The organism is Streptococcus sp. 2018162 (genome assembly GCF_019754175.1).
Classification (GTDB): domain Bacteria; phylum Bacillota; class Bacilli; order Lactobacillales; family Streptococcaceae; genus Streptococcus; species Streptococcus hashimotonensis.
This window is the reverse complement of the sequence record NZ_JAIJZP010000007.1, coordinates 1-57,671: the sequence shown is the minus strand read 5'-3', so window position 1 is coordinate 57,671 and position 57,671 is coordinate 1. Positions and strand designations below refer to the sequence as shown.

General features: G+C 42.7%; 57 protein-coding genes, 1 other RNA gene and 3 pseudogenes. 51 read left to right on the top strand and 10 right to left on the bottom strand.

Annotated elements, in window-relative coordinates:
• The first annotated feature begins 94 nt into the window (after positions 1-94).
• From K5Q22_RS06875 to K5Q22_RS06745, 27 genes are all read left to right on the top strand, one after another.
• Positions 95-1,543 carry a PTS sugar transporter subunit IIC gene (locus tag K5Q22_RS06875; RefSeq protein ID WP_023371749.1) on the top strand — a complete coding sequence of 483 codons (1,449 nt, stop codon included), beginning with the start codon at positions 95-97 and terminating at the stop codon, positions 1,541-1,543.
• Positions 1,544-1,601: 58 nt separating this feature from the next.
• The gene (locus K5Q22_RS06870; RefSeq protein WP_009910950.1) at positions 1,602-1,880 is read left to right on the top strand and encodes a PTS sugar transporter subunit IIB; all 279 of its coding nucleotides are present in this window, start codon (positions 1,602-1,604) and stop codon (positions 1,878-1,880) included.
• A gap of 62 nt (positions 1,881-1,942) precedes the next feature.
• Positions 1,943-2,428, top strand: coding sequence for a PTS sugar transporter subunit IIA (locus K5Q22_RS06865; RefSeq protein ID WP_012027941.1), 486 nt, complete (start codon positions 1,943-1,945; stop codon positions 2,426-2,428).
• Positions 2,429-2,438: 10 nt separating this feature from the next.
• On the top strand, positions 2,439-3,101 hold the full coding sequence (locus tag K5Q22_RS06860) for a 3-keto-L-gulonate-6-phosphate decarboxylase UlaD (RefSeq protein ID WP_002939878.1): 663 nt from the start codon (positions 2,439-2,441) through the stop codon (positions 3,099-3,101).
• Between the two features lie 5 nt (positions 3,102-3,106).
• A complete protein-coding gene (locus K5Q22_RS06855) occupies positions 3,107-3,970 on the top strand; it encodes an L-ribulose-5-phosphate 3-epimerase (RefSeq protein ID WP_205014102.1) in 864 nt (287 codons plus the stop codon).
• Complete coding sequence (locus K5Q22_RS06850) at positions 3,970-4,686, top strand: L-ribulose-5-phosphate 4-epimerase (protein WP_205014098.1); 717 nt, start codon at positions 3,970-3,972, stop codon at positions 4,684-4,686. Before K5Q22_RS06855 ends, K5Q22_RS06850 begins: the two co-directional genes overlap by 1 nt.
• Positions 4,687-4,770: 84 nt before the next feature.
• Entirely contained in the window at positions 4,771-5,388 is a 618-nt protein-coding gene (locus K5Q22_RS06845) for a hypothetical protein (protein WP_012775380.1), read from the top strand.
• A gap of 124 nt (positions 5,389-5,512) precedes the next feature.
• Positions 5,513-7,201 (top strand): transcription antiterminator, encoded by a 1,689-nt coding sequence (locus K5Q22_RS06840; protein ID WP_205014096.1) that lies wholly within the window; start codon positions 5,513-5,515, stop codon positions 7,199-7,201.
• Between the two features lie 109 nt (positions 7,202-7,310).
• Positions 7,311-8,402: an L-ascorbate 6-phosphate lactonase gene (ulaG, locus tag K5Q22_RS06835; protein ID WP_002938500.1), complete on the top strand. Its 1,092-nt coding sequence runs from the start codon at positions 7,311-7,313 to the stop codon at positions 8,400-8,402.
• 211 nt (positions 8,403-8,613) lie between these two features.
• Positions 8,614-10,584 carry a transketolase gene (gene tkt / locus K5Q22_RS06830; RefSeq protein WP_105183954.1) on the top strand — a complete coding sequence of 657 codons (1,971 nt, stop codon included), beginning with the start codon at positions 8,614-8,616 and terminating at the stop codon, positions 10,582-10,584.
• Positions 10,585-10,863: 279 nt separating this feature from the next.
• Positions 10,864-11,391, top strand: a complete 528-nt coding sequence (tadA, locus tag K5Q22_RS06825) for a tRNA adenosine(34) deaminase TadA (protein ID WP_029170954.1) — start codon at positions 10,864-10,866, stop codon at positions 11,389-11,391.
• A gap of 36 nt (positions 11,392-11,427) precedes the next feature.
• Positions 11,428-11,517, top strand: an RNA gene (ffs, locus tag K5Q22_RS06820) — signal recognition particle sRNA small type.
• 137 nt (positions 11,518-11,654) lie between these two features.
• Entirely contained in the window at positions 11,655-12,203 is a 549-nt protein-coding gene (locus K5Q22_RS06815; protein WP_239514859.1) for a hypothetical protein, read from the top strand.
• 40 nt (positions 12,204-12,243) lie between these two features.
• Positions 12,244-13,665, top strand: coding sequence for a glycosyltransferase (locus K5Q22_RS06810; RefSeq protein WP_105119793.1), 1,422 nt, complete (start codon positions 12,244-12,246; stop codon positions 13,663-13,665).
• A 103-nt stretch (positions 13,666-13,768) separates the two neighbouring features.
• Positions 13,769-15,118 (top strand): glucose-6-phosphate isomerase, encoded by a 1,350-nt coding sequence (locus K5Q22_RS06805; RefSeq protein WP_105143643.1) that lies wholly within the window; start codon positions 13,769-13,771, stop codon positions 15,116-15,118.
• 235 nt (positions 15,119-15,353) lie between these two features.
• Entirely contained in the window at positions 15,354-16,154 is an 801-nt protein-coding gene (locus K5Q22_RS06800) for an SDR family oxidoreductase (protein ID WP_105143644.1), read from the top strand.
• Between the two features lie 9 nt (positions 16,155-16,163).
• Positions 16,164-17,993, top strand: coding sequence for an HTH domain-containing protein (locus tag K5Q22_RS06795; RefSeq protein WP_105143645.1), 1,830 nt, complete (start codon positions 16,164-16,166; stop codon positions 17,991-17,993).
• 22 nt (positions 17,994-18,015) lie between these two features.
• Positions 18,016-18,492 carry a transcriptional regulator GutM gene (locus K5Q22_RS06790; protein WP_099871531.1) on the top strand — a complete coding sequence of 159 codons (477 nt, stop codon included), beginning with the start codon at positions 18,016-18,018 and terminating at the stop codon, positions 18,490-18,492.
• A gap of 18 nt (positions 18,493-18,510) precedes the next feature.
• The gene (locus K5Q22_RS06785) at positions 18,511-19,050 is read left to right on the top strand and encodes a PTS glucitol/sorbitol transporter subunit IIC (protein WP_205014094.1); all 540 of its coding nucleotides are present in this window, start codon (positions 18,511-18,513) and stop codon (positions 19,048-19,050) included.
• 18 nt (positions 19,051-19,068) lie between these two features.
• Entirely contained in the window at positions 19,069-20,055 is a 987-nt protein-coding gene (locus tag K5Q22_RS06780; protein ID WP_105143646.1) for a PTS glucitol/sorbitol transporter subunit IIB, read from the top strand.
• A 32-nt stretch (positions 20,056-20,087) separates the two neighbouring features.
• The gene (locus K5Q22_RS06775; RefSeq protein WP_044775969.1) at positions 20,088-20,453 is read left to right on the top strand and encodes a PTS glucitol/sorbitol transporter subunit IIA; all 366 of its coding nucleotides are present in this window, start codon (positions 20,088-20,090) and stop codon (positions 20,451-20,453) included.
• A gap of 120 nt (positions 20,454-20,573) precedes the next feature.
• On the top strand, positions 20,574-21,314 hold the full coding sequence (locus K5Q22_RS06770) for a metallophosphoesterase (RefSeq protein WP_136628017.1): 741 nt from the start codon (positions 20,574-20,576) through the stop codon (positions 21,312-21,314).
• Between the two features lie 104 nt (positions 21,315-21,418).
• Positions 21,419-21,943, top strand: coding sequence for a hypothetical protein (locus K5Q22_RS06765; RefSeq protein WP_136628016.1), 525 nt, complete (start codon positions 21,419-21,421; stop codon positions 21,941-21,943).
• A 109-nt stretch (positions 21,944-22,052) separates the two neighbouring features.
• Positions 22,053-22,751, top strand: a complete 699-nt coding sequence (gene dapD / locus K5Q22_RS06760) for a 2,3,4,5-tetrahydropyridine-2,6-dicarboxylate N-acetyltransferase (RefSeq protein ID WP_099811527.1) — start codon at positions 22,053-22,055, stop codon at positions 22,749-22,751.
• Positions 22,752-22,760: 9 nt separating this feature from the next.
• Complete coding sequence (locus K5Q22_RS06755; RefSeq protein WP_205014092.1) at positions 22,761-23,888, top strand: N-acetyldiaminopimelate deacetylase; 1,128 nt, start codon at positions 22,761-22,763, stop codon at positions 23,886-23,888.
• 41 nt (positions 23,889-23,929) lie between these two features.
• Positions 23,930-24,472 carry a 5-formyltetrahydrofolate cyclo-ligase gene (locus tag K5Q22_RS06750; protein ID WP_205014090.1) on the top strand — a complete coding sequence of 181 codons (543 nt, stop codon included), beginning with the start codon at positions 23,930-23,932 and terminating at the stop codon, positions 24,470-24,472.
• Positions 24,456-25,133 (top strand): rhomboid family intramembrane serine protease, encoded by a 678-nt coding sequence (locus K5Q22_RS06745; protein WP_205014089.1) that lies wholly within the window; start codon positions 24,456-24,458, stop codon positions 25,131-25,133. The genes K5Q22_RS06750 and K5Q22_RS06745 overlap by 17 nt, the downstream gene beginning before the upstream one ends.
• A gap of 19 nt (positions 25,134-25,152) precedes the next feature.
• Here the strand turns inward: K5Q22_RS06745 and galU are convergent, their stop codons facing one another.
• Both galU and K5Q22_RS06735 read right to left on the bottom strand, forming a co-directional pair.
• The gene (gene galU / locus K5Q22_RS06740; protein WP_205014085.1) at positions 25,153-26,055 is read right to left on the bottom strand and encodes a UTP--glucose-1-phosphate uridylyltransferase GalU; all 903 of its coding nucleotides are present in this window, start codon (positions 26,053-26,055) and stop codon (positions 25,153-25,155) included.
• A 10-nt stretch (positions 26,056-26,065) separates the two neighbouring features.
• On the bottom strand, positions 26,066-27,082 hold the full coding sequence (locus K5Q22_RS06735; protein WP_205014082.1) for an NAD(P)H-dependent glycerol-3-phosphate dehydrogenase: 1,017 nt from the start codon (positions 27,080-27,082) through the stop codon (positions 26,066-26,068).
• A gap of 221 nt (positions 27,083-27,303) precedes the next feature.
• Here K5Q22_RS06735 and K5Q22_RS06730 point away from each other — a divergent pair, with 221 nt between their 5' ends.
• From K5Q22_RS06730 to K5Q22_RS06720, 3 genes are all read left to right on the top strand, one after another.
• A complete protein-coding gene (locus K5Q22_RS06730) occupies positions 27,304-27,753 on the top strand; it encodes a MarR family winged helix-turn-helix transcriptional regulator (protein WP_024399878.1) in 450 nt (149 codons plus the stop codon).
• A complete protein-coding gene (locus K5Q22_RS06725) occupies positions 27,746-29,455 on the top strand; it encodes an ABC transporter ATP-binding protein (RefSeq protein ID WP_105136537.1) in 1,710 nt (569 codons plus the stop codon). The genes K5Q22_RS06730 and K5Q22_RS06725 overlap by 8 nt, the downstream gene beginning before the upstream one ends.
• A gap of 139 nt (positions 29,456-29,594) precedes the next feature.
• Entirely contained in the window at positions 29,595-31,379 is a 1,785-nt protein-coding gene (locus tag K5Q22_RS06720) for an ABC transporter ATP-binding protein (RefSeq protein ID WP_205014080.1), read from the top strand.
• An 82-nt stretch (positions 31,380-31,461) separates the two neighbouring features.
• Here K5Q22_RS06720 and K5Q22_RS06715 read toward each other — a convergent pair whose 3' ends face one another.
• The 3 genes from K5Q22_RS06715 to K5Q22_RS06705 form a co-directional block, all read right to left on the bottom strand.
• Positions 31,462-32,256: a formate/nitrite transporter family protein gene (locus tag K5Q22_RS06715; protein WP_024384180.1), complete on the bottom strand. Its 795-nt coding sequence runs from the start codon at positions 32,254-32,256 to the stop codon at positions 31,462-31,464.
• An 83-nt stretch (positions 32,257-32,339) separates the two neighbouring features.
• The gene (locus tag K5Q22_RS06710; RefSeq protein WP_205014078.1) at positions 32,340-33,575 is read right to left on the bottom strand and encodes an NAD(P)H-dependent oxidoreductase; all 1,236 of its coding nucleotides are present in this window, start codon (positions 33,573-33,575) and stop codon (positions 32,340-32,342) included.
• Positions 33,576-33,590: 15 nt separating this feature from the next.
• Positions 33,591-34,193 (bottom strand): NADPH-dependent FMN reductase, encoded by a 603-nt coding sequence (locus K5Q22_RS06705; protein ID WP_024384178.1) that lies wholly within the window; start codon positions 34,191-34,193, stop codon positions 33,591-33,593.
• Between the two features lie 127 nt (positions 34,194-34,320).
• Here K5Q22_RS06705 and K5Q22_RS06700 point away from each other — a divergent pair, with 127 nt between their 5' ends.
• The gene (locus K5Q22_RS06700; RefSeq protein WP_024384177.1) at positions 34,321-34,680 is read left to right on the top strand and encodes a YbaN family protein; all 360 of its coding nucleotides are present in this window, start codon (positions 34,321-34,323) and stop codon (positions 34,678-34,680) included.
• Here the strand turns inward: K5Q22_RS06700 and K5Q22_RS09795 are convergent.
• From K5Q22_RS09795 to K5Q22_RS06685, 4 genes are all read right to left on the bottom strand, one after another.
• The gene (locus K5Q22_RS09795) at positions 34,664-34,789 is read right to left on the bottom strand and encodes a hypothetical protein (RefSeq protein WP_260619270.1); all 126 of its coding nucleotides are present in this window, start codon (positions 34,787-34,789) and stop codon (positions 34,664-34,666) included. The genes K5Q22_RS06700 and K5Q22_RS09795 overlap by 17 nt on opposite strands.
• 235 nt (positions 34,790-35,024) lie before the next feature.
• Positions 35,025-35,654, bottom strand: coding sequence for an ABC transporter ATP-binding protein (locus K5Q22_RS06695; protein WP_205014076.1), 630 nt, complete (start codon positions 35,652-35,654; stop codon positions 35,025-35,027).
• Entirely contained in the window at positions 35,651-37,759 is a 2,109-nt protein-coding gene (locus K5Q22_RS06690; RefSeq protein WP_205014074.1) for an amino acid ABC transporter permease, read from the bottom strand. Before K5Q22_RS06690 ends, K5Q22_RS06695 begins: the two co-directional genes overlap by 4 nt.
• A gap of 205 nt (positions 37,760-37,964) precedes the next feature.
• Positions 37,965-38,249, bottom strand: coding sequence for a lactococcin 972 family bacteriocin (locus tag K5Q22_RS06685; protein WP_205014072.1), 285 nt, complete (start codon positions 38,247-38,249; stop codon positions 37,965-37,967).
• Between the two features lie 286 nt (positions 38,250-38,535).
• Here K5Q22_RS06685 and K5Q22_RS06680 point away from each other — a divergent pair, with 286 nt between their 5' ends.
• The 9 genes and pseudogenes from K5Q22_RS06680 to K5Q22_RS09870 form a co-directional block, all read left to right on the top strand.
• Positions 38,536-39,402 carry a helix-turn-helix domain-containing protein gene (locus tag K5Q22_RS06680; RefSeq protein WP_205014069.1) on the top strand — a complete coding sequence of 289 codons (867 nt, stop codon included), beginning with the start codon at positions 38,536-38,538 and terminating at the stop codon, positions 39,400-39,402.
• 94 nt (positions 39,403-39,496) lie between these two features.
• Positions 39,497-40,033 (top strand): hypothetical protein, encoded by a 537-nt coding sequence (locus K5Q22_RS06675; protein WP_205014129.1) that lies wholly within the window; start codon positions 39,497-39,499, stop codon positions 40,031-40,033.
• Between the two features lie 18 nt (positions 40,034-40,051).
• On the top strand, positions 40,052-41,047 hold the full coding sequence (locus K5Q22_RS06670; RefSeq protein ID WP_105121277.1) for a virulence RhuM family protein: 996 nt from the start codon (positions 40,052-40,054) through the stop codon (positions 41,045-41,047).
• A gap of 18 nt (positions 41,048-41,065) precedes the next feature.
• Entirely contained in the window at positions 41,066-41,509 is a 444-nt protein-coding gene (locus K5Q22_RS06665) for a dUTP diphosphatase (protein WP_205014066.1), read from the top strand.
• A 6-nt stretch (positions 41,510-41,515) separates the two neighbouring features.
• A complete protein-coding gene (gene radA / locus K5Q22_RS06660) occupies positions 41,516-42,883 on the top strand; it encodes a DNA repair protein RadA (RefSeq protein ID WP_024404944.1) in 1,368 nt (455 codons plus the stop codon).
• Between the two features lie 123 nt (positions 42,884-43,006).
• The gene (locus tag K5Q22_RS06655; protein ID WP_014638738.1) at positions 43,007-43,501 is read left to right on the top strand and encodes a carbonic anhydrase; all 495 of its coding nucleotides are present in this window, start codon (positions 43,007-43,009) and stop codon (positions 43,499-43,501) included.
• A gap of 207 nt (positions 43,502-43,708) precedes the next feature.
• Positions 43,709-44,467 carry a TIGR00266 family protein gene (locus K5Q22_RS06650; RefSeq protein WP_002939965.1) on the top strand — a complete coding sequence of 253 codons (759 nt, stop codon included), beginning with the start codon at positions 43,709-43,711 and terminating at the stop codon, positions 44,465-44,467.
• A gap of 272 nt (positions 44,468-44,739) precedes the next feature.
• Positions 44,740-44,844: pseudogene (locus K5Q22_RS09875) on the top strand (KxYKxGKxW signal peptide domain-containing protein); the annotation flags it as partial.
• 222 nt (positions 44,845-45,066) lie between these two features.
• Positions 45,067-48,114, top strand: a pseudogene (locus tag K5Q22_RS09870) (DUF445 family protein); the annotation flags it as partial.
• A gap of 1,321 nt (positions 48,115-49,435) precedes the next feature.
• On the opposite strand, the gene K5Q22_RS09865 reads toward K5Q22_RS09870, so the two are convergent.
• Positions 49,436-49,567, bottom strand: coding sequence for a hypothetical protein (locus K5Q22_RS09865; RefSeq protein ID WP_269088582.1), 132 nt, complete (start codon positions 49,565-49,567; stop codon positions 49,436-49,438).
• On the opposite strand from K5Q22_RS09865, the gene K5Q22_RS09915 reads away from it, so the two are divergent.
• From K5Q22_RS09915 to tnpA, 11 genes and pseudogenes are all read left to right on the top strand, one after another.
• Entirely contained in the window at positions 49,537-49,617 is an 81-nt protein-coding gene (locus K5Q22_RS09915) for a hypothetical protein (protein WP_238599190.1), read from the top strand. The genes K5Q22_RS09865 and K5Q22_RS09915 overlap by 31 nt on opposite strands.
• Positions 49,618-49,756: 139 nt before the next feature.
• A complete protein-coding gene (locus K5Q22_RS06635) occupies positions 49,757-50,203 on the top strand; it encodes a LytTR family DNA-binding domain-containing protein (RefSeq protein WP_024407334.1) in 447 nt (148 codons plus the stop codon).
• A gap of 4 nt (positions 50,204-50,207) precedes the next feature.
• Complete coding sequence (locus tag K5Q22_RS06630) at positions 50,208-50,867, top strand: LiaF transmembrane domain-containing protein (protein ID WP_074391215.1); 660 nt, start codon at positions 50,208-50,210, stop codon at positions 50,865-50,867.
• Positions 50,868-50,958: 91 nt separating this feature from the next.
• Positions 50,959-52,225: pseudogene (locus tag K5Q22_RS09860) on the top strand (MFS transporter).
• Between the two features lie 104 nt (positions 52,226-52,329).
• Positions 52,330-53,394: an SPFH domain-containing protein gene (locus K5Q22_RS06620; protein ID WP_205014063.1), complete on the top strand. Its 1,065-nt coding sequence runs from the start codon at positions 52,330-52,332 to the stop codon at positions 53,392-53,394.
• 8 nt (positions 53,395-53,402) lie between these two features.
• Complete coding sequence (locus tag K5Q22_RS06615; protein ID WP_024408030.1) at positions 53,403-53,813, top strand: hypothetical protein; 411 nt, start codon at positions 53,403-53,405, stop codon at positions 53,811-53,813.
• Complete coding sequence (locus K5Q22_RS06610; RefSeq protein WP_205014061.1) at positions 53,813-54,091, top strand: hypothetical protein; 279 nt, start codon at positions 53,813-53,815, stop codon at positions 54,089-54,091. The genes K5Q22_RS06615 and K5Q22_RS06610 overlap by 1 nt, the downstream gene beginning before the upstream one ends.
• Positions 54,084-54,803 carry a hypothetical protein gene (locus K5Q22_RS06605; protein ID WP_205014059.1) on the top strand — a complete coding sequence of 240 codons (720 nt, stop codon included), beginning with the start codon at positions 54,084-54,086 and terminating at the stop codon, positions 54,801-54,803. Before K5Q22_RS06610 ends, K5Q22_RS06605 begins: the two co-directional genes overlap by 8 nt.
• On the top strand, positions 54,804-55,247 hold the full coding sequence (locus tag K5Q22_RS06600; protein WP_024408027.1) for a hypothetical protein: 444 nt from the start codon (positions 54,804-54,806) through the stop codon (positions 55,245-55,247).
• A gap of 169 nt (positions 55,248-55,416) precedes the next feature.
• Positions 55,417-56,871, top strand: coding sequence for a glutamate--tRNA ligase (gene gltX, locus K5Q22_RS06595; protein ID WP_205014057.1), 1,455 nt, complete (start codon positions 55,417-55,419; stop codon positions 56,869-56,871).
• Positions 56,872-57,062: 191 nt separating this feature from the next.
• The gene (gene tnpA, locus K5Q22_RS06590; RefSeq protein ID WP_205014054.1) at positions 57,063-57,527 is read left to right on the top strand and encodes an IS200/IS605-like element ISSsu4 family transposase; all 465 of its coding nucleotides are present in this window, start codon (positions 57,063-57,065) and stop codon (positions 57,525-57,527) included.
• Positions 57,528-57,671: the final 144 nt, after the last annotated feature.

Sequence of the window (57,671 nt, the reverse complement as noted above, 5' to 3'; positions counted from 1 at the left end):
GAACACAAGCCTGTGCTTTATTTGGTCTTTTTGTTTCCGCTTACATAACTTATAATAAAACCATAAAAATCATTTCAAAAAAGGAGAATGAAAAATGGATTTCCTTCAAACCCCATTAAACTGGTTCTCACAGAATATCCTGCAGAATCCAGCCTTCTTCGTAGGTCTTTTAGTATTGGTGGGCTATGCCCTTCTTAAGAAAAAGCCTCATGATGTTTTTGCAGGGTTTATCAAAGCGACAGTCGGCTACATGATTTTGAACGTAGCAGCCGGTGGTTTGGTAACAACCTTCCGTCCGATTTTGGCGGCTTTGAACTATAAGTTCCAAATTGATGCGGCAGTTATTGACCCTTACTTCGGTCTTGCAGCAGCAAATGGGAAAATTGCTGAGGAGTTCCCTGATTTCGTATCAGCAGCTACCACAGCACTCTTGATTGGTTTCGGTGTCAACATCCTCTTGGTGGCACTACGTAAGGTTACCAAAGTACGTACTCTGTTCATCACTGGACACATCATGGTACAACAAGCAGCAACAGTCTCATTGATGGTACTCTTCCTCATCCCAGCTCTTCGTAACCAATTCGGTACAGCAGCGATCGGTATCATCTGTGGTATTTACTGGGCAGTCAGCTCAAATATGACAGTTGAAGCAACGCAACGATTAACAGGCGGCGGTGGATTTGCCATCGGTCACCAACAACAATTCGCTATCTGGTTTGTCGATAAGATCGCACCAAAACTTGGTAAAAAAGAAGAAAACTTGGACAACTTGAAGCTACCTAGCTTCCTCAACATCTTCCACGATACAGTTGTTGCTTCAGCAACCTTGATGCTTGTGTTCTTCGGTGTGATTTTGTTCATCTTGGGTCCAGAAATTATGGCAAATCCAGAAGTTATCACTTCAGGTGCTCCATACAACCCAGCTAAACAAGCCTTCTTTATGTATGTGATTCAAACAGCCTTCACCTTCTCAGTATATCTTTTCATTTTGATGCAAGGTGTCCGCATGTTCGTAGCAGAATTGACAAATGCCTTCCAAGGTATCTCAAGCAAATTGCTTCCAGGTTCATTCCCAGCGGTAGACGTTGCAGCTTCTTACGGCTTTGGTTCATCTAACGCAGTTCTTTCAGGTTTTGCTTTCGGTTTAATCGGTCAGTTGATTACAATCGTTCTCTTGATTGTCTTCAAGAGTCCAATCCTCATCATCACTGGTTTCGTACCTGTATTCTTTGATAACGCAGCTATCGCAGTGTACGCTGACAAACGTGGTGGTTGGAAAGCCGCAGCTATCCTTTCCTTCATCTCAGGTGTCCTTCAAGTTGCTCTTGGTGCAGTCTGCGTTGGCTTGCTTGAATTGAGCGGTGGTTACCACGGAAACATTGACTTCGAAGTGCCATGGTTACCATTTGGATTTGCATTTAAGTACCTCGGTATTGCTGGTTATGTCCTTGTCTGCCTCTTCTTATTGGCTATTCCGCAACTTCAATTTGCGAAAGCAAAAGATAAGGAAGCATACTATCGTGGCGAGGCACAAGCAGAATAGTATCCTTGGTCTGTAAAATCAGAACATAATGTATTAAAAATAAAATAGGAGTGAAATTATGGTTAAAGTTTTAACAGCCTGCGGAAATGGCATGGGCTCATCTATGGTCATCAAGATGAAGGTAGAAAATGCCCTTCGTCAACTCGGCGTAACAGATTTTCAATCAGCTTCCTGCTCAGTTGGTGAAGCAAAAGGTTTGGCGGCAGGATATGATATTGTCGTAGCCTCTAACCACTTGATTTCTGAGTTGGAAGGTCGCACGAAAGGTCACTTGGTTGGTCTTGACAACCTCATGGACGACAACGAAATCAAAACAAAATTACAAGCAGTGCTATAAATAGCCGTTAGGGGTAGGGAGTTTCCCTCCCCCTTTCATATAGCGTGTAGAAGGGAAAAACTATGAATTTACAAAAATCATTTACAGAAAATAATTCCATTCGCTTGGGATTGACAGCGGAAACCTGGCAGGAAGCTGTTCACAAGGCTGTTGAACCGCTGATTGAAAGTGGTGCTGCGACAGAAGAATACTATGATGCCATCATTGCCTCTACCGAAGAATATGGTCCCTACTATGTTCTCATGCCTGGTATGGCTATGCCTCACGCCCAAGCAGGTGTTGGCGTCTTGAAGGATTCCTTTGCTTTGATTACCTTGACAAAACCAGTCGTCTTCTCAGATGGGAAAGAAGTGTCTGTTCTGCTCACTCTTGCAGCTACCGATCCAAAGATTCATACATCTGTAGCTATTCCACAAATTATTGCTCTCTTTGAATTGGAAAATTCGATTGAGCGTTTGATTGCTTGTCAAACTCCTGAGGAAGTCTTGGCAATGGTAGAAGAGTCCAAAAACAGTCCTTACCTAGAAGGTTTAGATTTAGAAAGTTAGGAGAAAAAACATGAAACATATTCCAAATTTACAAGTTGCCCTTGACCATTCAGACTTGCAGGGAGCGATTAAAGCAGCTGTCTCCGTTGGTCATGAAGTGGATGTTATCGAGGCAGGTACCGTTTGTTTGCTTCAAGTTGGTAGCGAATTGGTAGAAGTGCTACGTAGCCTCTTCCCAGACAAAATTATCGTTGCAGATACCAAGTGTGCGGATGCGGGTGGTACGGTTGCCAAAAACAATGCCGTTCGTGGTGCGGACTGGATGACTTGTATCTGTTCTGCCACTATTCCAACTATGGAAGCTGCTTTGAAGGCTATCAAGGAAGTGCGTGGTGACAAGGGTGAAATCCAAATCGAACTCTATGGTGACTGGACTTATGAACAGGCTCAACTCTGGTTGGACGCAGGTATTTCCCAAGCGATTTACCACCAATCTCGTGATGCCCTCCTTGCTGGCGAAACTTGGGGCGAAAAAGACCTCAATAAAGTGAAAAAATTGGTTGATATGGGCTTCCGTGTTTCTGTGACAGGTGGTTTGGACGTTGATACCCTTAAACTCTTTGAGGGAGTAGATGTCTTCACCTTTATCGCAGGTCGCGGTATTACAGAAGCGGCAGATCCAGCAGCTGCGGCGCGTGAATTTAAAGACGAAATCCGTCGTATCTGGGGGTAAAGCCTATGGCACGACCAATCGGAATATATGAAAAGGCAACACCCAAGCACTTCACATGGAAGGAACGCTTGGAGTTTGCCAAAGAATTAGGTTTCGACTTTGTGGAAATGTCGGTGGATGAGAGCGATGCACGTTTGGCTCGTTTGGAGTGGACCAAGGAAGAGCGTTTGGAGCTGGTCAAGGCTATCTATGAAACAGGTATCCGTATTCCGACCATTTGCTTCTCTGGTCACCGTCGCTACCCACTAGGTTCCAATGATCCTGCTCTTGAAGCTAAGTCCTTAGAAACCATGAAACAGTGTATCGAACTGGCTCAGGATTTGGGCGTTCGGGTCATCCAGTTGGCTGGCTACGACGTCTACTATGAAGAAAAATCGCCTGAAACCAGAGAGCGTTTTATCAAGAATCTTCGTAAGGCCTGCGACTGGGCTGAACAAGCTCAGGTCATGTTGGCTATTGAGATTATGGATGATCCATTTATCAACTCTATTGAAAAATACCTAGCTGTTGAAAAAGAAATTGACTCACCATATCTCTTTGTTTATCCAGATACTGGAAACGTGTCTGCTTGGCACAATGACATTTACAGCGAATTTTATCTGGGACACCGTTCCATCGTAGCCCTTCACCTCAAAGATACCTATGCGGTAACCGAAAATTCTAAAGGTCAATTCCGTGATGTCCCGTTCGGTCAGGGCTGTGTGGACTGGGACAATATGTTTGCAGTCTTGAAAAAGACCAACTACCAAGGTCCATTCTTGATTGAGATGTGGTCAGAAAACTGCGAAACGGTTGAGGAAACACGAGCTGCTATCAAGGAGGCACAAGATTTCCTCTATCCATTGATTGAGAAAGCGGGGTTGAACTAATGCGAAAAGATTTACAGGAAATGCGTCAACGGGTTTATGAAGCCAACATCGCCCTACCTGCTCATGGGCTCGTCAAATTTACCTGGGGCAACGTATCAGAAGTCTGCCGTGAACTTGGTCGCATCGTCATCAAGCCCTCTGGTGTGGACTATGAAAAATTGTCCCCAGAAAACATGGTGGTGACCGATTTGGACGGAAATGTGGTGGAAGGAGACCTCAATCCGTCGTCTGATTTGGCGACCCACGTTGCCCTCTACAAGGCTTGGCCAAATGTCCATGCTGTCGTTCATACGCATTCGACAGAAGCAGTGGGTTGGGCTCAGGCAGGTCGTGACATTCCATTTTATGGGACAACTCATGCGGACTATTTCTACGGTCCGGTACCATGTGCCCGTTCCTTGACGGCTGAGGAAGTAAACTCGGCCTATGAAAAAGAAACAGGAGCAGTTATCATCGAGGAATTCGAGCGTCGAGGCATTGACCCAGTTGCCGTTCCAGGAATTGTTGTCCGTAACCATGGACCATTTACCTGGGGCAAGGATCCTGCTCAGGCAGTTTACCATAGCGTTGTCCTTGAGGAAGTGGCTCGGATGAACCGCTACACAGAGCAGATTAATCCACGGGTGGAGCCAGCACCAAGCTATATCATGGACAAGCATTACCTCCGTAAACATGGTCCTAATGCCTACTATGGACAAAAGGGTGACGAACATTAAATTCTTGTGTGAAAAAAACAGTAGGGAAAAGTAGCAGACTCCCCAAAAGGGAGAACTGCTTTTTCCCTTTTGATGAGGAGAAAGATGAGGAAATTTTTACAGGATAGTCTGACAGAGACAGCCTACTATTTAGAATTGATTTTATCTGCCATACTTGGCTTAGCCCTTTTAGCCTTATCAACGCTTCTCTTTGCAGACCTGCTCAGCTCATTAGCTGGTGATATTCAAGCGGATACGTTTATTCAAAATTTTCTGAGTCGTGCAATGACCTTGGCGGTTGGAGTCGAATTTATCAAAATGCTTTGCAAACAGTCACCTAGCACCGTGATTGAGGTGCTCCTGGTTGCCATTGCTCGCCAACTGATTGTAGAGCATGGTTCTAGTAGTGATTACTTGATTGGAATTATTTCGGTTGCCATCCTATTTGCAGTGCGAAAATACCTCTTCACTCAGTTTGATGATTCCAATAATATTATCATGCGTGCCAGCCAGAAAGTAAAAGTGGCTAATATCATCGCACGAGTAAAAATTCCAAGTGAAGGTAGCGAGACTTTGAGAGATTTTGTGACACGAAAACTCAATGAAGAGGAGAAAACCATTGCTATTGGTGCCTGTGTATATTTGAAAAATGTTGCCCTTCGGATAGATAACATGCACGGAGAACTGATTACCCGAGTAGAAATTATTAAAAGCATCTATTAATTCTAACTACAAATATTTATGCAAAATAAAACAAGTAATAATCGGATGAATTTTAATAATTATTAGAATATCTAAGGTAATTATGTTAAGATAGTAATGGGACGGGGGAAAGAGGAGGAGAATCTTGTTATTAGATAAGAGTAGTTGCGCTCTACTGAGGTACCTGATTGGTCTGCAGGAACCTGAGACAATCATGGCTATTTCCAAGGGCTTGCAACAATCACGTCGAAAAATCTATTACCATCTAGAAAAAATCAATGATGCCTTACCAACAACTGTAGAGAGTATTGAAAGCTTACCTCGCATCGGTATTCGACTTACCGAAGCGCAAAAACTAGCCTGTCGAGATCTTCTCGATTCCATTGATTCGTACACCTACGTCATGAGCATGCCTGAGCGCATTCAGCTGATGTTGGTATATATCTGTATCACACCAGAAAGAGTGACCATTGAACGGCTGATGGAGTTGACAGAAGTCTCTCGTAATACGGTCTTAAATGATTTGAATGAAATTCGAACCCAGTTGGCTCAAGAACAATACAAGATGACCCTCTATGTATCTAAGAGTCAGGGCTATAGTCTGGTTTGTCACCCTTTAAATAAAATCCAATATGTCCACTCGCTTCTCTATACCATCTTCTTGGACGCCAATAAAGGTTTTTTGCAGGTTCTAGAAGATAAGTTGTTTGAGTTGGTAGGGTGTCAGTTGCTCTTCTCAGAAGAAATGGCACAATTTTTACAGGGACAAGTATCGCAGTTAGAAAAGAAACTAGGCAAGAAAATCAATCGTTACGAGATCGAGTTTATGCTCAAAGTATTGCCTTTTTTGCTCCTTAGCTATCGCAATATGGAGCTGGATGACTTGGAAGAACGAGCCATTCTCAAAGAATTTGAACAAGTTCGAGAGCGTATAGAGTACCGAGTTGCTCAGGAATTGAAAGATGCCTTGTTGCAAACCTTTGATTTGAAATTGGATGAAATAGAAATCTCCCTGATTGCCATTCTACTTCTATCCTATCGAAAGGATAGCGATGTTCATGTATTCAGCCAAGATTTCATTGACTTGAAGCGTGTGGTAGAGCGATTTATTCATCATTTTGAGATACATTCACCATTTGAATTGGAAAATCCAGATGAATTAGCCAAACATCTCTTGGCACATTGCAAGGCTCTGTTGTTCAGAAAAACCTACGGCATCCTATCTAAAAATCCAATGGTCCAACAAATCCAAGATAAATACGGCACCCTGTTTGCTATGACACGGGTTTCTGGAAAGATTTTGGAGGAGGAGTGGCAGATTGATTTATCCGATGGAGATATTGCCTATTTGACGATTCATCTAGGAGGTGCTATTCGACGTAGTGGGACGCGCAAGGCACAGACACAGATTGTCTATTTAATCTGTGATGAAGGGGTGTCAGTCCAACGCTTACTTTATAAACAATGCCAGCATCACTTGCCAGATAAGAAGATTGGCGCCGTCTTTACCACTGAACAATTCAAGAGTGTCGAAGACTTACTAGAGGTTGATTTCTTGATTACAACCAGCGATGGGTTGGAAACGGATTTCCCTTTGGTTCAGGTTCACCCCATTTTAGATTTTGATGATGTGCTAAACATGACTCATTTTGCAAAATATCGTAGTTTGGCAGATGAAAAACAAGTTTTTGCAGTAGAACTAGACAAGCTTTTGTCGGGATATATCGCAGACGGAAGGGCCGCTCGAGAACTCAAACAACGGCTACAAAAACTGATTACCAATGAATTATTAACCAATTTATCCAGTCAAGATATTGAAACAGATCTGTATTAGGGTAAAGTCCAAGTGTGAACACAAGCCTGTGTTTTATTTGGTCTTTTTTTTGTTGCCTTTGGAGCATATACTAGAAGCATAGAAACGTACCTTATAGGAGGAATGGAAAATGGCTAAAGTTCAAGATATTACAAGAGAATCCTGGATTCTTTCAACCTTCCCAGAATGGGGAACTTGGCTCAATGAAGAAATTGAAGAAGAAGTAGTGCCAGAAGGCAACTTTGCTATGTGGTGGCTTGGCAACTGCGGTGTCTGGATTAAAACACCAGGTGGTGCGAACGTGGTCATGGACCTCTGGTCATCACGTGGAAAATCCACTAAAAAAGTGAAAGATATGGTTTGGGGACACCAGATGGCTAACATGGCAGGTGTGCGCAAATTGCAACCAAACTTGCGTGTGCAGCCAATGGTTATCGACCCATTTGCCATCAATGAATTGGACTACTACCTAGTATCGCACGTCCACAGTGACCACATGGACATCAGCACAGCCGCTGCCATCATCAACAATCCAAAGTTGGACCACGTCAAATTTGTCGGTCCAGTTGAAAGTGGCGACATCTGGGAAAAATGGGGTGTGCCTGCTGACCGTATTATCCGCATCGCACCAGGTGATAGCTTTGAATTCAAAGACATCAAGGTCCACGCAGTTGAGTCCTTCGACCGTACTTGCTTGGTGACACTTCCCATCGAAGGTTATGACGAAAATGGTGGTAAATTAGCAGGACTTCCTGTGACAGATGAACTCATGGCTCGCAAGGCAGTCAACTATGTCTTTGAAACACCTGGCGGAACCATCTACCACGGTGCAGACTCCCACTTCTCAAACTACTTTGCAAAACACGGTCGTGACTTCAACATCGACGTTGCTATCAACAACTACGGTGATAACCCAATCGGTATCCAAGACAAGATGACCTCAATCGACCTTCTCCGTATGGCAGAAAACTTGCGTGCTAAGGTAATCATCCCTGTTCACTATGACATCTGGTCTAACTTCATGGCGTCAACAGATGAAATCTTGCAGCTCTGGAAAATGCGTAAGGAACGCTTGCAATATGATTTCCATCCATTCATCTGGGAAGTTGGTGGCAAGTATACTTATCCGATGGACAAGGACCGTATTGAATATCACCACCCACGTGGCTTTGATGATTGCTTCTTAGAAGACTCAAATATTCAATTTAAGGCTTTGTTATAAGATTTAGAACTCTCTTGCTCCATAGAGACGAGGAGAGGTACTATAAACTCTGATAAAGTATTAAATGTGCGAATTACTACTGTTCACTCCAAGGGCGGGACGAAAGTCCTGCCTCTTTTCTACGGACAATTTATTTCTCGCTTCATTTCAAACAGACATAGAAAACGCTTTATGGTATAATAAATTCATGACTTTAAAAAAGGAGAAAAACATGTCAAATCTTTCAGTCAATGCGATTCGTTTCCTTGGTATTGATGCCATCGAAAAATCAAAATCAGGTCACCCAGGTGTCGTCATGGGTGCGGCTCCAATGGCCTACAGCCTTTTTACTAAAGAACTTCGTATCAACCCAGCTCAGCCAAACTGGGTGAACCGTGACCGCTTTATCTTATCAGCAGGTCATGGGTCAATGCTCCTCTACGGACTTCTTCATTTGTCAGGATTTGAAGATGTCACTATGGATGAAATCAAGAACTTCCGTCAATGGGGTTCAAAAACACCAGGTCACCCAGAATTTGGTCACACAGCAGGTGTAGATGCAACAACAGGTCCTCTTGGACAAGGTATCTCAACTGCGACAGGTTTTGCGCAAGCAGAGCGTTTCCTTGCAGCTAAGTACAACCGTGATGGTTTCCCAATCTTTGACCACTATACTTACGTAATCTGTGGTGATGGCGACTTGATGGAAGGTGTTTCTGCAGAAGCGGCTTCTTACGCAGGTCTTCAAAAATTAGAAAAACTCATCGTTCTTTACGATTCAAATGACATCAACTTGGATGGTGAAACAAAAGACTCCTTCACAGAAGATGTACGTGCCCGTTACAATGCTTATGGCTGGCATACAGACCTCGTAACAGACGGTACAGATGTAGATGCCATCTTTGCTGCTATTGAAAAGGCAAAAGCAGCTGGTAAGCCATCTCTTATCGAAATCAAGACTGTTATCGGTCATGGTTCACCAAACAAACAAGGTACAAATGCCGTTCACGGTGCTCCACTTGGTGCAGAAGAAACAGAAGCAACTCGTAAGGCGCTTGATTGGAACTATGGTCCATTTGAAATTCCAGCTGAAGTCTATGCGGACTTTAAAGCTAATGTAGCAGACCGCGGTGCAGCAGCTTACGATGCTTGGGTGAAATTAGTTGAAGACTACAAAGTAGCTCATCCAGAATTAGCAGCTGAAGTAACAGCTATCTTGGAAGGTCGTGACGTAGTTGAAATCAAGCCAGAAGACTTCCCGGTTTACGAAAATGGCTTCTCACAAGCAACTCGTAACTCATCACAAGATGCCCTCAACGCAGCGGCTAAAGTCTTGCCAACCTTCCTCGGTGGTTCAGCTGACTTGGCTCACTCAAACATGACCTATATCAAGGAAGATGGTTTGCAAGATTCAGTAAATCCACTCAACCGCAATATCCAGTTTGGTGTGCGTGAATTTGCAATGGGTACTATCTTGAACGGTATGGCAGCCCACGGCGGACTTCGTGTCTATGGTGGTACCTTCTTCGTCTTCTCAGACTATGTCAAAGCAGCAGTTCGTTTGTCAGCTCTTCAAGGACTTCCAGTGACTTATGTCTTCACTCATGACTCAATCGCAGTCGGTGAAGATGGTCCAACTCACGAGCCGATTGAGCACTTGGCAGGACTTCGTGCTATGCCAAACCTCAATGTCTTCCGTCCAGCAGATGCGCGTGAAACACAGGCAGCTTGGTACTTGTCATTGACCAGCAAGTCTACACCATCAGCCCTTGTTCTCACTCGTCAAAACTTGACAGTTGAAGAAGGAACAGACTTTGACAAGGTTGCAAAAGGTGCCTATGTGGTTTACGAAGCAGAAGGCTTTGATACTATCCTTCTAGCATCTGGTTCAGAAGTGAACTTGGCAGTCAAAGCTGCTAAAGAACTAGAAGCGGCAGGCACTAAGGTTCGTGTGGTTTCTGTGCCATCAACTGAACTCTTCGATGCCCAAGATGCTGCCTACAAGGAAGAAATCCTTCCAAATGCCATCCGTCGTCGCTTGGCAATTGAAATGGGTGCAACTCAAGGTTGGTACAAGTATGTCGGTCTTGACGGTAAAGTCCTTGGTATCGACACATTCGGTGCCTCAGCTCCAGCCCAAACAGTTATTGACAACTACGGCTTCACAGTAGAAAATGTTGTGAAATTAGTTGGCGAATTGTAATAGAAAATGTCAGAGACAGCCTTTCGATGCTGTTTTTGACATTTTTTTTAAAAATTTTCTTGACAATATCGACAATGTAATATATTAATATATGCAAAAATAAATATTGCTCCCCCTACCTTCTCGACTGAGGAGGTATTTTTATATTTTTAAGGTGATAGAAGGGCAGCATTTTGAAAGAAATGTGTGACAAGGAAGAAGTAGTGTTAGATTAATTTTGATAGTAGAGAATAAAGAAGTGATTTTGAACTGTTATCAGGGCTGTGCTATAATAGACTTATGAACTATACACATGAAGAAAAAGAATATTTTATGACTCAAGCATTGCAGGAAGCTAGAAAGTCGCTAGAAAAGGATGAAATTCCAATTGGTTGTGTGATTGTCAAGGATGGCCAGATTATTGGCAGAGGGCATAATGCACGTGAGGAACTCAATCAGGCAATCATGCACGCTGAGGTTATGGCAATCCAAGAGGCTAACAATGTTGAGGGGAATTGGCGCTTGCTCGATTCGACCCTTTTTGTGACGATTGAACCTTGTGTGATGTGTAGCGGAGCTATTGGCCTAGCACGCATTCCGCAGGTCATCTATGGAGCAACCAACAAAAAGTTTGGAGCTGCAGGGAGTCTCTATGACATTCTGACAGATGAGCGGCTCAACCATCGTGTCAAGGTAGAAACAGGTATTTTAGAAGCGGAATGTGCCAATATCATGCAAGATTTTTTCAGACAACGCAGAGAAAGTCAGAAGGCTGCTAAGCTTATCATGAAAGCCCAAGAGGACCATGCAGACAATCCATCTTGTTAGGTCCCCACTTGCACTCTGGCCAAATTGTGTTATAATAATAAACGGAGCAACATTCGTGCGTGAAGCGGGTCAGGGGAGGAATCCAGCAGCCCTAAGCGAGGTCGAGTGTGTGCTCTTTTTGCGTATAATCTAAAACTCCTTTGAAATCAGGCTTTCAGAGGTTTTTTCTTATCTTATTTTTAGAAATAGGGGCAAGATAGGGGTGGCTTAAGAAAACTTTTTGGATGCTCTGCTATTCTACTGAGGAATAAGGAGGAAAGCCTATGTTTTTATTTGCCTTTCCAGGTATGGGAAAAACGACACTTGCTAAGAAATATACAGATGTTGTGGACTTAGAAATGTCCGACATTAAGTACGATAATAGCAGTGTTCGTCATTTAACGAAAGAGGAGCGAAAATCCACCAAACGTCCACTGAAGGATAAACGCTATAAAACAATCTATGTCAATAAGGCCTACACTCTTCATAGACAAGGAAAGACAGTCCTAGTAGCACTGAATTTTCTGATGAGAATGTTGCTGGCCATGTCTATACGCGGTGGTGTACCATTTCATATCTATATTCCCCACCCTTCGCTCAAAGAAGAATACCGCCAACGTTACATTTCAAGAGGCAACAACGACCGGTTCATCTTTGAAGTCATGTTCATTTGGTATCCTGCCCTCATTCCGCTTTACCTACTATCGAAGATTTTCCCGAAATGGATTACAGTAACCCAGTCGGGAGAGAATTTGGAGGATTATCGCTTGAAGAGTCTCTCTATTAGAAAAGACTGTTACCATAAAGGACTTGTTAAAGGAATGGTATTATAGTAAAATGAGGTGGAGATTAAATAGAAATTAGGAATCCTTTATGAAAGTAGCCTTCTGTGTAACTGATTCACACATTGACTATGTTATTACCACTATTGAAGCCATTTGTACTTATCATTCCACGGTAAAAGTAGCCATTCTTTCATCTGATTTATCAGATGTATCTAGGAAAAAGTTAAATCGTCTTCCAATCGAAGAACTAAGACTTTATACTGAGCTAGATAGAGGCAAGGTTGAGAAACTTCCAATGACAATGCACCATATCACATTGGAAACTTATTTTAGGTACTTTTTACCAGAATTACTATCTGACTGGGATAAGGTACTCTATTTGGATAGTGACTTACTAATTGCGGGAGATCTGACAGAATTTTGGGAAACAGATCTTTCAGATGCCTACTTAGCTGGGGTATCAGAATTGGATATTATTCGACATTATGCGGCCTACAAGAAGAGTATTGGCTTTGAATTAGATGAACTTTATGTGAATGCAGGTGTCTTATTGATGAACCTAGAAGCAATGAGACGAGATAATATCACAAATCTACTTTTCGCAGAAACAGAGCGTTTGACGGGACAGATTCAGTTTCAGGACCAAGATGTTATAAATATTGCTCTGAAGGGTAAAATCGTAGAGGTACCATTACGATATAACTATACTGCTGAGGCTATGCGACAAAATCGTTTACCGATTGAAGAAGTAGCAATATTCCATTACAATTCTGCTCATATTAAGCCTTGGATAAAATGGGATAAAAATTGGGAATCTCCTGTAGGTGAGATTATTTCTCTTTGGAGAAATAATTATAAGGAAGTAATGAAAGCGTACGGTGGTGTCAGTGTCATTGTAGCTTTTCGGAACCAAGAGGAAACATTAGGTCACACCCTATCAGCTCTTGTTAACCAGGCTTTTCATAATATAGAAATTATATTAGTTGATGCAAACTCCGATGATCAATCTTCGACAATTTGTCAAACTTTTTCTCAGCGAGACAGTCGTATTCAGTATCACTACCAGGCTGCCACATCATTAAACCAAGCTAGAGAGAGGGGATTACGGGCAGCAAGTAGACCATATATTCTTTTTGTTGAAGAGGGTGATTTTGTTTTTGATGAAGGTATTGCCGTTCTATATAAATTAGCAGAGTCAACCGAGTCGGATGTGTTAGTAGGTGCATTTGCTAGATTTAGAAGTGGTCGTTTTCAATTCCTCCCCTATCCTCCATATAGATTAGCACGTAAGTCACTCTCCACAATTGCGAATGAAATGCAGGCATCGAATGCACGCCATCTATTTTATACAAAGGTCTGGGGAAATCTCTATCGAAGAAATATACTGATGGGACTTCGTTTTACTGGGGATGACCAGCAACAAGAAACATTTGTCTGGGGAGCTCTTCAGCGAGCTCAGAATATTTATGTTTTAAACCAACAAGTCTATGTTTGTCGAGTAAAGGAATAAGCTGTCATAAAACATTTCATGAAAATAAATGAAAATTGATAAATTTCTTGAAAAAAATATGATAAAGCGTTATCATATTAGGGTACATAAATGGAGGAATAACATGACACATATTACATTCGATTATTCAAAAGTCTTGGGACAATTCGTTGCTCCACAAGAAATTGATTTTTTACAAAGCCAGGTCACAGCTCTCGATGCTGATTTACGCAAGGGAACTGGTGCAGGAGCTGAAATGCTCGGTTGGCTTGATTTGCCAGAAAACTATGACAAGGAAGAATTTGCCCGTATCAAGCAAGCTGCGGCCAAAATTCAAGCAGACAGCGATGTCTTGGTGGTCATCGGTATCGGTGGTTCCTACCTTGGTGCTAAAGCTGCTATTGACTTCTTGAACACATCATTTGTGAACTTGCAGACCAAGGAAGAACGCAAGGCTCCACAAATCTTGTACGCTGGAAACTCAATCTCATCTAGCTACTTGGCAGACTTGGTTGACTATGTGGCAGACAAGGAATTTTCTGTCAATGTGATTTCTAAATCAGGTACAACAACGGAGCCAGCCATTGCCTTCCGCGTCTTCAAGGAATTGCTTGTTAAGAAATATGGCCAAGAAGAAGCCAACAAACGTATCTATGCGACGACTGATAAGGCACGTGGTGCAGTAAAAGTGGAAGCTGATGCAAACGGTTGGGAAACCTTTGTTGTCCCAGATGATGTGGGTGGACGTTTCTCAGTCTTGACAGCCGTTGGTCTTTTGCCAATCGCCGTAGCAGGTGCAGACATCACTGCTTTGATGAACGGTGCCAATGCAGCTCGTAAGGACTACTCCTCTGACAAGATTGCTGAAAATGCTGCCTACCAGTATGCTGTTGTTCGTAACATCCTTTACAGAAAAGGCTACGTAACAGAAATTTTGGCCAACTATGAGCCATCACTTCAATACTTCAGCGAATGGTGGAAACAGTTGGCAGGTGAGTCTGAAGGCAAGGACCAAAAAGGCATTTACCCAACATCTGCTAACTTCTCAACGGACTTGCACTCACTTGGTCAATTTATCCAAGAAGGCTACCGCAACCTCTTTGAAACAGTTATCCGTGTTGACAAGCCACGCAAAAATATCTTGATTCCAGAAATGGCAGAAGATTTGGACGGACTTGGCTACCTTCAAGGTAAGGACGTTGACTTTGTCAACAAGAAGGCGACAGACGGTGTTCTCCTTGCCCACACGGACGGTGGCGTGCCAAATATGTTTGTCACTCTTCCGCAACAAGACGAGTTCACACTTGGCTATACCATCTACTTCTTTGAGTTGGCCATTGCCTTGTCAGGCTACCTCAACGGTGTCAATCCATTTGACCAACCAGGTGTAGAAGCCTACAAGAAAAATATGTTTGCCCTACTCGGCAAACCAGGATTTGAAGAACTGGGTGCAGAATTGAACGCACGTTTGTAAGCAGTAGCAGAAATAGCTATATAGAGACAGTCCTTCGGGGCTGTTTTTCGTTTGCCTCGAAATCATAATGGTAGCATTTTTCAGAAACTATTTAGTAAGGGCTAAATTTTTACTATACTAGAAGTGGAAGAACTTCTAGACACTATTTTTTATCGGTCTGGAAAATCCTGTCCTTAACTTTGAAGCGTTTTCAGTTTATACTGTAGGTGTTAGAAAACAAAGGGAGGACATGATAATGTCAGATTGGTTGAATATTCATGACAAGGTGTATGTTGTTACGGGTGGAAGTTCAGGTATCGGCCTAGCAATTGTAGAAGGATTGTTGGAACAGGGTGCCAAGGTCGCCAACTTGGATATCCGAGATTCAGACTTGACCCACGAGCGACTGCTCTTTATAGAAACAAACGTAGCCAGTCATCAGGCTGTAAAAGAGGCAGTTGCAAGAGTTGTGGAACATTTTGGAACCATTGATGGTCTGGTCAATAATGCGGGAATCAATATTCCAAGCTTGTTGGTCGATACGAAAGAAGAAGCTAGTCAGTATGAACTTGACGAAGCTAAATTTGATAAGATGGTAGGCATCAATTTCAAAGGTTTGTTCTTTGTATCCCAAGAAGTTGCTCGCGTTTTGGCCACCAAGGGTTCAGGCGTTATCATTAACATGGCTTCAGAAGCAGGTTTAGAGGGTAGCGAGGGACAAAGTGTCTATGCGGCTACCAAAGGAGCGGTTTATTCACTGACTCGGTCTTGGTCTAAGGAATTGGCCAAGCACGGTATTCGCGTGGTAGGAATTGCACCGGGAATCATGGAAGCAACTGGACTTCGCACTCTAGCTTACGAAGAAGCATTAGCCTATACACGTGGAAAAACAGTTGAAGAATTGCGTGCAGGGTATGGAAATACCAGCACTATTCCACTGGGACGTAGCGGTCGTTTGAGTGAGGTGGCGGACTTGGTCTGCTACTACCTGTCAGACAGGGCCAGCTACATTACCGGTGTGACCACCAACGTGGCAGGCGGAAAAACTAGAGGTTAGGAAAGAGAAATGAGTTTAGAGCTAAACAAAAAAGCCTTCTTGTATTACTTGTCATCTCATGCCAGTGTCAGTTACGATAGCTTGGAAGAGAGATTGAATCTATCTAGACATTCCTTGAAGTTATTGATAGAGGGGCTTTTGTATAGCTACGACCATATCTTTTCCATTCAAGAACAAGGTGGAAAATTAAGCCTACACATTTTTGACGAGGAAGCCTTCAAGATTTTGGTGACAGAGGATTTGCTACTGTCAACAGACTTGAATTCCTTTCATAAGCGGCAGGCAATTTTCTTCCAAACCTTATTAGAAACGGATGATTTTATTTCAGCCGATGTGATTGCAGAAGAGCTGGGAATCAGTAGGCGGAGCCTTAGTCGCGATATCAATCGGATGAAGGAAGTCTTGTTGACCTACCAGCTTGATTTGGAGTCCAAGTCGGGTGTGGGGATAAAACTTGTCGGGACAGAGTTGAACAAACGCTTGCTCTATCTCTATGAAGTCATGGATTATTTGGAGCACGAGTTGGAATTGCCCCACGAGTTGCTGGCGACCTATGCAGACTTTATGGACAACCACCGCTTTCCCCTAGATGTGGAGCGGACCTTCTTGTCTACTCTGAAATTGACCATTCTTCGAAAAGAGAAGGCAGTCGGAGAAGAAGGCTTGTCATGGTTTACCAGCCAAGACAAGCTGGACCTGCCGTCTATCTTCTATGATATTCTGGCCTACTTCTTAGGAAGAGAAATTAGCAGAGCAGAAAAAGCCTTTCTAACCTTTCCTATGCAGATTGGCTTATTGGCTTCAGAGATTGGACGACCAGATATTCTGGCAATGGCCGAAGAAGTCTTGGGATTAACAGTTCAAGAATTCGGAATTAGCTTGGACATTGAAGAAAGTGCTCTTATTCTGCAACGTCACTTGGTCTATATGCTCAATCGCAGTGTGATGAAGTGGCAGTTTACGGAGATTAGCCTGCGTGAACAACTGATTCAAAGTTCCTTCTCCAAGGTGGTTTCTCAATTTTTTGTAGAGCGTGTCATGGAACGGACAGGTTTGAGCATATCAGACAAGGAAGTGGTCCTATTGGCCGCCTGGATGGAATTGTTGCTGGCCCGTAAAAGCAAGCCCTTGATTGCCAAGGTGGCTGTCATCACCCAGTCGGGTCAGTCCTTCAGCTACTTGGTGGACAATCAGATTCGCCAGATTTTCAACAGTGAAGTGCAGTTGGATTTCTTGGACCTTGCCAATCATCCGCCGTATGAGGAGCTAAATCGGACCTATGACCTCATCTTTACAGATAATCTCTTGTATAGCCAGGAACTCTTCCAGCCCTTCTTATCCTTGTCTTTGGTTACGAAGGAAAACCAAGCAGAGCGGGAAGCCTTGGAACGTACAGTGCTAGGTCGTAAGATTCAGATGCACTGTCAGGTGGAACTGGCTCGATTTGATGAAGGCAAGAGTTATGAGGACAACAGGCAAGCCTTGCTGGAACAATTAGTCGCCAAACAGGTTATTGGACAGGAAGTGGCAGATAAGCTGCAGGAAAAAGAAGCAGCTCACCCCGCCATTTCTGAAAATGGCTATGCTTATCCACATTTGACAGATGCTAGTCTGGAGCAGATTATACTGGTGGTGCCTGTTCAGGATAGTTTGCACTTATCCAGTCAGACAGGCCTTGCGGTCCATGATTTTGTCCTGATTTTTGTTCCGTCAGAATTGGATGATTTTAATCAAGATTTACTATTTAATATTTTTGACAATACCTTCCGCATGGGCAAACGGTCGCATATCAAAGGGCGATTAGGAATTGACCAGCGGTCAGATATGCTGACCTTGTAAGGTAGAGGAATAGGAGGAAAAAATGGATTCTATTTATATATTGGGGGCGGTCGTGATTGTTGCCTATATCTTGCAAATCATCTTCGGCCTGAAACAATTGAAACATTTTAATACAACCTATTCTGAATTGCGAAAAAAAGGTCGTGTGGCTATCGGACGTCGATCAGGAAAAATCAAGGCTGGTACCATTGTCATGTTTGCAGTGGATAGGAAGGGCATGATACTTGATGCTAAACGAATGCAGGGAGTGACAGTTGTAGCACGATTTAAGTCTATGCCGAGCTACATTGGTCAAGATATCCATTATCTAGATACTTATAACCCAGTCGTTAGAAAGGAGAATAAGCTGTTACAAATTGCGATTGAAGATGCGAGGGAACTCTTTCTTAGAATTGAGGCAGGAAATTATAAAGATGTTCCCAAATTTGCACCAGTGTTGAATGTGGGCAACCAATTGAAACTCTTGTCCACTCGTCTTAAATTACAGTTCAAAAAATAAAAAACAAAGGAGTTTATTATGGACTATATTGTAAAATTTGCCGAAGGCTTTATGAATCTTTTCAAGCTAGGCGGAGAAACTTTTATTAGCTGGATGACTGGTATCGTCCCTGTTGTTCTCATGCTCTTGGTGGCTATGAATACCTTGATTGCCCTCTTGGGTGAAGAAAAGGTCAATAAGCTGGCACAGGCTTCTGCTAAAAACCCAGTCAGTCGTTACATGATTTTGCCGTTCGTATCTGCCTTTATCTTGGGCAACCCGATGTCTATCAGTATGGGACGTTTCTTGCCAGAATATTATAAGCCAGGATTTGTTGCAGCACAGATGCAATTCTGTCATACATCAAATGGTGTCTTCCCCCACATCAACCCAGGTGAATTGTTCGTGTGGATGGGGATTGCTTCAGGTGTTCAGGCTCTTGGTTTGAATACCATGGACTTGGCGATTCGTTATCTCTTGGTTGGTTTGGTGATGAACTTTGTAGGTGGTTGGGTCACAGACTTTACAACAGCTTACGTTTCCAAACAACAATGTATCACACTCAGCAAGACACTTTGATAGAAAGAGGATATTCCTATGGCATACAAAAGCATAAAAGTTGTAAAAGGTAGCGGTGGTTTTGGTGGTCCTCTGGTCATCACTCCGACAGATGAAAAACATAAATTTATATATATCACTGGTGGCGGTGAAAAGCCAGCTATTGTCGATAAAATCGCAGAATTAACAGGTATGGAAGCGGTCAATGGTTTCAAGACCTCTATTCCAGATGAAGAAATTGCACTTGCAATCGTTGACTGTGGCGGTACCCTGCGTTGTGGTATTTATCCTAAAAAAGGGATTCCAACCATCAATGTGATTCCAACAGGTAAGAGTGGTCCATTGGCTCAGTACATCACAGAGGACATCTACGTTTCAAACGTTGGTGTGGAACAGATTACATTGGCAGATGGAACAGATGCAGCAGCAGTAAGTGTGGCGACTGAGAAGAAGCCGACCTATGATACCAGCAAAAAAATCACTGAGCAACGTGCAGAGTCTAGCTTGATTGCTCGGATTGGTATGGGAGCTGGTAAGGTGGTTGCAACCTTTAACCAAGCAGCACGAGATGCAATTCAAACAATGCTACATACTATTTTGCCATTCATGGCCTTTGTATCTCTCTTGATTGGGATTATTCAAGGTTCTGGCGTAGGGAACTGGTTGGCCAAGTTAATGGTTCCGCTAGCAGGAAATATTTGGGGCTTGATTTTGATTGGTTTCATTTGCTCGCTTCCATTTTTATCTCCGCTCCTGGGGCCAGGTGCTGTTATTAGCCAAATTATTGGAACCTTGATTGGTGTGGAAATTGGCAAGGGCAACATTCCGCCACAAATGGCTCTCCCAGCCCTCTTTGCCATCAATACGCAAAATGGTTGTGACTTTATACCGGTAGCTCTTGGTTTATCAGAAGCAGAATCTGAAACAGTTGAAGTGGGTGTTCCAGCGGTACTCTACTCACGTTTCTTGAACGGTGTCCCACGTGTCATCGTTGCTTGGTTGGCCAGCTTTGGACTTTATAGTTAGATAAAAAATAGTGAATAGGATAGGATAAAAGGATGACAAAAATTTTTGAAGCAAGGATTGTAAGTGTCGGGGAACAAGCCCCAGAAATGATTAGAGAAGCAAATATGTTAATTTTATTTGGCATTGAGGCTCCTGCAGATTTAGCAGAATATTGCTACAAGATTAGTAACAAGGATTTGTCTGGTCCTATCCAGGTTGGTGGGCGATTGGTCATAGACGGTGTGGATTACCCAATTACAGCTGTCGGATCTGTTGTAGAACAAAATCTTCTAGCATTGGGGCATATCACCATTGCTTTTGATGGTTCCTCAGAAGGATCTCTGCCAGGGACACTTCATGTAGCGGTGGACAAGATGCCAGATTTACACGCAAATAGTATCGTTCAGTTGTTTGCATAACTGTGGCCACCATTTCTCTTGTTTACTAGTTGGTATCTCATCGACACTAGCTAATAAACAAGGGATTTTTATTTATCCAATTTCTTATGGTACAATAGTTCCATAGAAATAGGAGACTGTATGAAAAGAGAGTTTTTTGTAGTAGGAGATGTTCATGGTAAATTTGAACTCCTACTCGATATGTTAAAGAAATGGAATGAAGAGCGGCAACAACTGATTTTTCTAGGCGATTTGATTGATCGTGGAGAAAATTCAAAGGCTTGTCTAGAGTTGGTGCGACAGTTGGTCCGTGAAAAAGGTGCTATCTGTTTGACTGGTAATCATGAACGGATGTTTCTAGCTTGGTTACGCGATCCAGTTGATCGCTACGACCACTATCGGAGAAATGGTGGAGATACGACCATCAATTCCTTACTGGGGCGTCCCTTGGATGCACCGGTAGATGGCCTGGTAGATGCCAATGCAGTGATGGAACAATACGAGGACTTGATTGATTTTGTCAAATCTTGTCCTTATCACTTAGAGACTGAACGTTATATCTTCGTCCATGCAGGGGTTGATTTGACCTTACCAGATTGGCGTGAAACTAATAATCATGATAAGGTTTGGTTACGCACCCCTTTCCATGAGGCTGAAAATACCACAGGGAAAATGATTATTTTTGGACACACGCCTGTTTACAACCTCTTCCATACTCAACTCCGTATTAGTCAAATCTGGACTAGTCCAGATGGGAAAATGGGGATTGACGGGGGAGCTGTTTACGGCGGAGTTCTACACGGGATTGTGCTAGATGATACAGGTCTGGTGCAGGACTACATCGTCGGAGCTGTCAATCCGAGAAAAGAAATTGAAGATTAGATGATGATTGAAAATTAGGAGGTCAAACTTCTAATTTTTTTATTTTTATACTTGACAACGCATATATATATAATGGTAGTGTAAACAATTTCTTGGAGGATTTTATGAAAAAACTTACTTTCCTAACTTTGACTGCACTGTCAGTGTTTGCACTTGCTGCGTGTTCTACTACTGAACCAAGTAAAAAAGAAGCTACGGATACTTCTGGCAATGTTGCACAGTCTAGTTCTGAACAAGCAACTAGTACAAGCTACAAGGTAGGAGATACAATTGTATTTAAAGATGTAGCAGAAATTACAATTACGAATATTGCATGGACTGACGAACGAAATGAAGTGAGCGATATTGTTGCGAATAAAGTGCTTTTGGTAACCTATAATGTCACTAACTTGACTGATAAAGATTATGTTGTCAGTGAAGATATGGATTTGTATGTAAACAATAAAGTGACTGAAGGCTACCCAGTTGGAACAATACTCGAAACAATCGCACCAGGTAGAAGTATAGAAGGCGCAACAACCGCCTTTGCAGTAAACGAAGAGGGAACTTCTGAGTTAGAGGTTAAACCAGGGTTCCAGTTTAGTACAGATATAAAACCAGCAATTGTAAAATTTGATTTACCACAATAACTTTTAGGAGGCTAACTTAGCCTCTTTTTCATTTTTTTGCATTTCTTCCCAAATTTTCAGAAAATTTTGATATAATAGAAAAAATATTATTTTTAGATTGGAAAATATTATGACTGCACAAAAAATGACTGCACAAGAAATCATTGCCTTTATTGGTAATGCTGTGAAGAAGACAACTGTTAAAGTAACTTTTGAAGGTGAATTGGCTGGGCCTGTTCCTGCTGAAGTGACAAAGCTTGGCAATGTCCTATTCGGTGACTGGAAGGATGTCGAGCCCCTTTTGGCAAACTTGACTGAAAATGTAGACTACGTGGTTGAGCAAGACGGCCGAAATTCAGCTGTGCCATTGCTTGACAAGCGGAATGTCAATGCCCGTATCGAGCCAGGTGCGATTATCCGTGACCAAGTGACCATTGGCGATAATGCCGTTATCATGATGGGGGCGGTGATTAACATCGGTGCGGAAATCGGTTCAGGTACTATGATTGACATGGGTGCTATCCTTGGTGGTCGTGCGACGGTTGGTAAAAATAGCCACATCGGTGCAGGTGCGGTTCTTGCAGGTGTTATCGAGCCAGCTTCGGCTGAGCCAGTGCGTGTTGGCGACAATGTTTTGGTCGGTGCCAATGCCGTTGTCATCGAAGGAGTGCAAATCGGTAGCGGCTCTGTTGTCGCAGCGGGTGCTATTGTGACCCAAGACGTCCCTGAAAATGTTGTGGTGGCAGGTGTGCCAGCCCGCATCATCAAGGAAATCGACGCTCAAACCCAACAAAAAACAGCCTTGGAAGAGGCTTTGCGGACACTCTAAGAGGTAGCTATGCTAGATTTAATCGCGACACGCCGGTCCCTCCACCAGATTCCAGAGCTGGGCATGGAGGAGTTCAAGACCCATGCCTTTCTTATGGAGACCATTGAAGGTTTACTTCAAGACTGTTCTTTTGCCCAAGTCCGTACATGGAAGACAGGTATCCTGGTCTATCTGACAGGTTCTGCACCTGAAAAGACCATTGGCTGGCGGGCAGATATTGACGGCCTGCCTATCGTGGAAGAAACGGACCTGGACTTCAAGTCCCTCCACCCAGACCGGATGCACGCTTGCGGACATGATTTCCACATGACCATTGCCCTGGGGCTTTTGGAGAAAATGGCAGAGCAGCAACCGAGAAATAATCTTCTCTTCTTGTTTCAGCCTGCGGAGGAAAATCTAGCAGGTGGTATGCTCATGTATGAAGCGGGGGCTTTCGGGGATTGGTTACCAGATGAATTTTATGGGCTCCATGTCCGACCAGATCTCAAAGTTGGTCAAATGGCCACCAACCGTGCGACACTCTTTGCTGGGACTTGTGAAGTCAAGATACGGTTTACAGGAAAGGGTGGTCACGCAGCATTTCCCCATACCGCCAATGATGCCTTGGTGGCAGCCAGCTACTTTGTGACTCAGGTGCAGTCGGTGGTCAGCCGTAACGTTGACCCGATCGAGGGAGCGGTGGTGACCTTCGGCTCCATGCACGCGGGCACGACCAACAATGTCATTGCTGAAACAGCCTTTCTGCACGGGACCATTCGGGCCTTGACTCAGAGCATGAGCCTCTTGGTGCAAAAGCGGGTGCGGGAAGTGGCAGAAGGGATTGCACTGTCCTTTGGAGTAGACTTGGAAATCGAGCTCAATCCAAGCGGTTATCTGCCTGTGGAGAACAATCCTCAACTGGCAGGTGAACTAATGACTTATTTTGAACAGGTTGATGGTGTGGAGATGATTGACTGTCCACCTGCCATGACGGGAGAGGACTTCGGCTACCTTCTCAACAAGGTTCCAGGTGTTATGTTCTGGTTGGGTGTGGATACGCCTTATCCGCTTCACAATCCTCGTCTCAGCCCCAAAGAGGAAGTTCTTCCCTTTGCTGTGGATAAGTTGAGTGATTTTTTGAAAATGAAAGCAAACTAGACTGGGTTTTCCAGTCTTTTTCTGAAAAGAAAGGAGTTTCTGTGGATAAAAAGAGCATTCGGCAAGAGGTCTTGCAGAGATTGAAAGCCCTGACTAGTAGTCAGCGAGCAAGATGGAGCCAGCAGCTGACGGAACGTCTCCTTGCTTCTGAGGCCTATCTAGGCACAAAGTCGCTTGGGACCTATCTTTCCATGCCCCATGAGTTTGACACTTCTTACCTGATTGAGCAGGCTCAAAAGGATGGCAAGCAGATTTTCATCCCTAAGACCTATTCACAAGGTCGTATGGATTTTGTAGAATATAATCCTGATGATTTGATGAAATCTAGGTTTGGAGTTTGGGAACCTGGGACTTATTCACAACCTGTGGATAAGTCTGTGGTTAAGTTGTTCCATGTTCCTGGTTTAGCTTGGAATCAAGCGGGTTTTCGAGTGGGTTATGGAGGCGGTTTTTATGATCGCTACCTAGCAGATTATCAAGGGGAGACGGTATCGACCTTGGCAGACTTTCAAGTCTATGATTTTGAACCAGATGTATTTGATATTCCAGTAAAGGAGTTGTTGATTTTTGAAGAACTTTTTTGATAAGCGCTATCCTGTGACCAATGCCTTGTTGGCAGTCACGGCTCTTGTTTTTCTTTTGATACAAATATTTCGATTTGGGCAGACCACTACAGCCTATACGATTTTTGAATTCGGTGGTATGTACGGTCAAGTGGTGCGGTATGATCCGACTCAGTTGTGGCGCTTGATTTCTCCTATCTTTGTCCACATTGGTTGGGAACATTTTATCTTTAACAGCATTACCTTGCTTGGTTTGGGTTATCAATTAGAAGGACTGTTTGGGTCACGGCGCTTCTTTCTCCTCTATCTCTTGTCTGGGATAATGGGCAATCTTTTTGTTCTCTTCTTTACACCAGATGTAGTTGGTGCAGGTGCATCGACCTCTCTGTTTGGTCTTTTTGCAGCTATGGCACTGTTGAGGAAATTTAGTCGCAGCCCTTATCTACAGGTTCTCGGTCAACGTTATATGGTCCTTTTGGGATTGAACTTGGTCTTGGGACTTTTTAATCCAACCATTAGCATGGCAGGACATATTGGAGGAGCTATTGGGGGTTGTTTGGTCGTGATTTTCCTTCCCCCTCTTGTGGAAAAGGATCTCTTTACAGGAAAACAGATTTTTTTCAGCTTCATTGGCTATATGGGCTTGATTGTTTTTCTACTAGGGGTATTCTATTTGATGTAAGAAAAAAAACTAGCGATTGCTAGTTTTTCTTTGTATCTAATTTTTTACCAAGATCGATTAAGTATTGTTTCAAATCATCTTTTACTTGAGGGTGTTGGAGGGCGTAGTCGATAGAAGTTTTCATGAAACCGAACTTATCCCCAACATCGTAACGGTTGCCTTTGAATTCACGAGCGAAAACACGTTGTGTTTTGTTCAGAGTATCAATGGCATCTGTCAACTGGATCTCATTGCCGGCACCTGGTTCTTGATTTTCCAAGATATTGAAGATTTCAGGCGTTAACAAGTATCGACCGATGATGGCAAGGTCAGATGGTGCATCTTCTGGTTTTGGTTTTTCCACAAAGGTTTCCACACTATAGAGACCGTTGACACCTTCACCTTGTGGAGCGATAACACCGTATGCAGAAACTTCTTCATGAGGAACAGGCATAACAGCAATGGTTGAAGCATGTGTTTTTTCATAGTCGTTCATGAGTTGCTTGGTCAATGGGACAGCTTTTGTATCTGTGATGTCCATCAAGTCATCGCCGAGCATGACAACAAAAGGCTCGTTCCCGACAAATGCTTTAGCTTGAAGAACGGCATCACCAAGTCCACGTGGATGGCTTTGACGAATGAAGTGTAGTCGAATGCCTGTTGTCTCATCAACAAGTTTCAACAAATCATTTTTGCCTTTTTCTTTGAGGTTATATTCTAATTCAAAGTTTGAATCAAAGTGATCTTCGATAGAACGTTTTGACTTACCAGTGACCACCAAAATATCTTCAATACCTGAACGGAGGGCTTCTTCAACGATAAATTGGATGGTTGGCTTGTCAACGATTGGCAACATTTCTTTGGCAAGTGCCTTAGTAGCAGGTAAGAAACGTGTTCCCAATCCTGCAGCTGGTATAACGGCTTTTCTAACTTTTTTTGTCATTGCATCTCCTTCATGACCATTCATTTTCATGGCGGAATTCACCCGTCATGATTTCTTTGATGGCATCTTCAATACCTGCACCTTGGTAGATGACCTTGTAGATGGCTTGGGTAATAGGCATGTAAACATCTAATTCTTGAGACAACTCATAGGCTGCCTTAGTTGTTGAAATACCTTCAATCACCATTCCCATATTGCGTTCTACATCTTCGAGTTTTTCACCGCGACCGAGCTGATCTCCAGCTCTCCAGTTGCGGGAGTGGACAGATGTACCGGTAACAATCAAATCACCAACACCAGAAAGACCGCTGTAAGTCAGAGGATTTGCGCCCATAGCAACGCCTAGACGTGTGATTTCTGTCAAACCGCGAGCGATAATGGCAGCCTTGGCATTATCACCATAACCAAGTCCGTGTAAAGCGCCAGCGCCGACAGCAATAATATTTTTAAGGGCACCTGCTGTTTCTACACCGATGACATCATTATTTGTATAAAGTCGGAAGTAGTGGTTGCTGAAAAGATTTTGGACGTAGCTGGCTGTTTCCAAGTCTTTTGAAGCTGCAGAAATCAAGGTCAAATCACGGACGATAGTCTCTTCTGCATGACTTGGCCCTGAAACCACGACGATTTCAGAACGGAGTTCAGCAGGAATTTCTTCCTCCAGTACCTCAGACAAGCGCTTGTGACTATCAGGCTCTAAGCCTTTTGAAGCGTGCATGACAACTACCTTGTGTTTGAGAGCTTGTGCGACTTGCTTGGCAACTAGGCGTGTTACCTTGGTTGGCACAACGAAAAGAACCGCGTCAACACCGTCCAAGGCTTCAGTCAAATCTTTATATCCTTTGATGTTTTCATCTAGGATAACATCCTTGAAATAGCGCTTATTTGTATGTTCTTTATTGATTTCGTCGATTTGTTCGGGGACATTGCCCCAAATACGGACAGTATGACCGTTGTCGTTGAGAACTTGTCCTAGGGCGGTGCCCCATGAACCGGGTCCCAAGATGGCAATGGTTTGTTTGGTCATAAAAAATCCTTTCTAGTTGGTGTAATTTAGATATATTATACCATAATTGATACATAAAATCTTATATAAGTTATACAGTATATATATTATAGTTTTTGAGTAAGCAATGGTGCTGAAATAACAAAATATTTTCAGAAAAGAGAAAACGAAATAATTGACAATAGTTCCTAAGAGAACTATAATAGTTCTCATGGTAATTATTTTCGTAGAAAGGAGCTATTATGGGACATACTATTGCAGATTTTCGGAATCTATTAAATCAGATTGAACAAATCAGTGAAACCATTGCAAAGGAATATGATGTGGAGCACCTAGCTGGACCACAGGGATGGGCCCTGCGTTTCATAGCAGAACGGTCTGAAGTTGAAACCTTTGTCAAAGACATTGAAGCGGAGTTGAAGATTTCCAAATCCGTTGCCAGCAATCTAGTTAAGCGAATGGAGAAAAATGACTTTATTCGGGTTTTACCTTCTCAGTTTGACAGACGCTATAAGCAGTTGGTCTTGACAGAGAAAGGTCGGAGCAAGATTTGTCACCTAAAATCCTTCCATGAGGAGATGCACCATTCTCTCTTTCGAGGTATTCAAAAGGAAGAATTTGATTTGATCAGACAGGTAGTCGATCAATTAAAAGAAAATATTAGAAATTATAAGGAGAAAAAACATGTTTAAAGAAGCCATTTTACGTTACAAATGGTATGCCTTGGCATCGGTCTTGTTGACGTCTATTGTCGTAGCAACGACCTTGATGCAACCTAGTTATTTACAGGATGTATTGACTGCTGTCTTGGCCAATGATAAGGAAGAAATTGTCCGTGTCGGTAAGTTCCTCTTGCTGATTGCGGGAATTGGTCTCTTGGCTGGTCTGACCAATACAATCATGGCAGCTAAGATTTCTCAGGGAGTGTCTGCGGATATTCGTGAGAAGACCTTTCGGAAAATTCAGAGCTTTTCTTATGCCAATGTAGAGGAATTTAATGCAGGGAATTTGGTGGTTCGTATGACCAACGACGTCAACCAAATTCAGAACCTTGTCATGATGCTCTTTACGATCTTGATGCGGGTACCTCTGCTCTTTGTTGGTGCCTTTATCATGGCAGTGCGCACTTTGCCAGAACTTTGGTGGATTATCGTGCTCATGGTCATCATCATCATGGGAATCATGGCAGTCGTGATGGGCTTGATGGGACCGCGCTTTGGTAAATTCCAGTCCCTGATGGACAGGATGAACAGCATTGCAAAGGAAAACCTCCGTGGGATTCGTGTGGTTAAGTCCTTTGTACAGGAGAAGAATCAATACGCTAAATTTAAAGAAGTATCCAATGAGCTTTTGGATCTTAACCTCTTTATTGGTTATGGTTTTTCTATCTTGCAACCTTTGATGATGTTTATCTCCTACATGGCGATTTTTGTGTCGCTTTATCTCGTTTCAGGGATGTTAGACACTAATATCGAAGCAGTTGGGGGCTTTACTTCCTTTATGAGTTACCTCATGCAAATCATGTTTGCGATTATCATGACTAGCTTTATGGGGATGCAGGCTTCACGTGCTGCTATTTCCATTAAACGTTTGAGTGAGGTTTTAGATACAGAGCCAGCGATGACCTTTAAAGATGGTGCAAAAGAGGACTTGGATGGACGGATTGTCTTTGACAATGTTAGCTTTACCTATCCGCATGATACCGAGCCGACCTTGAAAAATATCTCCTTTGAGATTGAGTCTGGTCAGATGGTCGGTGTGGTCGGTGCGACGGGTGCGGGTAAATCAACACTAGCTCAGCTGATTCCACGTTTGTTTGATCCACAGGAAGGAACAGTATCTATCGGCGGTCGTGATTTGAAAGACATCAGTCAGGAAACCTTGAGAGATACAGTGTCTATCGTTTTGCAAAAAGCTATTCTCTTCTCAGGGACTATTGCGGACAATTTGCGTCAAGGTGCACCTGGTGCAGATTTGGAACGTTTGGAGCGGGCCGCAGGTATTGCCCAAGCCAAAGAATTTATCGACCGCTTGGATGATACCTATGAGAGCCAAGTAGAAGAACGTGGAAATAACTTCTCAGGTGGTCAGAAACAGCGGATGTCCATTGCGCGTGGGGTGATTAGTGATCCTAAAGTCTTGGTGCTAGATGATTCGACATCAGCCCTGGATGCCAAGTCTGAGAAGCTGGTCCAAGAGGCCCTCAACCATGACTTGAAGGGGACAACGACGGTCATCGTTGCTCAGAAGATTTCTTCTGTTGTCAAAGCTGATAAGATATTGGTTCTTGATGAAGGTCGCTTGATTGGTCAAGGTACCCATGCCGAGCTGGTCGCGACAAATGATGTCTACCGCGAAATCTACGAAACACAGAAAGGGAAGGAGGAAAACTAAGCAAGTGCAGTCTATATAGTACGATTGTATTTGAACTCGGTCGGAAAGCTTCGAAAAAAGATAAACCTCCTAGCGTTTCGGAACGCGGCGTTGGTTTCCTATTTTTCGGTCGCTTTCTGGGCGACCTTAGTATCATGTTATGAAAACACTTAGATTTTTCTGGTTTTATTTTAAACGCTATAAGCTGTCCTTTGCTGTGATTTTTCTAGCCATTGTGACGGCGACTTATTTGCAGGTTAAGACGCCTGTTTTCCTTGGAGATGCTATTGCAGAGATGGGGAAAATTGGTCAGGCTTATTTTGCTTCGGTGCAGATGGGGCAGTCAGGTTTCAAGCCTGATATGACTGACTTTAATGGGGTTATGCTCAATCTCTTGTTGGCCTATGTGGCGACGGTGGTGTCAACCTTGATTTATACTCTGCTCTTTACACGCATCGTTGCTCATTCAACCAACCGCATGCGAAAAGGTCTGTTTGGCAAGTTGGAACGCTTGACAGTTGCCTTCTTTGACAGCCACAAGGATGGGGATATTCTTTCTCGTTTTACCAGTGATTTGGACAATATCCAAAATGCTTTTAACCAGTCCTTGACTCAGGTAGTGACCAATATCGCTCTTTACATCGGTATGGTTATCATGATGTTCCGTCAGGATACTCGCTTGGCTCTGGTAACTGTGGCATCCACGCCAGTTGCTTTGATTGCCCTAGTGATTATCATTCGCCTGTCACGGAAATATACTGATAAGCAACAGGCTGCCGTGTCTAAACTCAATGCCTACATGGATGAGAAGATTTCAGGGCAAAAAGCGATTATTGTACAGGGTGTGCAGGAAGAGACTATTGATGGTTTCTTGGAGCTCAATGAAGAAGTTCGTCGCGCAACTTTCAAGGGACGTTTGTTTGGTGGGATTCTCTTTCCATTTATGAACGGAATGAGTTTGGTTAATACTGCCATTGTTATCTTTGCAGGCTCCAGCATTGTCCTAAATGATAGCTCGCTGGAAACAGCTGCCGCACTTGGTCTGGTCGTGACTTTTGTTCAGTATTCGCAACAGTATTACCAGCCTATCATGCAGATTGCATCTAGCTGGGCAGAATTGCAGTTGGCTTTCACAGGTGCTCATCGTATTCAGGAAATGTTTGATGAGCCTGAGGAAGTCCGCCCGCAAAACGCTCCGCTATTTACCGAATTAAAAGAAGGTGTTGAAATTAAGGACATCGACTTTGGCTACCTGCCAGGTCAGAAGGTCTTGGACAAGGTGTCTATTTCGGCTCCTAAGGGTAAAATGGTGGCGGTCGTTGGTCCGACGGGTTCTGGTAAGACTACCATTATGAACTTGATCAACCGCTTCTATGATGTCAATGGTGGTAGCGTGGCCTTTGACGGTCGCGATATTCGGGAATATGATTTGGATAGTCTACGGGATAAGGTCGGTATTGTCTTGCAGGAGTCGGTACTCTTCTCGGGTACTATTGCGGACAATATCCGCTTTGGTGATGAGAGCATTTCGCAGGAAATGGTGGAAACAGCAGCTCGTGCCACCCATATCCATGACTTTATCATGAGCTTGCCAGAGGGTTATGAAACCTTTGTGACCGATGATGAGAATGTCTTCTCGACAGGTCAGAAACAGCTGATTTCCATTGCCCGCACGCTCTTGACAGATCCACAGGTCTTGATTTTGGACGAAGCAACGTCTAACGTCGATACCGTAACGGAAGCCAAAATTCAAAAGGCTATGGAGGCCATTATCGCAGGACGGACCAGCTTCGTCATTGCCCACCGCCTCAAAACCATTCTCAATGCGGATGAAATCATCGTCCTCAAAGACGGAAAGGTCATCGAGCAGGGCAACCACAGCCAGCTCCTTAAACTCAACGGCTTCTACGCTGAGCTCTACCACAACCAGTTTGTGTTTGAATAGTAAAAAATAACAGCCAAGATAAGCAGGCCACAATCCTTAAACTTTTAGGATGTGGTTTATCTTGGCTGTTTTTGTAGTATCATTACTGTTCAAGATGGTTGGTTTTGGTCTGATTGAGCCAAGCATAAGCAATTCCAATAAAGAGTCCGGCTCCAAGCCAATTTCCAAAGAAAACAACAATCCACTGACGAAGAATATTTACCATAGTAAAGGTATCTACATTAGTACGAGCAGCGTTGAAGGCTAAGAGCATGAATGATGCGAAATTAGCAACTAAGTGTTCGTTGATAAGGAAAACAAACATAAAAATAGCAGATACAATAACAAAGAATTTGGCGGATTGTTCCTTGAGTAGCATATACCCAAGGATAGCCATATTCACAAACATATTGGCAGTAATTCCCTCAAAGAAGTTACTCCAGTCGGATTTTCCTAGTTTGATGGTGACAGCGTTGACAACAAAACTTTCGTCAGATAAGTTAAGGTAGGAGAAGGACTGATTGAAAAGCCAAGCCAGAATGGTAGCACCTACAAAGTTGAAGAAGGTGCAGTAAAGTAACATCAGCGTTACTTTTTTCCAAGTAATTTGCTTATAATAGGCACCAGTCGTTAGATACATCATATTAGATGTAGCCAATTCGCCACCAAAAATAAGAACAAAAATCAGTCCGATAGCAAAGATAAAGGTAAAAACAAAACGCGATAGACTTGGGAATTGACTGGAGATGACATCAGCTCCAATAATACCAACAGCTGTTGACATGGTCAAATAAGCTCCTGCATACATGGAGCGTAAGGCGTAACGGCTTAGACTTTCATCAAAAAGGGATTCTTTTTTTGAAACTGCAACCGAAATTTTTTCTTGAAATGGGGACATGGGACCTCCTTGTGACATAATCATCAAAAATTTATTGAAAAAATATAGTGGAAAGGGAGCCCCTTCCCACTAGTTTTTATTTGTTAGTGAGCAGATGCACCAGAATTGGCATCTGTCGGTGTGGAAGCTGTATGGGTACTACCTGTATCTGAAGCGCCAGAGGTTGCATCAACATGGGCAGGAGATGTGGTGTTTCCTGCCCCTCCCACCAAGCGTTGTCCAGTGGTTTCAAGATACCAATCTAACCATGGCTTAAAATTAAAGATAATTTCATTGATGCCAGCGTAGGACCCGTCAGGATAGTACATAGCTTGATAGTTATGAGTATTGATAATTTCAGGTGGTGTGCCTGGGACGATTGTTCGAACGTACTCTTGGTTACCATTACGTAAGGTTCCAACAACCCATTCGACATTCTTCATACGAGCAGGTGGTAAAGTGCCGTGAACGGTTGACAAGCGGTTTCCTACTTGCTCTGGGACCCGCTTACCTAACATAGTATCAGGCTCTTGGTGGCTATTGTTGTAATAGAGGAACTGATTGTTATCATCTGCATAGGTCAATTCAAATGGCATGGCGTTGAGGAACATATTGAGTTGGTTAACTGTTAAAAGACCGTTATCTAATTTAACATACGTATCTCCCTCGACAGCGTTGACCAATTTAGAAGCCTTATCCAGCCAGTCTGGGTCATCTGGGTCCACACCTGTGATGGTCGTTGCGATTGGATGGGTACAGTCTAAATCTTCGGGTGCAATTGGCTTGGGTTGTTTCAATTTTGATACAACGCCGACATACTTGATAAAGTTGTCTAGACAGCTTTCCAAGAATTTCACAGTCCCTTCATTGATAATGTTCCCTTTATCATCAAAAGCTTCTTTCGCTTTACCAAGGAGGAATTCATTACCTGGTAACGTGTAGGCATTGACACCTGGAGCGTCCAAAATTTTTCTCAAGTGGACTTGAGCACGAGACGTTCCTTGGTCGTAGTAAGAAGCCCCGATAATCATAACTGGTTTATTTTCAAATGGATGTAAATTGAAACTGAGCCACTCTAGAGTACTCTTAAGCGCAGGTGTGATGGTGTGGTTGTGCTCAGGTGTAGCAATGATGACACCATCAGCACGTGTGATTTTGTTGTAAAGGTATTGGATCGCAAAGCTATTAGACTGGTCTTCGTCCTGATTGAACATTGGGACATCTTTGATTTCCAAAAGTTCTAATTCAAATTTTACTTTAAAGTGGCGTTGAATAAATTGCAATAGCATGCGGTTATAAGATTGGTCTGCATTAGACCCGACGATTCCGACAAATTTCATGATTGATCTCCTCTCTTACAAGTTTTCCCAGTCAAAGTTTTCAGCTTCTTTTTGAAGTAACTCTTTGGCGCTAGACAGTTTACTTGTCATCTTGACAAAGAGACGGAAGTCATCAAAGATGGCATCCAGTTTTTGACTGATTTCTAAATCAATGAGCTCACCGTTTGTATCAAAGGCTTTCATGGAATGAGATAGTAAGAACTCATCTGGTAAAACAGTAGCTTTGAGTTCAGGAGCATTGAGAATTTGGCGGAGTTGCAATTGAGCACGGGAAGAACCGAGCGTTCCGTAGGAGGCACCTGTAATCATAACCGGCTTGTTAAGCATAGGGTAGACTCCATATGATACCCAAGCTAGTGCATTCATAAGAACAGCGGGGATTGAGTGGTCATACTCAGGTGTTCCGATGATGACACCATCAGCACTTTCAATCTTTGCAACTAATTCTTTAACACTTTCTGGCAGTTCACGATTAGCCGGTTTATTGAAGACTGGAAGGTCCTTGATTTCAACCAATTCAATATCAGCCTTGTCTGCGAAATGCTGTTTGATGTACTGCAAGAGTTTGCGGTTGGTTGAGCGAGCGGAGTTGGTTCCGACAAGTCCTAGAAGTTTCATAGCATCTTCTCTCTTTTCTAAATGTAATATCCTTATCATACCAGTTTACAGGGTGGAAAGCAAGCGCTTTCCTAAAATATACAGAAAATGTTCAAAAAATCACGAACTCTTTTGGTATAATAGTATTATGAAAAAAATTGTTTATCTAGTAGCTGGTTTTGTTAGTCTTGCTATTGGCATGATTGGGATTGTTCTACCTATAATTCCAACAACGCCTCTTTTACTTTTGGCTGGATTTTGTTTTGCTAGAAGCTCTAAAAATTTTGAAAAATGGCTACGCAATACAAAAATTTATCAATTTTACGTAGCGGATTATGCTGAAACCAAAGCCATTTCCCGTAAACGGAAAAAACAAATTATCTGGCAAATCTACATACTCATGGGGATTTCCATTTGGTTGGCTCCTGTACTATTTGTCAAAATTGGACTTGGCTTGCTGACAGTCTTTATTACTTACTATCTTTTTTGGGTTATACCAGAGAAATAGATCCAGACTTGCGGATGAAATCATCGTCCTCAAAGACGGAAAAGTTATCGAGCAAGGCAACCACAGCCAGCTCCTTAAACTCAATGGCTTCTACGCCGAACTCTACCACAACCAGTTTGTGTTTGAATAGGGAAGATAGAAAAGGTCTGAAAACCAGATGAGCTGGTTTTCAGACCTTTTCTTGTTGTATCTAAATTGTTCTTGAATATGATAACCTCGGCAGAGTCAATGCCGTATTCGGGTCAGGCCATAGACGACCTGCTTCTGGGTGTGGAAGTACCTCACTTGTGAATGTAGGTTCTTAGCGGAAAGCTTATTCGCAAAGGGTGTAGAAACTATCTAAATCATAAACGAACAATCCGCTGACACTTATCGGCAATATATGGATCGTGTGTGACGATAATTACTGTTTTTCCACTATTATTCATTTCTATGAGAAATTGCAGGATTAAGTCCCTATTTTCCTGATCTAATGATCCCGTTGGCTCATCTGCCAAGATAAGATTGCTTGGTTTGAGTAGAGTACGAGCGATAGCAATTCGCTGTTGTTCTCCTCCAGACAGCTCGGAAATTTTTTGTTTTAGCGTGTTTGCTAGTCCGATTTTTTCTAGTATATTTTTTATGGACTCTTCCTTTTCCTTTTTTGATAATCTGGTATATTTTAATGCCATCAGGAGATTATACTCGGCGCTTTCGTTCTCAATTAGAGCAAAATTTTGGAATAGATAGGAAATTTGTTCCCGAATTATTTTTTGAGATGTCCTAGTGTTTACAGGTACGTTTGAATGACCAAATAGGAGGTAATTTCCTTCGTATTCACCGTCAAGCAAGCCAATGATGTTTAGTAATGTTGTTTTTCCGCTACCACTTTTTCCAACAATTGCGACTAGTTCACCTTGTTCAATGTTGAGGGAAAAATCATGTAGGATATGTTTTTGACCAATCTTTTTAAAGATATGTTCTAAATGAATCATAGGTTCTCTCCTTTCAAGTATTGTACAAGATTTTTTTGCTCCATGCGCAGTGATGTAAATAGGAAAATACCCCCATCAGCAATGGCAAATAGTAAAAAAAGTGCAAGAGGAAATAGTGACTTACCAGCTATCAAAATAACTGGAAGAGGTAGCAAATATAGTAGAGTTAGTCCGATTAGAATAGGTTTGTAGCGGTCAAAAAGTGACCATCCTAAAAATTTCATAGTGATGATATGAGATTTTCTCCAAAGAAACATACTTTTTACAATAAAATAGGAAACAACAATGCTCAGTAAGCAGATAATCGCAAACAGGGTGACGAAGTTACGACTAGCGTCTCGGAAACTATCTACACGTCCTTGTTGAATAGATTTTATTGACGAGAACTTGAAATAGCTATCATCAGGTAATTTCTGAAGAATTTGTTCGATTTTTTGTTGATGTTGAGGGGAATTTGCAATTTTAATTGGGCTACTTAGTCCAGTATTTGATAGGTGTGCTTTATCTTCCCACGACATATCATTGTCATTGACCAGGCTAATCATTGGATTAGTGAAATTGTTGGATAAGGTTTCATTGTATGGGAAGAATGTCCAGTCGCCGTCATAATAAATGTATTCAACATCTACCTCGCTGACTGTTTTTGCCACTTGTTCTTCATATTTCAGTGACAGAAAACCAATCAATTTTGCTAGATTTTTGTTAGACTCTTCATTCTCTTTCATTGATGCTGGAAAGAGTACAGTCAATTGTTTACTTGTATGTGGAATCGGAAATCCTATACTTTCTAGATAGGTTTTGTTGGCGTATAGAACAGGGATGTCATTAGCCAATGTTGAATGTTCAAATTCTTTAAGATGTGAGAAATTGCCAGGGTTTATGATACTAGAACGAATATAGTAAGTTGGAAGATTTTCTGTCAAATTCTTATATAAGGAGTAATAATATTGATGAGCTTTGTCGGAACCAGACAGGCTATCTTGCCAGAGTTGATTTCCTGATTTTACGGTTTCGAGTGTTAGGAAATCTCCCTGTTTTTCCCATTGTTCTTGATAGTTCAATTCTTGGTGTTCCTCATAAATGCTATTTCCGACACCAATCATCAATATAGTGATAAGAAGTGTGAGACAGCATTTGAAGAAATTATTGATATAGAATCCTGTTTTGAAGGAAACAAATCCTTTTATGATAGATGCGGCGTTAATGCGTTGGATAATTGTGATGACTAAAATATTGATGAGTAGATAGACTTGAAGGAGGATAAAATGCGCTAACAGCATCATAGCTGTAAAACCTTGAGGCATGTAGTCAAAAAACAGAAACGGTAAACTATTTAGAATGATACTACCGATTCCCATGATTAGTATATTTTGTTTTACATAGCGATAGAAAATCTCTAAGTTACTGTATCCAAGTATTTTTTCAACGCCGATATGTTTGATATCTAAAATTGGTTGGTAAACAGAAGTTAATGAAAGGAGTAAAAATGCGATAGAGCAGATGAGTGCTACTAGTAGCAAGTCTCTGTTTATTAATTCTACTGCTGTTTCAAAGGTTGGAGTCAATAGTGTAGAAGAATCAATATTGAAAAAATGACTTAATTCCTGTACGATTTCAGTGTCGTTTATGGATTTTGTTGATGTGACGGTATACTGACCATTTAGTGTATGGGATGTATCTTGAAAATAGTTTTTTAAAGTGATGAGCCGTATCGTCTTGGCCTGCAAAAATGTTGGGATATGCCCTAGTTTGTCGGAGGATTGTATATTTGTATAAGATCCACTTCCGTCTTCGTTAAAAGTAAGTTGCTGGATTCCAAAATCTTTATAAGGAAATGTCTCATGAGAAAAAACACCTGCTTTTATTACCTCGGTGTTGCTATCTGTTTTGACAATTGAAACGTCGTATTTATCAGCAATTTTTTCAAAAAAATGCAGTAAATCCTGTGAAGGAACGGCACTATCGCGTAAATAAAATTGAAATGAATAGTCAGTCGTTCCTAATTCACGTATGCGATTGATTTCCTTTGTATAGTGTAGATTTACAACGATAAAACTGACACAACACAGAAGTAGAATCATACAGAAATGGTTTAGCCTTTTCATCTGAACACCTCCTTGTAAATGTTTTCCGACCAGCACACCAATAGAGCTGGTCGGAAACTAACTATCTTTTTGAATTTGACTATCAGTCATTTAGCAATTGATGAGTAACAGTTGTTCCCGATTACCCTACTATCAAACATTTCTGAGCATGGTAATCGTTTTTCTCTTAATTTCATGGTCTGTGGAAAACTAATTTCAGTGCATATCAAAAACCATAGAAATATTCCATGCCAGTTGGTGGGATTTTGGTAATAGATGCTTTTGCCCAAATACCTGCGCCTTGGCGTTGACGGTTTTTATGTTGCCTATTTTTTACAGTAGTGGTATGAGAACGTGTTGGATGATGGTAGTTGGAATACCCGTAGGTTCCTGTCCATCCAACTCCATAAAGCCATTCACTACCATCGACAAAATCTGCAAAGGCGACTGTGGATACCATTAAACTACAAGCAATTCCCAAGGCAAAACCTAATTTAGCAAACTTTTTCATGATAATTTTCCTTAGTTTCCAGTCATTTTCCTCCTTTCCAGAGTGGTGAGATGGTGGTATCTTATTTATTTGTTGATAATTGGTAACGGCCATGACCACCAGCCACCGCCTAGGAGGTGTGGAACCATGAGGATTGCTAGGTAAGCTAAAAGCAAGAGATAGTTTTTCCAAGTTTTCATAAGAGGACCTCCTATCATTTTGTTTGTTTTTATTTACTATTATGGTATCATGTAGTAAATGTGATTGATGAAAACGCAAACATTTCTCACAGTTTTAGGAGGTTATGATGAGGTGGGATTTTGGAACAGTCTTAAAAGAGATTCGCAAATCAAAAGGGCTTAGCCAGCAGGAAGTTTGTGGAGATGCCTTGTCACGGACAACCCTATCAAAAATTGAAAACAACAAAGAATACCCGACCATTGCTCACTTTTCCCATATTCTTCGTCAGTTGGATATGACCTTTGCAGAGTTTGACTATATCTGCCATGCCTATCAGCCTTCGGAGCGTTCTTCTATCATCCATCGCTTTGAAAATCTGAGAGGACAATTTTTTTCTGAATCAAACTGTCGGGATTTTTTGTACCAAGTAGAGCAGTATTTGAAGAAGCATGAAGATATACGGGTTCAGCGGATAGAACAGCAATTACGCTTGTTGCTATCTATCCTTCAGGTAGGAGATGGGCAACAAACAAAGCAGCTAGCTCAGGAACTCTGGCAAGAGCTAGAAAAGTCAGATACTTGGTATCTGGCTGATTTTCGTAAGCTAAGTCTTATTCTTCCGATTATTCCTGTAGTCCATTTGGAAAATTTTGTAGATAAAATTTTGCTTTCCTTGGACAAATATAAGAATTTCAGAGACATTCATGTTAGTCATTTGACTTTTCTCTATAACCTATCAACTGTCTTGTTGAGAAAAGAAAAGTATGGCTTGTGTCATCCTGTTATGGAGAGAGTTTATGCCATGGCTCAGGAAAGTATGCGGATTGATTATGTAGGCATGGCCAATGTCCGTATGGGCATCTTTCAACAGGATAGAGAGATGGTGGACAAGGGGCTTACCATTCTCCGAGCCGCAGACTTGCTAGAGATGGTTGAACAGTTGGAGCAAGAAGTCGAGAAGTATTGGGAGATTTTTGGCTCGGAAGAGGTTTGAACTGCTTGAGCTAGTTTATATTTGTAGCACCTGTAGGTCAGGTGTTTTTTTGCTGAAAATCGCAGCCTTTGATGAATTAGTGTATAATAGACCTATGAAAAGACAGAGTGTTCGAATTAAATTATTTCCCCTGAAAAAAGAAGAAATCCCTGCCTACTTAGATGACAAGGGTGTTTTTGTGAATGACTATTTCAAGACCTACCTAGCTCATCCAACTTATCAAGAAGTGGTGGAGAAACAGAAGTGTTTAGTTGAGATTGTCAGCCTAGCTGATATGGGATTTGATCGGGAAGCAACTGCTCCTCAGATAGAGGAGAGAGCCGTGAAGATTGGTTATCAATTACCACCAGCTCATCTGGGAGTTTATCTTCGCCTGGCCTTGTTGGAACAGGAAGTCAGTCAAGATGCCATACTCTCCCAAGGGAAATCACCAGACGGAGCCATTTGCCTGCTGTCGCCTCAGTTGGAAGAAGAATTCACCTTCCCTCGCAGTGTCTATCTCCGTAAGGTTGACCAAGACTTGTGGCTACGTGCGGCTCGCTTTGATGACGAGTATGCCTTTCCCTTAACCACACTTTTTGCATTTGTGACGAAAAATGCGAATGAATCTGTAGTAGGGAGTGAGCCCTAAATAATTAAAGAGGCAAATATGAAGGAATTACAATTTTTAATTTACCGAGCAGAAAATGACCAAGAAAAGGCTAGTGTTATTGTCAGTGACGAGACGATTTGGGCCAGTCAAAAGGAAATGGCAAGATTATTTGATGTTGGTGTACCAGCTATCAGCAAACATTTGAAAAATATTTTTGAAGAAGGTGAGTTGGATGAGGGAGCAACTATTTCCAAAATGGAAACAGTTCAAATCGAGGGGACTCGCGAGGTCATCAGGCAGGTTGATTATTACAATCTCGATGCCATCATTTCCGTCGGTTATCGTGTCAATTCTCAAAAGGCTACTAAGTTTAGGCAGTGGGCAACAACTGTGCTTCGAGAATACATGATTAAAGGTTTTGCCATGGATGATGAGCGTTTGAAGCAAGGCGAAAACCTGTTGGAAAAAGATTATTTCCGTGAGCTCTTAGAACGAGTTCGTTCTATCCGTGCTAGTGAACGACGAATTTGGTTACAAATCACAGATATTTTTGCAGAGATTGCGATTGATTATGACGCTAATAGCTTGATGACTAAGCAATTCTATGCTCATGTGCAAAATAAATTTCATTATGCGATTACAGGTAAAACAGCTGCAGAAATTATTTATGAAAAGGCAGACCACACCAAAGCGAACATGGGGTTGGTAACCTGGAAGCACTCTCCTGACGGACGTATTTTGCAATCGGACGCTCTTGTGGCTAAAAATTATCTGAACGAAAAGGAAATTCGTTCGCTGGAACGTAGTATTTCGGGCTACTTTGACTATCTGGAGCGACAAATTGAGCAAGGAAAAACTCAGACCATGCAAGATTTGGCAGATAGTATTGACCGATTTTTAGCCTTTCAAGATTATGAACTTTTAGAGGGGTATGGTCAAATTACAAGGCAGTCAGCCAAGGAGAAAGCTCGGTCAGAATATGCAATTTTTAATAAAACCCAAAAGATAAATTCTGATTTTGAAAAATTACTAGAAGATTTATCCTCAAAATAAGCATTCGAAAGGAAAAATATGAAAATCCGTGGATTCGAACTGGTCAGCCAGTTTACTGATGAAAATTTATTGCCAAAACGTGAGACGGCCCACGCAGCAGGTTACGACCTGAAGGCTGCGGAGAGGGTCAGCTTGGAGCCAGGCGAGATTAAGCTGGTTCCAACAGGTGTCAAGGCCTATATGCAGGCCAATGAGGTCCTCTATCTCTACGACCGTTCGTCTAACCCTCGCAAGAAGGGCTTGGTCCTGATTAACTCGGTTGGGGTTATCGACGGCGACTACTATGGCAATCCAGCTAATGAAGGTCATATCTTTGCCCAGATGCGAAACATCACAGAGGAACCTGTCGTGGTGGAAGCCGGAGAGCGGATCGTACAGGCTGTTTTTGCACCCTTCCTCTTGGCTGACGGCGACCAGGCCGACGGCGTTCGGACGGGTGGCTTTGGCTCGACGGGGAAATAGGAGGAAATCATCATCGCTAAGAAAAAAACAACCTTTGTCTGTCAATCCTGCGAGTACCACTCACCCAAGTATCTGGGCCGTTGCCCCAACTGTGGCTCCTGGTCTAGCTTTGTCGAGGAAGTGGAAGTCGCTGAAGTCAAGAACGAGCGGGTTAGCCTGACAGGTGAGAAGACCCGTCCCATGAAACTCAATGAAGTTTCCTCCATTCAAGTGGCCCGCACCAAGACTAACATGGAAGAGTTCAACCGGGTCCTCGGTGGCGGCGTGGTGCCAGGCAGTCTGGTCCTGATCGGAGGCGATCCAGGGATTGGCAAATCCACCCTGCTTTTACAGGTATCTACCCAGCTTTCTACTATTGGCACGGTCCTCTATGTGTCGGGGGAAGAATCTGCCCAGCAGATTAAGTTGCGGGCGGAGCGTCTGGGCGACATCGATAGCGAGTTCTATCTCTATGCGGAGACCAATATGCAGAGCATTCGGACCGAGATTGAGAAGATAAAACCAGATTTCCTGATTATCGACTCTATCCAGACCATTATGAGCCCTGACATCTCCAGCGTGCAAGGCTCTGTCAGTCAGGTCCGTGAAGTAACCAATGAACTCATGCAGATTGCCAAGACCAACAACATCGCAACCTTTATCGTCGGCCACATGACCAAGGAGGGAACCCTGGCTGGACCGCGGACCCTGGAGCACATGGTGGACACCGTTCTCTATTTTGAGGGCGAGCGACAGCACACCTTCCGTATCTTGCGGGCGGTCAAAAACCGCTTTGGCTCCACCAACGAAATCGGCATTTTTGAAATGCAGTCGCAGGGTTTGGTCGAAGTCCTCAATCCTAGCGAGGTCTTTCTGGAAGAGCGTCTGGACGGGGCGACAGGCTCTGCTATTGTCGTGACCATGGAGGGCACCCGCCCTATCCTTGCAGAAGTGCAGGCCCTGGTGACGCCGACCATGTTTGGCAATGCCAAGCGGACCACGACAGGCTTGGACTTCAACCGTGCTAGCTTGATTATGGCGGTTTTGGAAAAACGGGCAGGCCTGCTCCTCCAAAACCAAGATGCCTACCTCAAATCAGCAGGCGGTGTCAAACTGGATGAGCCAGCTATTGACCTAGCGGTCGCAGTTGCCCTTGCCTCCAGTTACAAGGATAAGCCGACCAACCCACAAGAGTGCTTTATAGGCGAAATCGGCCTGACAGGCGAAATCCGCCGCGTCAATCGGATTGAACAACGGATTAACGAAGCCGCTAAATTGGGCTTTACCAAGGTCTATGCCCCCAAAAATTCTCTGACCGGTATCAAGGTGCCCAAGGAAATCACCGTTATCGGCGTGACCACCATTGGCGAAGTCTTGCAGAAAGTGTTTAACTGATGAAATCATTCGGGAGTGACAGCTAGTCGCTCCTCTTTTTGCGACAAATAGTCGGGAATGTGGTAAGCTAGGTCTAACCTATTTCTGAAACTTTCAGAAATTCTCATCAGACAAGGAGGTCCTATGTCTTATTTTCAAAACTTTATGAAGGCCAACAAGGCCTATGTTGACCTGCATGGTGATTACCATTTGCCACTTCGTCCAAAGACCAAGGTGGCTATCGTGACCTGTATGGACTCACGGCTTCACGTGGCGCAGGCCTTGGGCTTGGCTCTGGGTGATGCCCACATTTTGCGGAATGCGGGCGGGCGCGTGACGGAGGACATGATTCGCTCGCTAGTTATTTCCCAGCAGCAGCTCGGGACAAGGGAAATCGTGGTGCTCCACCATACAGATTGCGGTGCCCAGACCTTTACCAATGAGGACTTTGCGGTCCAACTCAAGCGGGATTTGGGAGTGGATGTGGCTGGTCAGGACTTTCTTCCTTTTACAGACATTGAAGAAAGCGTGCGGGAGGATATTGCTCTCTTGAAACAATCTCCGCTCATACCTGACGACGTTGAAATTTCTGGTGCGGTTTATGATGTGGATACGGGTCGTATGACAGAAGTTATATAGGAATACTCAGGAAGTTCGGTTTTTCCTGTAAATTTTATCTGAATGGCCGAGAAATCCTTGACAAGTTTTTTTGAATGAGATAAAATTGTATTATCACAACAGAACAAACAAAGAGATAAATGATACTTGGTTTATTTTAGCTTGTTCTAGGTTTATTATGGCTATCCTGTGGTTAACAGGACCTTTCGTAAAAAATAGGAGTCAATTATGTCAGACAATCGGATGAAATATACTATCGATAGTAATATGCAGTTTCCTTTGGTGGAAATCGCCTTGGAAGCTGGTGAATCAGCTTATATTCAACAAGGGAGCATGGTCTACCATACGCCGAGTGTGACCTTGAATACCAAGCTCAATGCGCGTGGTGGTTCAGGTTTTGGTAAATTGATGGGGGCCATCGGTCGGTCAATGGTATCAGGCGAATCTATGTTTATCACGCAAGCCATTTCCAATAGCGATGACGGAAAAATTGCACTTGCGCCTTCAACGCCAGGTCAGGTTATTGCCTTGGAACTTGGTGCAGAGCAATATCGACTAAATGATGGTGCCTTCCTTGCCCTTGATGGTTCTGCTCAATATAAAATGGAACGCCAGAGTGTTGGGAAAGCTTTCTTTGGTGGTCAGGGTGGACTCTTTGTGATGACTACAGAGGGACATGGCACACTTTTGGCGAATGCGTTTGGTTCTATTAAGAAGCTAACTTTGGATGGTGGAAGTATCACCATTGACAATGCTCATGTGGTTGCTTGGAGTCGTGATTTGGACTACAATATCCATATGGAAAATGGTTTCCTCCAATCTATAGGTACAGGTGAAGGAATCGTTAATACCTTTACAGGTTATGGAGAAATCTATGTACAGAGCTTGAACATTGAAACCTTTGCTCAGGTCATTGGCAATCATATTGTCGGTGCAGGTGGTGACGGTGGCGGTGGAAGCACATCATTGCTGGATGCGATTTTTTAATGTCATTTTATCAACTATATTGATTGAGTCTGGAACAGGAGTTTCAGGCTCTAAATTATTTTTAGGTCAGAATAACTGTTGTTTCGAACGAAGAAGCGATGAATACAGAGAGTCAAAGGTTCGTTGTGCTAGGTCTGTCTCTTCTTTCTAAAGGACCATTTTATGGGAAAAGAAATTGAAAAACATGTAGAAGAAGCTGTTATAGTTGACAAGTTTACTAATAGTATGTAGTATAGAAATGTTAGACAACATTAAAATGGCAAAAGGTAAAAATGGTAGGAATCAATAGGGGAAGAAGACAAGTTACAGCGGTGTCGCATAAGACACGTGTTAGAATGCATAAATCGGGAAAGCATTGGGTTAGAACGGTTCTATCGAAGATACGTATTCGAACCGTTTCAAGAGTGTTTGAATCAGAAAAGAAGACGGTTTCAAGTGAGACAGTACAGAGAATTCAGTCAAGTAGTGCTGTATTAAAAGGTGCTATGTTATTAGGGACTCTTGCGGGAAGTTACTCCGTAATGGATACTGTAATGGCAGATGAAACATCAACTCTCGAAACCGAGAAAGAACGGTTGGTGACGGCTGATACTGTAGAGATGAGTACCGTATTAACTGACAATAAAGACTCATCTATCGAGGAAATCCAGTCTTTCTCAGTCTCGGAATCGATGGCTCAATCAGTGAGTCAATCTATTTCGGAATCGGTGATAGAATCTCAGTCAGATCTTCTTTCAGAATCGTTGTCAGAAAGCGCTTTTTTAACACCCGCGTTTAGTGAATCAGAGCTTCAGTCAATACTTGAATCGGAGAGTGATTCTGTAAGGGCGATCGAGCCATTTGCAGGATTAAACCGCCAATTATTCGATATAGCTTTAACTTCTCTTAATGAATCTCGTTCACTCATTGTTCCAGATTCGATAGAGACTGGAACGACGAAGTATCAAAGATATATAGTTGCAAAGCAGGCGGCGGACCAAGCGTGGCAAATGGCAGAATCGATTCTTGCAGGTAAAGAAATGACGCAGGAAGAACTGGACATCGCCAGCAAACAGATTGCTCAGGCTGCAAACGTGTTGACAGGGCGTATTACTCAACTGCTTGGAACTGCTAGAAGTATGGATAATGGAGTCAGTTTGAGAGCGACTGCTACTGGAACAAATCAAAATATCTTGGTTTTTTCAGAGTCAGATTCTAGTGCAAAATATAGAGACAAACAGATTTCCTTAATCGAGGGGCGACTGGATACAACCAGCAATCTTATTAACTGGAGAGTGGTTTATAATCCTGTTACAAATTTATCGCAAGCATATATGGGGTTATATATTGCTGTTGTATCAGAAATGGGAGCACCACAAAATCTACAAGTCAATGGTATATCACTACGATTGGATGATAGTTTCTCCAGTCGTGAAACACTGGGAACAAATTTGAGTACCTTAGATTATACAGGAAGGTTTTATGGGCATAACTATAGTCTAGGGAGTCAGAAAATTTCTCTATCTGGACCAGTAACCTACACGTTTACTACAAGTTCGGGATCGAGTTTAGCCAATATTGCTTTATATGTTCAAGCTGCGTTACATCCGACTTCAGCAAGTGTTCATGCAACTGTGAAAGAGGATGGTGGTCGTACGAATTTGAGTGGGATGATGATTGGCTATAAAACTTCATTTATAAGCAATGAGGTGGATAGTTTTTTGCAATCAACTTCAGAATCTATTCAAAACTCACATAGTATACGTCTGTCAACTTCTGAGTCGCTCTCTTCTTCAATTAAGCGTTCGTTATCTGAGTCAATTCGCACCTCTGTATCCGAATCCCTTTCAGAATCGGTAAGTAAGTCTGAGCTCTTGTCTAACTCCGAATCGACAAGTAAATCTGAATCTTTGTCTAATTCAGAGTCAATCAGCCAGTCGGAATCCCTTTCAAATTTAGTTTCGAACTCTATTTCAGAGTCAGTGAGCGAATCTATTTCGGAATCTACATCTGAATCCCTCTCCGAGTCAGTCAGCGAATCGATTTCCGAATCTGTTTCTGAGTCCGTATCCGAGTCAGTTCGTGAATCTGTTTCTGAGTCGGTATCCGAATCGGTTCGTGAGTCGGTATCCGAGTCGGTTCGTGAATCGGTTTCTGAGTCCGTATCCGAATCAGTTCGTGAATCTGTTTCTGAGTCCGTATCCGAATCAGTTCGTGAGTCAGTATCCGAGTCCGTCTCCGAATCGGTTCGTGAATCGGTTTCTGAGTCAATATCTGAATCAGTTCGTGAGTCAGTCTCTGAGTCAATTTCAGAGTCGGTAAGCGAGTCAATTTCTGAATCTGTATCTGAGTCCCTTTCCGAGTCGGTAAGCGAGTCAATTTCTGAATCTGTATCTGAGTCCCTTTCCGAGTCAGTCAGCGAATCAATTTCCGAATCTGTATCCGAATCTATCTCTGAATCGGTCAGCGAGTCGATTTCAGAATCCACATCTGAATCGATTTCCGAGTCAGTCAGCGAATCGCTTTCCGAATCCGTATCTGAGTCCCTCTCCGATTCAGTCAGCGAGTCGATTTCAGAATCCGTATCTGAGTCCATCTCCGATTCAGTCAGCGAGTCTATCTCAGAATCAGTTAGCGAATCTATTTCGGAATCTACATCTGAATCAATTTCCGAATCCGTATCTGAGTCCCTTTCCGATTCAGTAAGTGAGTCAATTTCTGAATCCACATCTGAATCTCTTTCAGAGTCAGTTAGCGAATCGCTTTCCGAATCCGTCTCTGAGTCCCTTTCAGAATCAGTCAGCGAGTCTATCTCAGAGTCAGTGAGCGAATCTATTTCGGAATCTACATCTGAATCTATCTCCGAGTCAGTTAGCGAATCAATTTCCGAATCCACATCTGAGTCTATCTCCGAGTCGGTTAGCGAATCTATTTCAGAATCCGTCTCTGAATCTATCTCTGAATCAACTTCAGAATCCCTTTCTGAATCTATCTCCGAGTCAGTCAGCGAGTCAATTTCCGAATCCGTCTCAGAATCCCTTTCCGAGTCAGTCAGCGAGTCTCTTTCCGAATCCGTCTCAGAATCCATCTCCGAGTCGATAAGTGAGTCTCTTTCAGAATCTATCTCTGAATCGGTCAGCGAGTCGATTTCAGAATCCACATCAGAATCTATCTCCGAGTCAGTCAGCGAGTCGATTTCCGAATCTACATCTGAGTCCATCTCCGAGTCAGTTAGCGAATCGATTTCTGAATCTACATCTGAATCTATCTCCGATTCAGTTAGCGAGTCTCTTTCCGAATCCATCTCAGAATCTTTTTCAGAGTCAGTGAGCGAGTCAATTTCAGAATCAGTATCTGAGTCCCTCTCCGAGTCAGTGAGCGAATCGATTTCGGAATCCGTCTCTGAGTCTATCTCAGAGTCAGTGAGCGAGTCAATTTCTGAATCCATATCTGAGTCTATCTCCGAGTCGGTAAGTGAGTCCCTTTCCGAGTCGGTCAGCGAGTCTCTTTCCGAATCAGTCTCTGAGTCTCTTTCCGAGTCGGTCAGCGAGTCAATTTCTGAATCCACCTCTGAATCTCTTTCAGAGTCAGTGAGTGAATCAATTTCCGAATCTGTATCTGAGTCCCTTTCAGAGTCAGTAAGTGAGTCAATTTTCGAATCAGTCTCTGAGTCCATCTCCGAGTCGGTCAGCGAGTCGATTTCAGAGTCAGTTAGCGAATCGATTTCCGAATCCGTCTCAGAATCCCTTTCCGAGTCAGTGAGCGAGTCAATTTCAGAATCCGTCTCTGAGTCCATCTCAGAGTCAGTAAGTGAGTCAATTTCAGAGTCAGTCAGCGAATCAATTTCCGAATCCGTCTCTGAATCCATCTCCGAGTCGGTCAGCGAGTCTATCTCTGAGTCAGTGAGCGAATCTATTTCGGAATCTACATCTGAGTCAATTTCCGAATCAGTCAGTGAATCGATTTCTGAATCCGTCTCTGAGTCCATCTCCGAGTCAGTCAGCGAGTCAATTTCCGAATCCGTCTCAGAATCTATCTCCGAGTCGGTCAGCGAATCGATTTCGAAATCTGTATCAGAATCCCTCTCCGAATCAGTCAGTGAATCCCTTTCCGAATCCGTCTCAGAATCCCTTTCCGAGTCAGTGAGCGAATCGATTTCGGAATCCGTATCTGAGTCCCTTTCCGAGTCAGTAAGTGAGTCAATTTCAGAATCAGTCTCTGAGTCCCTCTCCGAGTCGGTCAGCGAATCAATTTCAGAATCAACTTTAGAATCCCTTTCCGAGTCAGTATCATACTCTAACTCGATCAGGCGTTCTGAGCAAATAAGGTCGTCGGAATATACTCCATCAGAAATAGAATCACTATCTACCTCTATTTCACATCTAATTTCTATTGTAGAATCAATCAGTGAATCTATCTCCGAGTCAGTAAGCGAATCCCTTTCGGAATCTACCTCTGAATCTCTCTCTAAATCGGTAAGCGAGTCCCTTTCTGAATCCGTATCTGAGTCTATCTCCGAGTCAGTAAGTGAATCGATTTCAGAATCCACCTCTGAGTCTATCTCGGAATCCGTCTCAGAATCAGTAAGTGAGTCAATTTCCGAATCAGTCTCAGAGTCTATCTCAGAGTCAGTATCATACTCTAACTCAATCAGGCGTTCTGAGCAAATAAGGTCGTCGGAATACACTCCATCAGAAATAGAATCACTATCTACCTCTATTTCACATCTAATTTCTACTGTAGAATCAATCAGTGAATCTATCTCCGAGTCAGTTAGCGAATCTATTTCCGAATCCACCTCTGAATCTATCTCCGAGTTGGTAAGCGAGTCCCTTTCAGAATCAGTGAGTGCATCCCTTTCAGAATCAACTTCAGAATCCATTTCCGAGTCTTCGGTAAACTCTCTTTCAGAATTCAGTTCTGAGTCAGTGAGCGGAACGACTACTGAAATAATATTAGAATCTAAGATAGAAGGGCAGTTGGAATTAGTTAGCGAAATTGTTCCGAAACCTGCATTTCCTCAGCCAGCAAAAGAGTCAGAAAGACAAATGCTACCAAATACTGGTGAACAATCATCAGCTTGGACAGGAATCCTTGGAGCAGGTCTCCTTCTAGGCGCATTTTATAAGCGTCGTAAAAGAGAAGAGGATAAAAGAACTCCACTGAAATAATTATGAAGCCGTTAGAGAATTCTAGCGGCTTTTAATGATGAATGTTTACCACTTACCTGTCTAATTTTGCCACTTACTGAAATGCCCTTGTAATTGGATGTCGAACTGGTATAATAGAGCTATCAAAAAGGAGGGAGCTATGAAAGTTAGGATTGAATTTGATGACAGCTTAGATCAGGTTGAAGTTGTTATCCGAACCAGTCAGCTGGGGCCAGAGATTGAACAGATTCAGCAAGCTTTGCAACAAGTTAGTCGTCCCTCGCTTGTTTTTTACAAGGGGAGCAGCGAGTATTTTCTGTCATTGGGTGACATACTTTTCTTTGAAACGGACGGAACCAAGATTTTTGCTCATACAGGCGATGATGCCTACGAGGTTAAGATGAAACTCTATGAACTTGAGGAGTATTTGCCTATCTATTTTTGTCGGGTAGCTAAGTCAACCATTGTCAATAGCAAGGTAGTCTATTCGCTAGATAAGTCCTTCTCAGGCACCAGTCGGATTTCCTTCTATAAGACTCACAAGGAAGTTCACGTGTCGCGACATTATTACCATTTATTAAAAGAAAAGTTACAGGAAATGAGGTAGGAAGATGAAACGTTTTATGATAGGTTGTTTAGTGATTGGATTAGCGGTCTTGGTATTGCTAAGGGATTCCTTAGGCTTACATCTGGCCATGCCGTTTTGGACAACTGTTTGGTTTGTTTTAACCTTTGTGACGGGTTTTCACCGTTTGGTGAAGCAGGATTGGCTTGCCAGTATCTTTTGTTTCGGTCTGGCTTTTATAGCGGTGAACTCAGTTTACGATTGGGTGAAGTTTGGGACTTGGAATATGGTTCTATCGCTTGTTCTTCTTTGCCTTGGCTTGAAACTGATGCTTAAGCCGAAGAAGCGTAGACTGGCTCATGGAGTTGGTACAGGAGTGATTGGCGATAAGGGGCGTGATACAGCTTTTGGTTCCTCGACTCGTTATATCCATGAGGAGAATTTTATTCATGACAGTGTTGATGTAGCCTTTGGATCTAGTACGATCTATTTTGATCAGGCGGTGATTCTAGGTGATAAGGCAGATTTTTATATCGATGCGGCCTTTTCAAATATCACACTCTACCTGCCTGCTGACTGGCAAGCGGTAGTAGAGTTGGATAGCGCCATGTCAACAACTAACAATTATGCATCTGAGCCAAAAGAAAAGGTTCTCTTGGTAACGGGTGATATGGCATTTTCTACATTAAATATTTACTCTATGTAAAAGAATAATCACAGAGGAAAGTCTATCCAGGCTCCTCTGTAAGATAAAAAATCTGAATATTCTGAAAATTACACAAAAGAAAGGAATTATCATGAAAAAGATTTTGAAAAATGCTACCTACCTATGGGTACTGACGGCGGATATGCTGTCCAATTTTGGCGATGTTGTCTATTATCTGGCCCTGATGAACTATGTTTTGCTGGTGCCCGACAGCCGTCTAGCGCTGGCGATTGTGACCTTCTCAGAAATCTTTCCTAGCTTTATGGGCCTCTTCACAGGCTATCTGGCAGACAAGACGGTCAACAAAATCAGTACTATCAAGCTGACCCTACTCTTTCGTGTGGCCCTCTATGTCATCCTCGGATTCTGCATGGGCTTTGAGCCAGCCCTCTGGATTGTCGTGGTGGCTGCAAGCTTCAATGTCTTTGCAGACTTCGCTGGCTTCTATGAAAACGGCCTCTATTCACCTCTGGGATTACGCGTAGCGCCCAAAGAAGAGCGGGAGCAGTACTCGGCCTTTCGCCAGACCGTGACCAGCCTCCTCAACATCGCCTTTCAGGCCCTCTCTGCCCTCTTGGTCGGCTTCCTCTCCTACCAAAACCTCGCCTTTCTCAACGCCGGCACCTTTTTAGTCTCCCTCCTCATCATGCAGTTGCTGACGCCAGCCTTTCGCAAACTCCTGACGGAGCAGCCTTTGAAAATAGCAGAGCAGCCGAGCCAGCCCGAGTCAGAAACCAAAGGTCCGAGCATTTTAGCTTCATTCAAGCAAGCCATCGTGGAGCTGCGCAAGATTCCCGAGTTCCGCCTGGTCCTCCATAATCAACGCCTGCGGAGCGATTCTCTATCCTATTCTGGTCCTGCTGATTAGCGAAGACCCAAATCTTGTCTTCCTCAATGTTGAAACAACTCTTGCCCTGACCATTCTGATTTTCTTTGTCGGCAACATCTTGGGTTCGACCTTGGTCTTTACCCTTTTCAAAAAGACCAGCATGGTGACGCTGGAAGTGGCCGCCACTTTCTCTCTTCTTGGAGTGTTTGTCGGAATGTTGCTACATCAACTGCCAATTATTTTCTTCTTCCTTACAACTATGGGGATTGGCTTTGGGGCTAGCGGTCCCAAGTTTAATGCCAAGTTTGTCAATTCCATGCCAGAGGAGCAGTTGGCGACCATTGGTGGAGCGGTATCGACCTATTTTATGCTAGGTCAAGCCTTTACTCGACTACTGGTATCAGGTATGGTCTTGGTATTGACTGTCAATCAGATTAGCGGACTTTTCCTAGCGGCAACTGGCTTCTTGGTCCTCTATGTCCTCTACTGGCTGGCACGGAATCAAAAAACACCTCAAAATCAGAAATAAAAAAGGAATTATCGCTACTAAATACTTGACAAATCGCTTGTTATACTACATATAACAAGGCTTGACTTACCAGCCAAGCCTTTCCTAATGGAAAAGGAGATATTATGTCATTAAATCTTTTTGAAGTTGTGAGGTATGAAGGAGAAGATACCAGAAATATTCTTGCATGGCGGCACCCTAATAAAAATATGAAGCCGGGAACAACCTTAATTGTTAATCCAGGTCAACGGGCTGTCTTCTTTTCAAACGGGCGAGCTGTTGCGTCTTACGAAGAAGGGAAACATAAAATTGAGGGAAATAATACTCAGGGACTAGCAAAACTCAAGTCTTTTGTTAGTGGCGGTGTGTCACCAGATTCATCTTTCCTATGGTTTGTTAACATGTATGATTTACAGCCGATTGGCTGGGGGACTCCTTCGCCGATACTAGTTCGCGATCCAGAAAGTCAAATTCCTGTTGAATTAAAAACACATGGAAATTTTATACCAAGAATCATAGACTTAGAAACATTTATTTTAGAATTTATGCCGAGTCATCCAGATATTATTACGGCAGAAGTATTTCAAAAGCGTTTCAGACAGGTGGCTATTGGGACGATTACATCAGGTATTTCCCGAGTTATTGCGAATAGTCGAATTGCTACAATTGATATTGAAATGCATAGCCATGATATTGCTCAAGGGTTATCAGAGCTTTTAAGCAATCGTTTTGCTAAATATGGAATTTCTGTACAAGAATTTAATATTGAAGCCTTGAAAGTAAACCAAGATAGTGAGGGGTACAAGGAAGTATTTCGATTCCATAAACAAGTTCTTAGTGCAAAAGGGGAGCGTAGCACTCGGGAGATTGAGGGATACAGTTATCAAGAAGAGCGCCAATTTGATGTTCTAGAAAAAGCGGCACAAAATGAAGGTTCCGCAGGGCATCTTATGGGAGCTGGCATGGGAGTTTCCATGGGGCTCGGAATGGGAGCAAATTTTGGAACACTTATGGGAAATTTGGGACAGGGAGCTCATTCTGCTCAACAGCCTCAGATACCGATACAAACAGAAAAAATGATAAATTCTGAAAACAGCCCTACAGTTAGTTTAGCGAAATTCTGTGGTCAATGTGGGACGGCTTTTACCGACGGAGCTAAATTTTGTAGTAACTGTGGACAATCACGCTAGGAGGAAATATGAGTAAAAATATTTGGATATATGTGACAGGAGTGCTGGTCATGATTACAACGGTGGCTTTAGGACTTTTGATTCCTCACAAGGAAATTGGACTTTATTTTATTGCATTGGGGTTATTGGTTTTATCGGAATTTTTATTTTTTCTACAACTAATAGTTAAACGACGCTTTACTGACTGGTTGCCCATCAATGTTGTAACCGTAATCTGGGTTATTTTTCAAAGTATTATGCTTTTTATCTCCAACTATATCTCTGTCAGAGTTTTTTGGATTGTTGAAGTTATTGTTATTGGTGGTGTAGCTATTATTGGTAGTTTGACAGCAACTGATAGTCACTATCGAAGGGTTCGAAGAGAAATTATTGCAGATAATAGTGAGGATGTCTTTACCCCAAAACAAGGAGACTACTGATGTATCAATTATTTCGTTTTTTGAGTTTAGTCTTCATGGGACTAGCTAATGCTATTTTGGTCCTCCTCCTCTTTTCTCATACTATTCTTTATACTAAATTTATTGCTGGCACTATAGTATTCTCTCTTTCGGGATTAATATTAGCAGGCTTTGTTTACTATAGTTGCGGTGTTTTAGAGAATATTAAGCTGAAGGTTAACGCATTGGATGAGATATACCAAGGGAAAGTACGTTACAAAGACTACTTGAGAGAAAAAAAGGAACAGTCACATGCTTAAAGTGTTAAAATCAATCTGGGATGCACTTCGAAGTTGGTTACTTTTTAATTGGTTAATTGCCTACTGTATGTTTGCAACAATAAGTTTTTATCAATTCATGCAATATGATCCCACCTTTTCAGTTCTTATTCTAATTGTGACCTTTTTAGTCATATTTGGGATTCCCTTACTTGCGATGCGTTTCTTTAAGCTGTCATCAGATGGAGTGTTGACATGCTTTCCATTATTAGCTCTTTTTTTGCTTTTGATTGGTTTTCCCAATCCGGTTTATATAATCGGTGCAATGGTAGTATTGTTGATTAAACCACGAGGTCGGACAGTTATAGAAAATATTGTTAAATCCTTTTCGACGAATAACCTGAAATATCTATCAATTTCTCTGTTTTTTCCTTTGCTAGTTCTATTTCTCTTGGTTCTAGAAGAGGGGGAACAGGTAACTTTTGTCAAAACTTTGATTGTACGAGTGGCAGTTCTTTATATTGTAATTATACTAATCAATTGTGTATTAACTTATCGAAAATCTCGATTAGAAGAACGCGTTAAAACACAAGCACAGATAAGGGAACTTTTTGAACTCTTTGAACACTATCAGATTACAGAAGAGACCTATCTTGTTATTTGTGAATCTTGCAGTGCAGAAAATTTTTTAGAATTAGGACAAGGACAATCGTGTAGCCACTGTGGTGCTTGGCTTGCCAGAAAGGAGCCCTAGATGCGACGCTATCGATTAGAGATAACAAAATTTGGATTCCCTATCATTTTTATCATTTGGCTAGGCTCTACAATTTTTCTCTGGCAGATGATTTTAGATTTTTTTAGAAGAAAAAAGGAGGCTGGAATTTCAGTACCTTCCTTAGTAAGTACTGCTTTGATTATTGTGACGGTAGCCTTTATTGTCTTTTTCACACTATCTTTCTATATCTTACTTCGCCCGCCTCGGACAGGACGTCAGGGAAGAAGTTTGAAAGAGGTTTTGGCATATGAAAGTCGGAAAGAAGATGTTGTAGAAAGTCAAGGGCAATCACTTATCAGGAAGACTACCTATCGCCTGGAGGCCAAGAGAGTCTATTGTCCGGCGTGTGGAAAGCCTGCTGAGGGCTTGTTTGATACCATTATCACTTGTGTAAGTTGTGGACATAGCTATCGTATAGAATAGTAGTACAAAGTCCTCGTTTATCCATTGTTTATTTTCGATTAAATGATAGCCGCCAAAACTCAAAAGCATGAAAAACACCTCAAAATCAGTCTATCTAGGCTGATTTTTCTGTTTTCTTATGCATATCTATGCTATAATGTTCTTGATTGAAATTTTACAGGAGAGAAACATGACTAAACCAATTCGTGTGCGTTACGCACCAAGTCCAACGGGACTTTTGCATATCGGAAATGCCCGTACAGCATTGTTCAACTATCTTTTTGCCCGTCATCACGGCGGTACTTTCCTTATTCGTATCGAAGACACAGACCGCAAACGCCATGTGGAAGATGGCGAGCGTTCTCAGCTTGAAAACCTGCGTTGGTTGGGCATTGACTGGGATGAAAGCCCAGAAACCCATGAGCAATACCGTCAATCAGAGCGTTTGGATATTTACCAAAAGTATGTTGATCAACTTTTGGCAGAAGGTAAGGCCTACAAATCTTACGTGACAGAAGAGGAATTGGCGGCGGAGCGTGAGCGTCAGGAAGCTGCGGGCGAAACACCTCGCTACATCAACGAATACCTGGGTATGTCTGAAGATGAAAAAGCAGCCTACATCGCAGAGCGTGAGGCGGCTGGCATTGTCCCAACGGTTCGCTTAGCTGTCAACGAAACAGGTATCTACAAATGGAATGACATGGTTAAGGGCGAAATCGAGTTCGAAGGTGGCAACATCGGTGGCGACTGGGTTATCCAGAAACGCGACGGCTATCCAACCTATAACTTTGCCGTGGTGATCGATGATCATCTGATGAACATCTCGCACGTTATCCGCGGAGATGACCACATTGCTAATACACCTAAGCAGCTCATGGTCTACGAAGCACTTGGTTGGGAAGCGCCAGAATTTGGTCACATGACTTTGATTATCAACTCTGAGACTGGTAAAAAACTGTCCAAACGTGATACCAACACCCTTCAGTTTATCGAAGATTACCGTCGTAAAGGGTACATGCCTGAAGCTGTTTTCAACTTTATCGGTCTCTTGGGTTGGAACCCTGGTGGTGAAGAGGAAATCTTCTCCCGTGAGCAATTTATCCAACTCTTCGATGAAAATCGTCTCAGCAAGTCACCAGCAGCATTTGACCAGAAGAAAATGGACTGGATGAGCAATGAGTACATCAAAAATGCTGATTTGGAAACTATTTTCAACCTTGCTAAGCCATTCTTGGAAGAAGCGGGTCGCTTGACAGACAAGGCAGAAAAATTGGTGGAACTTTACAAGCCACAAATGTCATCTGCGGACGAAATCGTTCCGCTGACAGACCTTTTCTTCTCTGATTTCCCAGAATTGACAGACGAGGAAAAAGAAGTCATGGCAGGCGAAACAGTACCGACTGTCCTCAATGCCCTCAAGGAAAAATTGGAAGCCATGACAGACGAAGATTTCCAACCAGACAACATCTTCCCACAAATCAAGGCTGTTCAAAAAGAAACAGGCATCAAGGGCAAAAACCTCTTCATGCCAATCCGTATCGCCGTTTCAGGCGAAATGCACGGACCAGAGTTGCCAAATACCATTTACCTGCTCGGCCGTGAAAAATCCATCCAGCATATTGATAATATGTTGAAGAGTTTGTAAGATAAATAATCCCCGCTGTCCTGTGATAGCGGGGATTTGATTTATGTGACTTTTAGTCCGTCACGCTCCGTAAGGTGCGTGACAAATAAACCACCCGCTATGCAGGTGTGCGACGAAGGTTATACCAAAAAACCTCCAAACGCGATACAATAAAGGTGTTCAAGCCTATTGTAAAGCGAGAGGAGAAAAGTATGGCACAAAAGGCACATAGTTTATCACATACAAAGTGGCTGTGTAAATACCACATTGTCTTCACCTCTAAGTATAGACGAAAAATCATCTATAATCAATATCGAAGTAGTTTGGGAGAAATATTCCGACGTTTGTGTAGTTATAAAGGCGTAGAAATTATCGAAGGACATCTGATGCCGGATCATGTTCATATGTTAGTCAGTATTCCTCCGCGATTAAGTGTATCAAGCTTTATGGGATATTTAAAAGGTAAGAGTGCTCTTATGATGTTTGATAAACACGCCAATCTCAAATATAAATTTGGCAATCGCCATTTCTGGGCAGAGGGCTATTATGTAAGTACAGTTGGACTTAATGAAGCCACAATTAAGAAATATATTCAAGAGCAGGAAAAGCATGATATAGCACTTGATAAATTGAGTGTAAAAGAGTATGAAGATCCCTTTAGGGATAATGGCAAGTAGTACGAATGCCTCTTTAAGAGGCTAGTGACGAGTCAAAAGCAGTGAGGCTTGAACAAAGTGAAAGCCAGCGTCTTTAGGCGCTGGCTGGTGATGTGGGCTTACAGCCCTTGTTCAAACCACCCGTTTGACGGGTGGTCATGATTT

Bases quoted from the DNA above. Each gene is read 5' to 3' on its own strand.
- K5Q22_RS06785 (WP_205014094.1), top strand. From the start codon at position 18,511: ATGGACTATATTGTAAAATTTGCCGAAGGCTTTATGAATCTTTTCAAG.
- K5Q22_RS06725 (WP_105136537.1), top strand. From the start codon at position 27,746: ATGTTTAAAGAAGCCATTTTACGTTACAAATGGTATGCCTTGGCATCG.
- K5Q22_RS06860 (WP_002939878.1), top strand. From the start codon at position 2,439: ATGAAACATATTCCAAATTTACAAGTTGCCCTTGACCATTCAGACTTG.
- K5Q22_RS06680 (WP_205014069.1), top strand. From the start codon at position 38,536: ATGAGGTGGGATTTTGGAACAGTCTTAAAAGAGATTCGCAAATCAAAA.
- K5Q22_RS06810 (WP_105119793.1), top strand. From the start codon at position 12,244: ATGAAAGTAGCCTTCTGTGTAACTGATTCACACATTGACTATGTTATT.
- K5Q22_RS06775 (WP_044775969.1), top strand. From the start codon at position 20,088: ATGACAAAAATTTTTGAAGCAAGGATTGTAAGTGTCGGGGAACAAGCC.
- K5Q22_RS06710 (WP_205014078.1), bottom strand. From the start codon at position 33,575: ATGAAATTTGTCGGAATCGTCGGGTCTAATGCAGACCAATCTTATAAC.
- K5Q22_RS06815 (WP_239514859.1), top strand. From the start codon at position 11,655: ATGTTTTTATTTGCCTTTCCAGGTATGGGAAAAACGACACTTGCTAAG.
- K5Q22_RS06630 (WP_074391215.1), top strand. From the start codon at position 50,208: ATGAAACGTTTTATGATAGGTTGTTTAGTGATTGGATTAGCGGTCTTG.
- K5Q22_RS06695 (WP_205014076.1), bottom strand. From the start codon at position 35,654: ATGATTCATTTAGAACATATCTTTAAAAAGATTGGTCAAAAACATATC.
- K5Q22_RS06715 (WP_024384180.1), bottom strand. From the start codon at position 32,256: ATGTCCCCATTTCAAGAAAAAATTTCGGTTGCAGTTTCAAAAAAAGAA.
- K5Q22_RS06600 (WP_024408027.1), top strand. From the start codon at position 54,804: ATGCGACGCTATCGATTAGAGATAACAAAATTTGGATTCCCTATCATT.
- K5Q22_RS09865 (WP_269088582.1), bottom strand. From the start codon at position 49,567: ATGCGCCTAGAAGGAGACCTGCTCCAAGGATTCCTGTCCAAGCTGATG.
- ulaG (WP_002938500.1), top strand. From the start codon at position 7,311: ATGGCTAAAGTTCAAGATATTACAAGAGAATCCTGGATTCTTTCAACC.
- K5Q22_RS06605 (WP_205014059.1), top strand. From the start codon at position 54,084: ATGCTTAAAGTGTTAAAATCAATCTGGGATGCACTTCGAAGTTGGTTA.
- tadA (WP_029170954.1), top strand. From the start codon at position 10,864: ATGAACTATACACATGAAGAAAAAGAATATTTTATGACTCAAGCATTG.
- K5Q22_RS06735 (WP_205014082.1), bottom strand. From the start codon at position 27,082: ATGACCAAACAAACCATTGCCATCTTGGGACCCGGTTCATGGGGCACC.
- tkt (WP_105183954.1), top strand. From the start codon at position 8,614: ATGTCAAATCTTTCAGTCAATGCGATTCGTTTCCTTGGTATTGATGCC.
- K5Q22_RS06705 (WP_024384178.1), bottom strand. From the start codon at position 34,193: ATGAAACTTCTAGGACTTGTCGGAACCAACTCCGCTCGCTCAACCAAC.
- K5Q22_RS06870 (WP_009910950.1), top strand. From the start codon at position 1,602: ATGGTTAAAGTTTTAACAGCCTGCGGAAATGGCATGGGCTCATCTATG.
- gltX (WP_205014057.1), top strand. From the start codon at position 55,417: ATGACTAAACCAATTCGTGTGCGTTACGCACCAAGTCCAACGGGACTT.
- K5Q22_RS06845 (WP_012775380.1), top strand. From the start codon at position 4,771: ATGAGGAAATTTTTACAGGATAGTCTGACAGAGACAGCCTACTATTTA.
- K5Q22_RS06765 (WP_136628016.1), top strand. From the start codon at position 21,419: ATGAAAAAACTTACTTTCCTAACTTTGACTGCACTGTCAGTGTTTGCA.
- K5Q22_RS06755 (WP_205014092.1), top strand. From the start codon at position 22,761: ATGCTAGATTTAATCGCGACACGCCGGTCCCTCCACCAGATTCCAGAG.
- K5Q22_RS06655 (WP_014638738.1), top strand. From the start codon at position 43,007: ATGTCTTATTTTCAAAACTTTATGAAGGCCAACAAGGCCTATGTTGAC.
- K5Q22_RS06650 (WP_002939965.1), top strand. From the start codon at position 43,709: ATGTCAGACAATCGGATGAAATATACTATCGATAGTAATATGCAGTTT.
- K5Q22_RS06790 (WP_099871531.1), top strand. From the start codon at position 18,016: ATGGATTCTATTTATATATTGGGGGCGGTCGTGATTGTTGCCTATATC.
- K5Q22_RS06665 (WP_205014066.1), top strand. From the start codon at position 41,066: ATGAAAATCCGTGGATTCGAACTGGTCAGCCAGTTTACTGATGAAAAT.
- K5Q22_RS06690 (WP_205014074.1), bottom strand. From the start codon at position 37,759: ATGAAAAGGCTAAACCATTTCTGTATGATTCTACTTCTGTGTTGTGTC.
- K5Q22_RS06780 (WP_105143646.1), top strand. From the start codon at position 19,069: ATGGCATACAAAAGCATAAAAGTTGTAAAAGGTAGCGGTGGTTTTGGT.
- K5Q22_RS06720 (WP_205014080.1), top strand. From the start codon at position 29,595: ATGAAAACACTTAGATTTTTCTGGTTTTATTTTAAACGCTATAAGCTG.
- K5Q22_RS06850 (WP_205014098.1), top strand. From the start codon at position 3,970: ATGCGAAAAGATTTACAGGAAATGCGTCAACGGGTTTATGAAGCCAAC.
- K5Q22_RS06865 (WP_012027941.1), top strand. From the start codon at position 1,943: ATGAATTTACAAAAATCATTTACAGAAAATAATTCCATTCGCTTGGGA.
- K5Q22_RS06685 (WP_205014072.1), bottom strand. From the start codon at position 38,249: ATGAAAAAGTTTGCTAAATTAGGTTTTGCCTTGGGAATTGCTTGTAGT.
- K5Q22_RS06670 (WP_105121277.1), top strand. From the start codon at position 40,052: ATGAAGGAATTACAATTTTTAATTTACCGAGCAGAAAATGACCAAGAA.
- K5Q22_RS06855 (WP_205014102.1), top strand. From the start codon at position 3,107: ATGGCACGACCAATCGGAATATATGAAAAGGCAACACCCAAGCACTTC.
- tnpA (WP_205014054.1), top strand. From the start codon at position 57,063: ATGGCACAAAAGGCACATAGTTTATCACATACAAAGTGGCTGTGTAAA.
- K5Q22_RS06800 (WP_105143644.1), top strand. From the start codon at position 15,354: ATGTCAGATTGGTTGAATATTCATGACAAGGTGTATGTTGTTACGGGT.
- K5Q22_RS06770 (WP_136628017.1), top strand. From the start codon at position 20,574: ATGAAAAGAGAGTTTTTTGTAGTAGGAGATGTTCATGGTAAATTTGAA.
- galU (WP_205014085.1), bottom strand. From the start codon at position 26,055: ATGACAAAAAAAGTTAGAAAAGCCGTTATACCAGCTGCAGGATTGGGA.
- K5Q22_RS06635 (WP_024407334.1), top strand. From the start codon at position 49,757: ATGAAAGTTAGGATTGAATTTGATGACAGCTTAGATCAGGTTGAAGTT.
- K5Q22_RS06675 (WP_205014129.1), top strand. From the start codon at position 39,497: ATGAAAAGACAGAGTGTTCGAATTAAATTATTTCCCCTGAAAAAAGAA.
- K5Q22_RS06620 (WP_205014063.1), top strand. From the start codon at position 52,330: ATGTCATTAAATCTTTTTGAAGTTGTGAGGTATGAAGGAGAAGATACC.
- K5Q22_RS06875 (WP_023371749.1), top strand. From the start codon at position 95: ATGGATTTCCTTCAAACCCCATTAAACTGGTTCTCACAGAATATCCTG.
- K5Q22_RS06700 (WP_024384177.1), top strand. From the start codon at position 34,321: ATGAAAAAAATTGTTTATCTAGTAGCTGGTTTTGTTAGTCTTGCTATT.
- K5Q22_RS06610 (WP_205014061.1), top strand. From the start codon at position 53,813: ATGTATCAATTATTTCGTTTTTTGAGTTTAGTCTTCATGGGACTAGCT.
- dapD (WP_099811527.1), top strand. From the start codon at position 22,053: ATGACTGCACAAAAAATGACTGCACAAGAAATCATTGCCTTTATTGGT.
- K5Q22_RS06730 (WP_024399878.1), top strand. From the start codon at position 27,304: ATGGGACATACTATTGCAGATTTTCGGAATCTATTAAATCAGATTGAA.
- K5Q22_RS06795 (WP_105143645.1), top strand. From the start codon at position 16,164: ATGAGTTTAGAGCTAAACAAAAAAGCCTTCTTGTATTACTTGTCATCT.
- K5Q22_RS06615 (WP_024408030.1), top strand. From the start codon at position 53,403: ATGAGTAAAAATATTTGGATATATGTGACAGGAGTGCTGGTCATGATT.
- K5Q22_RS06805 (WP_105143643.1), top strand. From the start codon at position 13,769: ATGACACATATTACATTCGATTATTCAAAAGTCTTGGGACAATTCGTT.